The sequence below is a fragment of the Alkalihalobacillus sp. BA299 genome (assembly GCF_017745675.1).
GTDB lineage: Bacteria > Bacillota > Bacilli > Bacillales > Bacillaceae_F > Alkalihalobacterium.
Genome location: NZ_JAFLJM010000017.1, coordinates 1 through 57,671, shown reverse-complemented (window position 1 = coordinate 57,671; position 57,671 = coordinate 1). Strand labels below are relative to the sequence as shown.

The following is a 57,671-nucleotide window of genomic DNA, read 5'->3' as shown; positions in this document are numbered from 1 at the left end:
TTTATTCTTTCGATCCTGTATATTTACATTTTTTTTACAATCGTTTAGTAAGGTATCAAGTCGGTTTAACTGTCTATTTTTGCAATATTGTTCAATAACGTTTGTTAATGAATCGTATGAAGTTCCTTTGATTTTCGCCCCGCCTTTCGTCGTATTGATGGCTGTTACATGTGGTGTCTGCTCTATTAACCGTTCAAGACCTTTTCGGTACCTCTCCCATATTACGTTTGATGGAACAAACGGAACCTCATTTCCATCCATATAAATAATTGGTAAAGATTTCAATTTTTCGATATACCCTTTTCCTTCATCTATATACTTTGAATGTTTACTATGGGTCATTCCATCTAATCCATAGGCAAAATTTTGTCCGACAAACACAATTGGATTAGCTCCCATGTAGTCAGCTAATTCATAGGCAAGATGTGAGACGTTTACACCTCCAGATAGTCCGCTTCTATCACCAGTAATTTGATTAAACCATTTGCTCGTCGTCTCTAAACTTCGAAAAATAGGTACTTTTGGACCTGCAAAAGAAGCAAACGTTCGTGGATCGGCAACAGCGAGCGCAAGTAAGGCAATGTCCTTTGGGTATTTCCGATTTTGAAAATGATATAAATAGCTATCAGGCGTACGTTCAGATACACAAATAGCATCCGGTTTAATACCATTTTTCATTAGTGGAACAATAGCGGACTCGCAACAGAGAATCAATCCTTTTCCTTTCACTTGCTTTAATTCATTTATACTTTTGTCCAAGGAAGGACCATTTGCTACAATAAAAGCTGGAACATTAGCAAACTTATCTTTTAAACTCGTTAAATACGGATTCTCCAACACAATCTTAATATTTTCTATCATATTATGAAATCCAAGCAACGAATCATTATGACTACTGCCATATGCAAAAATTTGTTGTTTTAGCCGATCAAAAATATGAGACTGTATGTTAAGATACTCCATTTTAAACAGCCTTGAGCTTGGAGTAAATAGAACAGAAGGAACAGTTAAATGAAATACACTATTTGTTAAAATTAAATGTTGGAAATTCTCTGAAAAATCATCTGGTGAACCAAGAAAAAAAATACATTTATTGTGCTTGCGAAAAATAGGCTCTAAATCAAAATAATACAGCATTGCGATAAATATATGGAGATTTTGTTCAAACACAACAACAAAAGTATCCTCGTGCACCCTTTTTAATAATTCTATTAATGGGTAGCCAAAGCCACATCCGTACACAAAAAGCGTACTCATCTCATTTAGAGGCAACTGATTACACCAATTCTTTGCCTCATCCCATGGATATTGACTGTTAATATGTTGTACTCTCCCGTCTTTTTTGTTCTTGCAAATTGGAGCGCCTTCCTTCGTATAGACAATATCAATTGATTTCTCTATTTCCTTTAGATTAACCTTAACTATTTGTTGTTTGACATATTCGGGAAAGTACTGTAAGTTTTTTTGAAACAACTTATTTCTTTCGGATAAGTCTACAGATAACTTTGACATAAACTTTACAACCCTTTCATATAAAAAACTTACAATCTTCATTAACTAGCTTTAAAACGGATTAAAATTAATCGTTATATTCAATTCACCTGATGCAAAGCTGCCGCCTGAATCCATTCGGAGCGTATCCACCCCAATAACGACAAATGATTTATACACGCCTTCTTGCACAATTAAACTAAATGGTAGCAGTCCACCACTTCGTATAAAATTTACGGTCACAGGCCCCTTAGAAGAACTATTATTAAGAACATAACCGCTGAGCGTTGCTATTTGATCGGAGGCATAAGGAAAAATAGGCGTATCAACCGTTTCCCATTGTATGCTGATTTGATTAGGAATAATACGCGGTGAGCAACATTTATTCGAACAAGACATCTGAAGCCCCTTTCTCTTTACGAAACGTAACTTTTGTCAAATTAACTATTACAAAGATTGATATATCATATGAAAAAAGAAGGCATTGGTTAACTTCATTACCCTTGTATTACTAAAATAATGAATACACCTAGAAAGAGGGTGTCCATATTAATGGAACACCCTCCATTTTTATTAGAGCGGATTGTTGTTTATAACAACATTCAAATCACCACTTGTTGTAGTGGCGGTAGTAGCGCTTATCGTGATATTATCTGCTCCAAGAACGAAAAAACTTTGATATTTACCAGGAGTTACATCAATAGTCTTCACCACAACTGTATCATTTAAGAAGTTTACTCTTGCAGTAGATCCACCTGCGTTAGCCATTACATATCCTGCTAATGACGGAATATCTGATCCATCTGTACCGTCGAAAAAAGTAACAGAAGTAGAACTTGTCGCTTCAAATTGAATTTGAACTTGATTCGCCGTTCTTTCTGGTTTTGCAAAAAGTCCGTTTGCCATGTAAATCCCCCCCTTTCTTGCTTGATACAATAATATATTAAATTTTGTAAGATTTGTCTCAGACATTTAACCTAAGATGTTTGTGGAGTTTTGGAAACCATTGAAATAGAAAAGAGGGTATCTCAAAAGCCTAGTATTTGAGAACACTCTCTTAATTTTAATTTGGAAGAAAATCGCTACTTTTTGTGGATTGTTATTATAGGAGTGAGAGACTACCAATCTTTGCAATAACGAAAATACAATCCTTTCAAAGAAAAAAAATAGGCGTCGAAAAGATAGATGGGGCGACTAGAGAATAGAATAATGATGAGGAATGAGATAAATAGAATGGTACAAACAACAAGCGAGTTGCCTTTAATTAAGAGGGACAATACTATGTTTCAGTTTAAAGAACGTACATGTACACCGAACGCCATGGTTGTCCTTTATAAACATCTCTTGATCCATAAACAGGGATTCCAGGTGTTAAATCGATCGTTAACAAATTTTCTGTACCACTTAAGAAATTTACTGTTGTAACATTAGCACTCGCGTGACCATCACATATCCTACCATTGCAGGGACATCCGTTCCATTGATTCCATTGAAAGCAGTCACAGTCGTAGTAAGCATATTAAAAGTATTATAAAATATGATCCCATGATAAGGATGTTCCTCTCTTTAAATCTTTCTTGGCCGTTTTGCCAAGAATCATCTCATAATATTTAGGTTCAAGTCCAAATCCTGGTCGAATAACTTTTATATTCTCCTTTGTAAACGGATGTCCCTTTTTAATGTTTTGTGAAACATAAATAGATCTTCTAAATTTTATCGATGATTTTTCCGCTTCAGTTGGTCCATAATGGACTACACCTAAAGATTCCCAAGCACGCTTTGATTCCTCAACTAATAATTTCATTTCATAAGGCTCTAGAGAAAATTCTGCATCAACTCCCCCGTCTGCTCGTGAAAGAGTGAGATGTTTTTCGATAACTGTTGCACCCAGTGCCACACTCGCAACAGCAACACCGACTCCCATCGTATGATCCGATAAGCCAATTTGACAATGAAATAGCTTCTCCATATGCGGAATAGTTAAAATATTTGAGTTATTCGGTGTAGCTGGATATGTGCTAGTACATTTTAAAAGAACTAAATCCCTACACCCTGCCTCCCTGGCTGTACATACCGCTTCATCAATTTCAGACACTGTTGCCATTCCTGTCGAAATAATCAGCGGTTTTCCAGTTGATGAAACTTTTTTGATTAATGGAAGATCTATATTTTCAAATGAAGCAATTTTATACATAGATACATGTAATTCTTCAAGAAAATCAACAGCTGTTTCATCAAAAGGCGTGCTAAAAGGTATCATTCCTAATTCTTTGGCTCGTTCAAAAATAGGTTTGTGCCATTCCCAAGGAGTGTATGCTTGTTGATAAAGCTGATAAAGTGTATGATCTCTCCACAGACTATTGCTATCTTTAATTTTAAATTCTGGATTTTCTATATTTAAAGTCATTGTATCAGTTGTATAAGTTTGAATCTTTAACGCATTTGCCCCTGCTTTCGCAGCAGCCTCAACAATAGCTAACGCACGTTTCAAAGACTGACAATGATTTCCGGACATTTCTGCAATAATAAAAGGTTTGTAATTTTGTCCAACCTTCTGGCCATCAACCACAAAATGATTCATATTTCAAATTCCCCTATCAAATGTTGAATTTGACTTTTATTTTCTATCCATTCTTCTTTATATAAAGCCATTAAAATGACATCTGTATATTCATCTTGTTTAATAATTTGTTTTTTTAACACAGCTTCTATTTTAAATCCTAATCGTTGATGGTAACGAATGCTTCTTTTATTAAAACTTATAATTTCAGCACATAATTTACAGATATTTTTCTCCTCAAATATAAAATTTAGTGCTAAATACCCCATAACAGTTCCTAATCCTTTGGGCGCACGTTGATCACCAATAAAAAAACCCCAAAAACATTTTCTATTATCAAAATCTAAATTCGTAAAATTTACTACCCCTTTAGGCTCATTATCAAAATAAAAGATCTTTACAATAGTTCGATTGTTTTTTTTTAATCTATCAAACCATGTTTTATGTTCACGTAATGAAATGGTTTGATCTTGAAACATTTTTTTTCGGATATGATCCTGATTCCTCCAATTTAAAACCATCTCTAAATGTGATAGATTTAAATCTTCTAACCTTGTTCTTCTTAATAGGTTCACCGTAATTCCTCCATAATCATGTTAGCAACAGGATAAGCATGAATAATTTTTGGGTTTACTAGTTTTGAAGCACATTCAGATATTAATTTGACTTTCTCAGGATACATCATTAGTTCCCTCACTGTCTGAAGTATATGTTTAGAGGTAGTTTTGTGGTAAAAACCTAAATTAATCGTCCCCAAAAACTTACTAACCGTGTTTGTTAATTGTTCCTGATTATCAGATACAATAATTGTTATTGATGGAACTCCTAAATAACATCTTTCCCATGTTGTCGTGCCACCAGATCCGATTATTAAATCTGCTTCATTCATTAATTTTGCCATGTTTGATACTTGGCAATAAAAGAAAAAGTTAGAGTATCGATCACAATATTCTTGAATTACACCTTTTATTTTATTAGATGAACCTACTACTACATTGACTATTGTATTTATTTCTAATAAAGCTAATGCATCCAAAACCTTGATTGTTTCATTTGTAGGGTCTGATCCCCCCATAAAAACGAGAATGTTTTGAATGATCCCATTGCAATTACGTTTTAGAGGATAAGCTTTAATAAACTCTTCCCTTATTAACACATAATTAGGACCATAATAGTGATCAATAATTAATACATCTACTATATATGTTTGATTTTCTATTACAAATCGAGTTTCATAAACATCTTGTTGCCAATTTTCCTTATACCACTTAAAAATATTGTTAGACTCACTAGTCTTCACTTTAGATAAGGGCTGAACGTTATAGCCACTCTCTTTAATATAGTTGTTTAAATCTCCCTCAAGCTCCCTGCATATAAATGAAATATTAGCACCCATTTTTTTAAGCTGCCCTGCTAATGTTAAACATCTCATTACGTGACCTGTTCCAATTGCTACTGATGAGTCAACTCTAAACACAATATTATTCATTAAAAACACAACTATAGCTTTTTTTGTTTAATATGAGTGTTAATCTCCACCCATTTAGGGTTGTCTTGTAATATATGAATAACATCTTCTAATGTAAAATACTTATTTATTGGATACAATGTTTCAATTATGTTTTTAATTAATAAAAAATCCTCCTCTGTATCTACTGTCCACCTATGATGTTTGTTGACACAATTATCTGTAATATTTCCTAATCTAAATACTTTTGGATTATTGCATATATAGGCTGTTACATGCTCTCGATCATGTTGTTTTTGTGCTTTTGCATTTACTGCTTTTAAAGCTCCATAAGACATCACCTCAGTATCCAATCCACGAGGATATGTCCGGTTTAGTGTATTCGAAACATAATCATACTGGTCACTATTTTCCAAATAACAGTTAACAACTTTATCAATAACATCCGGATCGATAATTGGGCAATCTGATGTTAAGCGAACAATCACATCTAAATTAAATGTTGTCGCAGCTTCATAAAATCGTAATAATACATCTTCCTCAGAACCTCGAAAATAAGGAGTTGAAAGTTGCCGGCAAAGTTGAACGATTGGGTCATCTTTCTCATTTTTAGTTGTAGCAATAATGATTTCGTTTAGTGTTTTCGCTTCTTTAACCCTTTCATATTGATATTCAAGTAAAGGTTTATCTAGAACTTTTTTTAACACTTTGCCAGGAAGCCTTTTGGATCCCATCCGCGCTTGAATAATCGCACCAACCTTCATTCTTCCACCTACTTTCGGTAATAGCCTATCGTTCTCTTTATGGCTTCTATTACACTATGAACATCTTTTTCACTCATCGAAGGGAATAACGGCAATGTAATCATTCCTTCAAACAGCTTTTCAGCATGTGGACAAATGCCTTTTTTATACCCTAAATTTTGATAATAAGGTTGGTAGTGAACTGGAATATAATGAACATTAACTCCAATATTTTGTTGTTGTAAAGCATCAAAAATTTCCATTCTTGATGCTGTTAATTTGTCTAAATTTAGTCGAATAATATATAAATGCCAGCTAGAATCTCCATCTTCATGTTGAAACGGAGTCACGATTTCGTCTATATGTTGAAAAGCTTCATTATACATTTGGACATATTTTCGACGTAATTCAATAAACTTATTAAGCTTCTTTAACTGACTGGTCCCTAAAGCAGCTTGAATATCAGTCATACGATAATTGTAGCCAAGAAATTGCATTTCATAATACCATGGACCATGGTTTCCCTTTAATTTGTCTTTGTCTCGTGTAATTCCATGCGAACGGAATTGCAATAGATTTTCATAGTACTCTTTATTATTCGTTGTAATCATACCACCTTCACCTGATGTAATATGTTTGACTGGGTGAAAGCTGAACATCGTCAAATCACTAATCGAACCTACTTTATTTCCTTTATAGGTTGCGCCTAAGGCATGAGCAGCATCCTCAATAACAACAAGATGATGTTTTTTAGCAATTTTTAAAATGTGATCCAATTCAACAGGCTGACCTGTAAAATCAACTGGAATAATTGCTTTTGTTTTATTAGTTATTTTTCCCTCAATTTTCTTAGGGTCAATATTGTATGTTCTTGTATCAATATCTGCAAAAACAGGCTTTCCACCTTGATATAGTACACAATTTACACTCGCAGCAAAGGTCATCGGTGTTGTTATCACTTCATCTCCATCGCTAATTCCCGCTGCAAAACAAGCACCATGAAGTGCTGCAGTACCATTTGAAAATGCAACAGCATATTTTGTGTCAACATATTGGGCTACCTCTTGTTCAAATTCTTCTATTTTTGGCCCTGTTGTTAAATAATCACTTCGAAGCACCTTTATAACAGCTGCAATGTCCTCTTCTTCAATCCATTGACGACCATAAGGCAAATAAGTCGGTCGAACATGAGGAAATTTATTTTCCAAAATGATAACACCTCTTAGTCTAAATATCTTTAATGAGCTTTCTTAAATCTTCAATAGAGAGCCAATGAGTGTTCGTATCACTTGTATATTTAAATCCTTCAGGTAATCTCTTTACATGATTTTCGTACACATGTGACCACCATGGGAATTCTGGTTGAATGACGTAGTACGACTCAAATTCAACAGTATTTCGTGCATCATTTTCGGTAATCATCGCTTCATGGAGCTTTTCTCCTGGTCGAATTCCAACAATATCTATTTTACATTCCGGAGCCATTGCTTTTGCTAAATCTACTACTTTCATACTTGGAATTTTCGGAACGAAAATTTCTCCTCCATTCATTCGCTGTAAGCTATCTAAAACAAACTGAACACCTTGGTCAAGTGTAATCCAGAAACGGGTCATTCTTGTATCAGTAATCGGTAATACACCTGTAGGACGAATTTTCTTAAAGAACGGAACAACACTCCCTCGGCTGCCAACTACATTTCCGTAACGAACAACAGAAAATCTTGTTTCTTTATCACCAACATATGAATTAGCTGCAACAAATAGTTTGTCTGATGCTAGTTTCGTTGCTCCATATAGATTTACTGGAGAACAAGCTTTATCAGTACTTAATGCAATCACTCGTTTCACTTCCCGATCAATGGCAGTTTCAATTACATTTTGGGCACCTTGTATATTCGTTTTCACTGCTTCAAATGGATTATACTCACAAGCTGGAACTTGCTTCATCGCAGCTGCGTGTATTACAATGTCTACACCATCAAATGCACGAAATAACCGTTCCTTATCACGTACGTCACCTATGAAAAATCTAATTTTAGATTCTTTAAACTCTTGTGCCATTTCAAACTGCTTGAGCTCATCACGACTAAAAATAATAATTTTTTTAATATCATATTCGAGAGATTTTTTTACAAACTTCTTCCCAAATGAGCCAGTACCACCTGTTACCAATATGGTCTTGCCTGATAACCCCATCTCCATCATCCCCATTGTAAATTCATAATCTCAACATAAAATTCATTGCACCATTCCTAATACCATACATAGTTCTATTAGTTTATGAAGAAGAAGGAAATGAGTGATTAATTAGAACCCCCTTTAGGTACTTTTTCACATATCCTCCCTAAAATCCCTACAATCGTTTCGGCAGTTGTTGTAACACTTTGACATATCGATATGATAATTACAATTTCCACAAAGGGGTGGCACCCATCCGAAGATGGAATAATAAAGGCTTCACAGCCGAAACTAATAATTTCACACTCAACTTTTGTTCCAGGTGGCGCACATAGGGAGACTTTTTCAACTTCATTAAAAGGCACTGTGCATGTATTACACAGATCTCCTTTCTTATTAAAAAATTGTATTGTAATAAACCCTTTTTTCAGTAATACAACTTTATTTAAAGTGGTAATTTCCCGATTTGAAAGGGGGACTTGAAAGTTTTCCCGGTCATTTGAGAATTCTTCGCATATAACAGCCCCAGGGTCTAATGGTCGAAGAGGGTTACCCTTGGAATCCGATAGAAAACAATTAATATTTTTTAAATCCAATTCATCAGCTAATACAGACTGGTAATGAAGTAAGAGCTTAAATTCGCCAATACAGAATCCGGTATCAGTTGGATTCCCATGACATAATAATTCGACAGACTGTATGTTAACAATTGTCGTACAAAAAGATTGTCCCTCAGATAACGTAGCTACGATGTCCCCATTAATAATTATTATTAATGGATTATTACAGCCAGATGTATAATTAATGGTCAGGCTTCCAGATATATTGTCAACCCCTGCTTTCCCCCAGATCATTGTCGGCGTAGTTTTACTACAGGGGATTTTGAAAGGACAAGTTACACAGTCAGTAAATGGCTTTTGTTGGTCAATACAAATTTTTTCTTTTAACTTTATCTCTGAAGACAGTGTTACCCAGTCATACACTTTTTCTACTTGAATACAGTGCGCCTTATAGTCCGTAAAACATTCCTCTTTATCCAATTGGTTCACTCCTCTCTAGCCAGTTTATATTTATCTTATGTGCGACATTATATATGTTGACTCTATAGTCCCAAAATGAACTTGGTGTAATCGTCAACCCAAAAGTTGACCATGTCGCTCACGTAAAAGTTGACCACCCTCTTGTTACTTCGAATATGTCTCTTTAAGACGATAGCTCAGCACCCCATCCCCATAATCGAGTAGGAGAGGTTAATACCCCCGACCTCTCACACCACCGTACGTCAATCAGTGGTCAACTTGTCGCGATTGACGGTACAAAATTAAAGGAAAACTGCTCTAAAAAGCAACATTTCAATGCCAATATTGTCAGTAAGAAACTAGATCATATCGATGAAAAAATCGATGCATATTTACATGACTTTTTAAACAGAAGACAATCGCCAAAAAAAGCCAGGAAATCACGGAAAAATTAGAGGTCTATCAAGAGAGAATGCACGAGCTGCAGTTAATTAAACAAGAACTCAAGGAAACAGGTGAAAAACAGCTTTGTATTACCGATTCGGATGCCAAATCTATGAAAAGCATGAAGTTTGCTTTAATGTTCAAACAGCGGTGGACAGCAAGTATAAACTGATCGTAGACTGCGATACGGTCAATGATGTTAACGATCAAGGGCAGCTCTCCAATATGGCGAAGAAAACAAAGCGAGTTTTCCGTAATCAAAAAACACAATCCTGGTCGAGACAGGCTATTATTATTACCTTGAAATCATCGACGTTGTCGACGAAAGCACCGAACTCTTAATTAAGCCTCAAAAGGGAAAGCAAAACAAAGTAGCAAGCGGATTTGATAAAGAGAACTTTGAATATGATGCCATTAACGATCAATATATTTGCCCGGTGGGTTATGAATTACCTTTCAAATGGAATGGAAAACAAAATGGGAAAGAGTACAGGCGTTACACTTGCGAAGCCTGCGATATTTGCGGTCAAAAAGAATCCTGCACGTCTGCCAAAGGCGGAAGAGCGGTAACCAGGCTGAAAGACGAAGAAGCGATTGAACAGATTGCCAAAAATACGTGTAATCAAAGTGATATTTATAAGCAAAGAGCGGCAATCGTTGAGCACCCTTTCGGGACGATGAAACGTGGTGAGCTGAAACAATTCCACGGATTAGATCGTGCCAAGAGGGTACGGTCTAAAAAGCATGGCTACACAAGCCAAATTGACTGCATTAGCGGTAAACTTAAAGAGGATACGACCATACTATCCTCTTTAAGTATTACTTATTATCCATTTTTGTTTTCTATTTTAGTTATTTTTATTAAAAATAGCTACGATACGAAAAAACAGTTGAAAATCAGTTAAAAAGAGATGACTTTTCAGTGGCCTCTACCTGTCCCCCGTGTCCCAATTTATACGCTTAACAATGTCAAAAAAGGCTTCTGCTGCCCCAACTCCACTAATTCATTCCTTTTTAAAAACTCTAATTGTATATAACTCTAATCCTGCATTTTTACAATTATTTTCTTCCAATTGCTTTAATCCAAATTTCTCAAAAATATTTTTGTGATTTCTAGGAAATAGTCGCCAATGTTTGGATTTTTCCGCTTCTATAGTAATGAGATAAGTTTTGGTGATTTTGGCTATGTCTTCAAAGATCCATTCACTATCTGGATGAATATGTTCCAACACTGCCATTGTAAAAACCATGTCATAATGATCAGAAGGCAATTCTTTAATTATATTCTCTATCGAAGAATGAATAATTTTAGCGTTTTGATCTAATACTGGATACATTTTTTTGAGTGCAGTAATTGCTTTTTCACTTATCTCAATTCCAGTCAAGTTTTTAAAGTCATGTTCATATAGATAATTTAAATTTCTTCCTATATTGCATCCAATCTCAAGGATTTTTTCGTCTCTCTTTATATATTTATATATTCAGTTAAAAACTCACTTCTTTTCAAAGGCTTACTATAAGGCTCAGGTAAACTTTGATTGATCCAAAGTCATGGATTTCATTAAGCGTTCTTATTTTTTTCATCGCTCATTTTCCCACCTTTCTTTTAGAAAATAAAAATACATTTACCTTATAGAAACTTCTATATCAACCATCTAGCTAATTAATCTATCAATCAATTTTTTCAATCGTTCTCCCGATAGGGCTTTATCAAAATAAGCATAACTAAGAAAGCTCTCTCTTTTCTCTTTGACATAACGTGCCCAGTTAGGATTACTAAAATAGTTTATGATCATTTCAGCTAACTTTTGGGGATTTTTTTGAACTAGATCATCTAAATCGTTATAGTAACTAACATAACTTGGCAACTCACTATCTAAGATAAAGACAGATTTATTTGATAACATCGCTTCTAAACCTACCGTAGATTCATAAGTAACTACACAATCAACATAAGGAAGAAGATCATAAAGTTCAAAAGCACTTGATGAATGAACAAACGGAAATTCCTTTATAAGAATATGTGAATCTGTACTTGGGAAATCTTTAATCAAGATGTTTAAATCAAGTTGTTTTGAAAGAGTATCGATTAAGATTCTCCAATTATCAATATTTCAATTGATGGAAAAGTTTAGCTTTTGATAACGTAGGGGGGCTGAAAGGCTTGATCAAATCTTGGATGACCAATGATTTCAAGGAATTCTTTTTGAACACCACACTGTTGATACCAATCTACTTCAAATTCCCCATAGACTGCATTTATTGTTGCCATTTTGGGCAAATGGCCAAACTCATTTGCAATAATGCCATGCTGCATACAAATACTAGGGATGCCTTTTTCAGCAGCAGCTAAAACCAATATACGACTAAAACTATATGCCGTAGACGGTACAACGATACAAGATGCAGAAACATGATTTAAAAATTTAATAGCGTGTTCAATACACATAACTATTTCAAAGATTGTGTCTAAAAATAATCTTTGAAATGTTTCATTCTTATAAAAATGATGATTTTTATAAGAATGAAATAAGTCTATCGCCTTACTTTGTAGCTGAATAATAGCTTTTTGTGTTTCATAATCGTTTACATGATAAAGCGGAACCACAATAACCGTATTTCATAGCTAAATTTATCTGTAATGTTTTTATTACTTCCTACTAATATTTTTGTTTGTGCTGGATCAAAATAATCTTCAAACGTCTTCTGTGGAAATCGAAGAACTCGATTAACATCTACGACGACTTTTCCATTTTTATTTTCGACGAATTGCTTTTTCTTATGAGACTGAACATACTTATTAAAAAATTCTTGAATATCTTTTGATCATTCACTTGAGTTTTTAATTGCTCACTGAAGGTTTCATTGTGTAAAGCCTTCCAAAGATTTTTTTCCAATAGGCTAGGGAAATGACATAAATAAGGTATTGAATACCCTTTATAAGTCAGCTTTTGAAAATCGCAAATAAAATCAAGGTACAATTACCAATAATTTTTCACATACGTATTCATAACGCCCTCCTAATTATTAAATTAACTCTTTCAATCTTTCTTCAATCGTTCTAACAGATTTAAGCAGATGATATTTTAAAAACTATTTTATGAAAACCAGAAAATATTCTATGTTGAAGAAGAGAGTACTTATTTGAATGGTGTCTCCCGGAGTTACTATTTTACTACTAGATTTATTAGTGATGTAGAAAGGATGAAGTTGAATTAAACCTTTTAAGGAATTAATTTTCTAGTATGAGCTATTTTTGTAGTGAGGTTACTAATATCAGATGATCATAAATTAAAATTCACTAAGATATCCAATTCTCCTGTTGCGACATAGGTCCCTGGATCAATTTTAATTGGATCAATATCAATTACTGTAAATGATTTATATTCTTCCTGATAAACTTTTAAAGTAAAAGGGATTGGACTTCCTGTATGACTGATGGGGCATCCCCCTGTAAAGTAACCCGATCAAAACCAACAACGGAAAATGTGAAGGATTGATTTCTGCTTAATGTAAATTGACTTACAACAATGCTACCGATCAAAAATGTCATTATTATCTGATTCATATTTGACGTCATATTGGACACTTCAATGCACCCTGACGCAGGCACTGTTTGATTTGCATAATAGATCATCAAGGAGGTTTGAGTATATTAACACTCCAACGAACTTCAACACAATCCTGTACAAGAATCGTTTTTATTCCACAAGAACAACATGTACCACAAGTATTTGAGCAGCTAATTGTTTATCCCCCTCTCGCCAAATTTGTACTGACATTATATGTACTAAATTTTTATACGTGTAATATATGATAGGTAAATTTACTAATTTTTGATAATTTAATAGGATTGTTTAATCCTTTATCATTTGTCTACATAAAATAATGTTAGGTAGGTATATTGAGGCTTTTTAAAGCAAAATCTTGTCATTAGTGGTTCAAAAAGATAGCAATCGTGGTACTATTCTTTGTCTTTATTCATTCTTTTACAAATAGAAAATAAATCAAACTGCATAATAGAAGTTAACATCGAATTAAATGAAATGGAACAAATTTCAAAAGCATTGAGAAGAATCGACAATTGACATTTGAAGTTGTTATGATCTAAAAATTTATGGATCAAGTGTTCAATAACAATAATGAGGAGGCCTTCTGTAGAGGTTTTTATTCTTTATGGAAACACGGGGATGGTTCTTAGGGCGTCTTCCTTGATGTGGGAGATACTCTTTGTTCCACGCATCCTCTAAATCTAAATCATTTTTTTTGTAATACTCTCTATTTGTGGAGTATATTTCTTGCTTTTATTTGTTGCATAGTGATGGTTTTGTAAATGTTTATCTTTTCCCTTATCACTCTTATTAGTACTACTTTTCTATGCCGGACTCTGTTTCCCACTCGTTCTAGATTGAGCTTTTACCTTCACTTGCAATAGAGTCCATTTGTGCCTAGTCACTTGTTGAATAAGATTTTCTACACCTCCCCTTAAAACAAACATAATAAACTCATCACAAAAAGGGAGTCCATCACCTGAACTCCTTTTTTCAAATTATTTATTTTTTCAGCTCTAATACTGCGACACTTTCCACATGCATCGTATGAGGAAACATATCAACTGGTTGAACTTGCTTTGTCTGATAGCCACCATCTTCAAGGACACGTAAGTCTCGTGCTAATGTAGCTGGATTACAGCTAACATAGACGACACGCTTTGGCTTCATCTGGATGATTGTATTTAATAATGCTTGATCACAGCCTTTACGCGGGGGGTCAACAACAATAACATCAGCACGGATTCCTTGTGCATACCACCATGGGATTACTTTTTCAGCTTCACCCACTGCAAAATCAACATTATTGATGTGATTAAGCTTAGCGTTACGCTTTGCATCATCAATCGCCTGCGGGACAATTTCTACTCCATACACATGCTTTGCTTTTTGAGCTAAAAATAACGAAATCGTACCTATCCCACAATACGCATCAATGACTATATCTGAACTAGTGAGTTCCGCATATTCTAACGCTTTATTATACAATACTTTCGTCTGTTCTGGATTTACTTGATAAAAAGACCGTGCGGAAATCGCAAATTTAATATCTCCAATGAAATCATAAATATATTCTTCCCCCCAAAGCACAGTCGTTTGATCCCCAAAGATTACATTTGTTTTTTTACGATTGATGTTATGTACAATCGATTTAACCTCAGGTAAACGCTCTTTTATTTGCTTAATCAACTGCTCTTTATGAGGCAATTCTGCCGTTCGTGTCACAAGGACAACCATCACTTCTTTCGTAACTAAGCCGTACCTTGCAACGACATGCCTTAGTGTACCTTTATGCGCTTTTTCATCATACCCGCTAATCTGAAGCTGATTTGCTATATCTTTAACAACTTGCACAACTCGGTCATTCGCCTCTTGTTGAATTAAACACTCATCCATATCAATAATATGATGGGTTCGTTCTTGATAAAAACCTGCGACTAGACCACCTTCTCTTGTTGCTACAGGGACTTGTGCTTTGTTCCGGTAACGCCAAGGGTCGTTCATTCCAAGTGTAGGATGGATAGGAATTTTAGTGATCTTACCAATTCTCTCTAGTACATCTTTTACCATTTTTTGTTTCTGTAAAAGTTGAGCATCATAATTTAAGTGCTGCAACTGACAGCCACCACACTGCTGATAGACAGGGCATGGTGGCTCAGCTCGATGTTCACTTGTTTCTATTCGTTCCATCAATCGACCAAACCCATAACCTTTATTGACTTTTATTACTTTTACTATTCCTCGTTCTCCCGGGAGAGCCTTTGGTACAAAAAGAGTATAGCCATTAATTTTTGCCACAGCTGCTCCTTCGTGCGTCAAATCTTCAAAAACTACCTCGTATTGTTGATTTTTTTGTACGGGTATACTTTGTTTATTCATGTCTTTTCTCTTCCTTTACGTCCAAAATATGCTCCCATGATTGTAGCACACTTGGATCTATATCAAAACTTTGCCTACACAAGAAATTATTGTACTTCCGTCCTCTTAATCTCCCCCTCATTATCCGTTATCATATTAGGATCTGCTAAAGCTGGTTGTTCCTTTTTTTCCTTTGATAAAAACCAACCTCCTAAAGCGATTAAAACAAGGACAGTGTAAAATGTTATTTTCCATTCAGGTAATTTGGCAAATCCTTCAGGTAGAATAGCTAAATCTGGGTGTGACAATGTATAAACAGATAGCTTCACACCTACCCAACCAACAATGATAAAAGCAGCAACTTCAAGGCCTGGCTTTTTGTGTAGTAATGTCACAAAGAAATCTGCAGCAAAACGCATAATGATTAAACCAATTAATCCACCGAGAAAAATAACGAGAAACTTACCTCCATCAAGTCCACCAATTTCAGGTAAACTTGTATTTGGAAGCACGACCGCTAATGCAACAGCAGCTAAAATGGAGTCAATGGCGAACGCAATGTCTGCTAATTCTACTTTAATTACCGTTCCCCAGAAGCCCGATTTTTTCTTCTCACGTAAATCTTTAACGTTTTCTTTGTTTTTATTAACGATCATCTTTCTAAATATATGGTTACTTGCGATAAACAACAAATAGAGAGCCCCAATTGCTTGAACTTGCCATACATCGACGAGAAAAGATATAGCAAATAGCGAACTAAAACGAAATACGAATGCACCTGCAAGTCCGTAAAATAATGCTTTTTTTCTTTCTTCCTTTGGAAGATGTTTCACCATAATTGCTAACACAAGTGCGTTATCCGCGGCTAAAAGTCCTTCAATTGCGATTAATAGGAGTAAAACCCAACCATACTCTAATAAAATTGATAGTTCCACTTACATTAACTCCTTCTCATAGTAAATTCTTTCTTATCGGTTAATAGATTAATAAAGCTTTTTTTGTTAGTCTCCTCTCTGTTTTTCAGAATCAAGAAAAACCTTTACCACAAATGGTAAAGGTTTTTAAAATCAATAAAGACCTTTACCGACTGGCAAAGGTCTTGCTAACAACGTTAAAGTTGCCAACACAGCCGAGAGTGTAGACACTCCGAAATGACGACTATGTTGTAAAAGCTACTCCCCTTTTGGAAGTGTATTTAACTGTATGAATATAGCATAAGTAAATTTATTGTTTCTGTCAATTATTATTTTTTTTACTATTCTTGCTGTTTTATATTTGCTGACAGCTATGGTCTTTTAATAAAAGCTTATATTTTCTTATGACCCTATTTTTCATTTTCGTTGAATTATCTTTTCGGCGGGCATAAAATTTGGAAATGTTGATACAAATTAACAAACTCTGCAGGTAACATTCCACCGTATTCTCCGTCGAGATTTAACTGCATTTTTCCATCAACATACACTTTGATCCGATTGGCTTGTGTATAAATCACTTTCGGATGGTTCATATGTTCCCCTCGCAATGCTAAACCACCGATGTGAATAAATTCAGGAAACGATGTCTTTTTAACGATGATTAAATCAAACAATCCATCTTGTATCGAAGCATTAGGAGCTAACCTTTCAAATCCGCCGACTGAGTTTGTATTAGAGACGAGAAACATCATGATTTCCCCTTCAAAGAGTTTTCCATCATATTCAATCCTAACTGAAGTCGGGGAGATGGACGGGAGCTTTTCTAGTCCTTTAACATAATATGCAAGTTGTCCCATGAGTGTTTTTAATCTACTCGGTACTTCATATGTTAATTCTGTCAGCGTTCCACCAGCTGCAATGTTTATAAAATATTGGGTCCCTACTTTACCAATATCAATCGGTTGCTTATGCTCACCACACAACACATCACAAGCTTCTACAATATCTCTTGGTATGTGAAGTGCTCTCGCAAAATCATTTGTTGTTCCTCCTGGGATAAGGCCAAGAAGAGGACGCTTTTCCAAATCAGCAAGGCCATTTACCACTTCAAAAATGGTTCCATCTCCACCAGCTGCAATAACTAAGTCAAAGCCCCGTTCACCTGCGAATTTTGCTGCTCGTGTAGCACAGCCCTCACCGGTTGTTGCATGCGCCGACGCTTCATACCCAATTTTTTCAAGTCGCTCAAGGACATAAGGTAAATTTTTTCTCATTTGCTCTCTACCAGAAGTCGGATTATAAATAATTCGGGCTCGTTTCATTCTATCTCCCACTTTTACGAAGTGATATCCAATCTATTAATTTGTATGATAAGGGATACATGCTTCTGATACAAGTTTTATCTCTCACATAATTTTACATATTCATTCCTAAATAAGCTTTATACTTCTTCTCGTTGATAAACAACGTCTCCATCTACAAACGTCATCCATGAGTAGCTATTTTGTCGCAATGGATGAGCATCCCAAATAACAATGTCAGCATCTTTACCAACTTCAAGAGAGCCTGTCCGATCTTCTATACCTAATAAGGCTGCCGCATGTTCAGTTACAGATTTCAAGGCGGTTAGTTCAGATAATCCCTCTTTTACTGCAAGAGATACGGATGTCTGTAGATACTGAATAGGGATGACAGGGTGATCTGTAGTGATCGCAAATGGAACATTCGCTTCTTCTAGCGCTTTATACGTTTGCCAGCCTTTATCTCTTAATTCAACTTTACTACGACTTGAAATGGTTGGTCCTACTGTAAACTTTGCACCACTTTCAGCTAATAAATGGGCGATTTGATGACCTTCAGTCGTATGCTCGACACTTAAATCTAAATCAAACTCTTTTGCAATTCTTATAACAGTCATAATATCATCGGCACGATGAGCATGAGCACGCACTGGGATTTTTTTCTCTAACGCTAATTGTAAGGCTTCTAATTCAAAGTCAAAAACATTCTCACCTTTATTCTTTTTCTCCATGTAGTGTTTAGCTTTTGAAAATTGTTCACGAAGAATGGCCGCTACAGCCATACGAGTTTTCGGTGCTCGTCCATGATTACCGTGAGCTCCCTTAGGATTTTCACCAAGGGCAATTTTTAATCCAGATGGTTCACGAACAATCATTTCATCTACTGACTTGCCAAGTCTAATTTTAATACATACTGTTAATCCTCCAATCACATTGGCACTTCCTGGTAAGACTTGAGCCGTTGTAACTCCTGACGCAACTGCATCATGAAAACCCTGATCGTATGGGTAAATACCATCTAGGGCGCGGAGGTGTGGTGTCACAGCTGAAGTTGTTTCATTATAATCTTGCCCTTCCCAGCGTACACCTTCTTCATCAATACCTAAATGAGTATGAGCATCAATAAAACCTGCAGTGACAAATCTGCCATTCGCATCAATCACTTCTGTGTTCTCAGGGAGTTGTACATCTTCTCCCTTCCCTAATTTAATAATTTTTCCATCCTCAAAAAGAAGAGTGCCTTTCTCTATTTCTGTTTCACCTAAAATATGTGCGTTAATAATTGCTTTCATCTTAACCAGCTCCTTAAATAAAAATCGATACCTTTATTTTATTACGGGTATCGAAATATATCAAATAAACTTTTTTATTTTTAAATATTTTCTATACTGATGTTATTTAATTAATTCATATACGAAGCATCATTATCTCGCTTGCTTGCGAACAATTTATTTTTTAAGAAAAAACCAATTACTGCTATTACAAATACAATGATCGATACAATATAAATATTTTCATCTTGTAAGTTTTTAATTCCTTCTGCTACGATAAACTTTCCAAAGCTAAAGAAAATTGCGCACCATATGAAGCAACTAGTGTATGAAATGATGGCAAATGTTAAAAATGAAAGTTTCCTAGTTCCACATAAAAAAGGGATCACATGTCGTAAGCCCGCAAAAAAGCAGCAGAAAAAAAGTCCATAAGTTCCATGATTATCAATCATCTTTTTTCCTTTTTTTATTGCTTTTTTATTTTTTAATTTACTGAGAAGAGGGACTCCAGCATGCCGACCCATTAAAAAGGTCGTTGTCGTACTTGCAATGATTCCAAAATAAGCAGCCAAAAACGCAGGAACTATCTGTAAATAACCTTTAGATAGCCAGCCAATACTTAAAACAATCATTTCATTTGGTACAGGAAAAATAAACATCCCTAACCAAAGCCACAGAAATAAACCTCCATAACCGTATTGATTTAAAACCGATATAATCGTTTCCCATTCCATTTTTGCACCCTCTCCCTTTTACCCAGAAAAAGACATGCTATTTATTTTTTCAGTTAATTCCAATTTACACCAATATAAGAATTAATCCAATAAAAGTAACTTTCTACTGAGTTCGTTTTATGGAAAATAAAGGTTCGCAAAATGATCTTAAGATACTAACTTACATCTTAAGTAAAATGAGTCAGCTAGCATATTCCCTTAACTACTACTTCTTACCAAACTGTAAGTTCACACATAAAACAATAATAAACATGAAAACCTATGGAAAAAGGAGCGTGAGCACATGGATAAAGTGACAAAAGTTTTTTGGGTTTCTATTGTATTGGCAATTGTATTCGTCCTTTGGGGTGTCCTATTACCAAATCATTTAACAAGTGTAATGGACGTTACACTAGGGTTCTTTTTGCAAAACTTCGGTTGGTTTTACCAACTCTCAGCAACTTTCTTTCTCATTTTTGCCTTATACCTCATTTTTAGCCGATATGGTAAAGTGAAGCTTGGCAAAGATGAGGATAAGCCAGAATTTAGTCGTCCTACGTGGTTTGCGATGCTGTTTAGTGCAGGAATGGGGATTGGTTTACTATTTTTTGGGGTGTCTGAACCGATATCACATTTCTCTAATCCACCTTTAGGAGATGCTGGGACGAGTTCAGCAGCAACTCAAGCCTTACGATATACTTACCTTCATTGGGGGTTTCATGCGTGGGCGATTTATGCAACAATCGCATTAGGTATCGCTTACTTTAAGTTTAGAAAAGGTTATCCTGGATTAATGAGTGCTACCTTATATCCATTATTGGGCGAGAGGACAAAGGGTCCAATTGGTGGAGCGATTGACGTCGTTGCTGTATTTGCGACGATTTTTGGGGTTGCAGCTTCGTTAGGCTTAGGAGCTGCGCAAATTAACGGGGGATTAAGCTATGTTACCGGGATCCCAAATACATTTGGGATTCAGCTGTTAATTATAGCTATTATCACTGTTCTTTTCCTCATTTCTGCAGGGACAGGAATTAAGCGAGGTATTAAGTACTTAAGTAATGCGAATATGATATTAGCAGTAATATTGTTTATTGGAGTACTTTTTCTTGGGCCGACTATCTTTTTATTAGAATTATTTACGACAACCTTTGGCTCCTATATTCAAAATTTACCTGCTATGGGATTACGACTATCGCCATTTAATGCAGATAATGCTGCTTGGATTCAAGGTTGGACGATATTTTACTGGGCATGGTGGATTGCTTGGGCACCATTTGTTGGTACCTTTATCGCTCGTGTATCTAAAGGACGCACCGTAAGAGAGTTTGTAGTGGCTGTTTTGTTCATTCCGACGATTGTTTGTTCTTTATGGTTTGCCGTCTTCGGGGGCACTGGAATTCACCTTGAGTACAATTTAGGCATCCCAGTTTCCGAACAAACACTTGAAACAGCTTTATTTTTAGTATTTCAGCAGCTACCTCTCAGCAGTTTATTAATCATAGTTACCTTGTTTTTAATTACTGTATTCTTTATAACCTCAGCTGACTCTGCTACATTTGTTCTCGGTATGCAAACTACCAATGGAAGTTTGGAGCCTCCAAACATCGTCAAGTATGCTTGGGGAATATTATTAGCTGCCTCTGCTGCAATTTTAATGTACACAGGGGGGTTAGCTGGTTTACAAACGGCGATTATCGTTAGTGCATTTCCTTTAACAATCGTTTTAATTGCAATGGCATTTGCAATGGTAAAATCCTTAAAAACCGAAGTCGGACCGAAAAAGCAAAAGGATCCAGAGAAGAAGAAAAAGAAAGAACCTGTTATTAAAGAACAAGTCAATCCGACTTAGTCTCATAATGATGACACCCTATATATTAAAGGCAGTGTTTATAAAATGGTTGGTCGATGGGGTAATTCAAAAAAAGAAGTATCTTTAATAGAGCTAAACGAGTATGAAACCCTTTATGATTCCATACTCGTTTTTTGTGTTCTCCAAATAGTTTATCGCCTTGTATTATTGTTATAAGCGTTTTTACTTTTAACGCTTCCCGATTTCCTCAACGATAATTTTATTTACCATTGGTGGATTTGCTTTTCCTTTGGTTTCTTTCATTACTTGTCCAACTAAGAAGCCAATCGCTTTCTGCTTACCAGCTTTAAAATCATCGACCGACTGTTGGTTATTATCGAGAATTGCGACGACAATGTTACGCAATTCACCTTCATCTGAAATTTGAACGAGCCCTTTTTCTTTTACAATCGTTTCAGGATCTCCGCCATTTTCAATCATTTCTTTAAAAACAGTTTTAGCAATTTTAGAAGAGATTGTCCCTTTTTCAATCAAAGAAATCATTTTTGTTAAACCTTCCGCTGTTAAAGGAACGTCTGCAATTTCTTTGTCATTTGAATTTAAATATGCAGAAACTTCTCCCATGAGCCAGTTTGCTATTTGCTTTGCATCTCCACCGTGTGACAAGGCTTGTTCAAAGAAATCAGACATTGATTTTGACGCTGTTAAAACTTGTGCATCGTATTCTGAAAGTCCAAGTTCAGCCACGTAACGAGCTTGACGTTCATGTGGCAGCTCTGGAATTTGACTACGAACACGTTCTTTCCATTCTTCGTCAATAAAAATTGAAACAAGATCAGGGTCTGGGAAATAACGGTAATCGTCAGATCCCTCTTTCACACGCATTAGTATTGTTTCTTTCTTTCCATCGTCCCACCGGCGCGTTTCTTGGTGAATGACGTTACCTTCTAGCAATTCTTTTTCTTGACGAACTTCTTCGTATGCTAGTCCTTTTTGAACATTAGCAAATGAGTTTAAGTTCTTTAGTTCTGTTTTTGTACCAAACTCTTTTTGGCCGACTGGACGAAGGGAAATATTAGCATCACAGCGAAGCGAGCCTTCTTCCATTTTACAATCGGAAACTTCTGTATATTCTAAGATCGCTTTTAACTTCTCTAAATAAGCGTATGCTTCTTCTGGTGTGCGAATATCTGGCTCAGACACGATCTCAATCAGAGGTGTACCAACACGGTTAAAGTCAACTAAAGAATAATCGCCATACTCGGAATGTGTTAATTTCCCTGCATCTTCTTCTAAATGAATGCGAGTGATACCGATCGTTTTCTTTTCTCCATTAACTTCAATTTCAATCGAACCGTGCTCACCAATTGGCTTATCGAATTGCGAGATTTGGTAAGCTTTTGGACTGTCTGGATAAAAATAATTTTTCCGATCAAATTTCGTTTCTTCTGCAATTTCACAATTTAAAGCGATCGCAGCACGCATCGCATATTCGACAGCTTGCTGATTTAAAACTGGTAGTACGCCTGGATGTCCTAAACATATCGGACATGTATGTGTATTCGGCGGGGCACCAAACTCAGTCGAACAGCCACAGAATATTTTCGAGTTGGTCTTTAACTCAACATGAACTTCTAATCCAATTACCGTTTCGAATTTCATTTGTATCTCCCCCCTTAAAGTTCCGGTTTCGCTTTATGATGATCTGTCGCTTGTTCATAACCATGTGCTACCCGGTAGACTGTATTTTCATCAAAATGCTTTCCGATAATCTGTAGCCCAATTGGTAACCCATTCTTTCCTAATCCACACGGGATCGAGATCGCTGGAACACCAGCCAAGTTTACTGGAATTGTTAAAATATCGTTGGCATACATCGTCAATGGATCATTCATTTTTTCACCAATTTTAAAGGCCGTTGTCGGTGCTGTTGGCCCAATAATCACATCATAATTTTTAAAAACATCTTCAAAATCTTTCTTTATTAACGTACGGACTTTTTGAGCCTTTTTATAATAAGCATCGTAATAACCAGAGCTAAGTGCATAAGTTCCCAGCATGATACGGCGTTTTACTTCGTCACCAAACCCTTTACTTCTTGTTTCCTTATACATTTCAATTAAATTTGCTGCATTATCAGAACGAACTCCGTAGCGCACACCATCAAAACGAGCCAAATTCGCCGAAGCCTCTGAAGAAGCAAGTAAATAGTACGTTGCTACCGCATATTTAGAGTGCGGTAATGAAACTTCTTCCCATGTTGCTCCTAGACCTTCAAGGACTTTTAATGATTCTAAAATACGATTTTTAACATCTTCATGGACACCTTCTGCTAAATACTCTTTCGGTACAGCAATTTTCAGCCCTTTTACATCGCCTGTTAGTGCAGATAAATAATCAGATGTAGCGACATTCGCTGAAGTTGAATCCATTTTGTCATACCCTGCCAGTACTTGAAGGACAAGCGCATTATCTTCAACTGTACGAGTAATCGGACCAATTTGATCCAAAGATGACGCAAACGCAACCAAACCAAATCGAGATACACGGCCATAGGTCGGTTTTAAACCGACAACTCCACAATAAGACGCAGGCTGGCGAATCGAGCCGCCTGTATCTGACCCTAGTGAAAATACAACTTCACCTGCTGCTACTGAGGCTGCGGACCCACCACTAGATCCACCAGGAACATAATCAGTATTCCAAGGATTTTTCGTATTAAAAAAACCAGAATTCTCTGTTGAAGAGCCCATCGCAAACTCATCCATATTTAATTTTCCGATCGTCACTGACTCAGCCCCTTGTAGGCGTTCAATCACAGTCGCATTGTGCATCGGTTCAAAGTTTGCTAACAATTTACTTGAACAAGTTGTAGTTAAACCTCTAGTGACAATGTTATCTTTTATTCCAGCTGGTATTCCAAAAAGCAGCCCTCTTTCGGCATTTGAACTAAGGGCTTCATCTAATGTTTTAGCATAATTCTTTGCTCTTTCTTCGTCTAACGTTACAAACGCCTTAACCTTTTCATCAACCGCATTAATTCTCTCGTAAGATGCATTAACAAGATCTGATACAGACACTTCTTTTTTATGTAAACGATTATGTAATTCAGAAATGCTTCCTTCTAATATTGACATTTAAACCCCTCCTCTACTCAAGGATCGACGGAACTTTAACTTGTCCATCCTGCTCATCTGGTGCATTCTTTAATACCTCTTCTCTAGGTAACGACGGTTTCACTTCATCTTCGCGTAATACATTTCGAACGTCTAATACATGAGTAGTTGCCTCAATACCATCCGTATCCAACTCATTAAGTTGTTCTGCAAATGTGATAATTGCATCTAGTTGTTGTGTAAACATTTCCGCTTCTTCTTCAGTAACAGATAAACGTGCTAAATGAGCGACATGTTTCACTTCGTCTTTTGTGATACGTGCCATTCTTCCACCTCCACAATCGTTCATTTTCACAATAAATAGATCATACCAAATTACGTTCTAATAGGCAATGAGCCCCAATATTACAACACTTAAAAAAATATATTTCAGTCTAAATTTAATTTTATTGGTCTATTTCAAGTTATATCGGTCTAACTCAAGATATATCAGTCTAACTCAAGTTATATCAGTCTAATAGAAAATTTATGTAAAAGCTCCGAGAACCCCTCCTTTTTCGACCTGAGAATAATACAATCCGACATTTCAATAAAAAAGCTGTGTGAGCGAGATCGCAGTAAAAAAACCTTGAGTTTCTAATATAATCCTCAAGGTTTTTTCGAATAACTATTTGATTTTTATTTTAGAGTACTAACTATTATATTTTGCTCTCTCAAACTCATCTTGAATTTCCTTTGAAGGTTCATTACCTATTAGACTGATCAATACGATAGCAATGGTCGCTAAAAGAAATCCAGGTACAATCTCGTAGAGCCCAAATGGAATGATCGCCTCTGATTGTGGAAGTGGGTTTCCATCGGGACCATTTGGAGGTGTTGATAAAATGTCCCAAAATACGACCGTAACACCCCCTGTTACCATTCCAGCAAGAGCACCATTCCGTGTCATTCGTTTCCAAAACAATGAAAGGATGATCAGCGGTCCAAAGGCTGCACCAAAACCAGCCCACGCATAGCCGACTAAATTCAAGACAGAATTATTAGGATTGTAGGCAAGAAGAATGGAAATGAAAGCAATAATTATAACACCAATTCTCCCTACCCAGACAAGTTCTTTTTGTGAAGCATCTTTTCGAATAATTCCTTTATAAAAATCTTCAGCTAATGCACTTGATGACACTAGTAATTGCGAGTCAATCGTACTCATAATAGCCGCTAAAATGGCCGCTAAAAGAAAACCTGCTACCCAAGGATCAAATAAAACTTGAGTGAATAAAATAAACACAGTTTCATGAGCCCCAGCTGCAATTGCTGCTCCAGGTCCATTCATAGAGAAGTAGGCAATCCCTACAAAACCAGTAAAAATAGCTCCAAATAATGCACAGACCATCCAAGTCATTCCAATAAAACGTGCTTTAGGAATTTCCTTCACTGATTTAACTGCCATAAACCTTGTTACAATATGAGGTTGACCGAAGTAGCCTAAACCCCAAGCTAATAATGATATGACTCCTAGAAAGGTTGCTCCTTGGAACGCATCTAAAAAAGCAGGATCAATTTCACCAACAGCATTAAACATTGACTGCCATCCGCCTAATTTAGAAACAGCAACAAATGGAACAATAATTAATGCAAGAAACATTAAAATCCCTTGAAAGAAATCCGTCCAGCTAACTGCTAAAAATCCACCTAAAAAAGTATAGGAAATGATGACAATCGCACCGATCCAGAGTGCTTGAGTATAATTCATCCCAAAAGAGGCTTCAAACAACAATGCTCCACCAACAAGTCCTGCTGATGTATAAAATGCAAAAAATACTAAAATAACAAGTGCTGAAATTGTTCGAAGTACTTTAGAATGATCATGAAAGCGATTTTCAAAAAAATCGGGTAACGTAATTGAATCTTTTGCAACTTCTGTATATTTTCTTAACCGAGCAGCCACAAACTGCCAGTTTAGATATGCACCAATTGAAAGGCCTACAGCTATCCATATTTCACCCATTCCACCAATGTACAGTGCACCAGGTAATCCTAAAAGTAACCAACTACTCATATCAGATGCCCCAGCGCTTAATGCAGCGACGCTTCCTGAAAGCTTTCGGCCACCTAAGACGTAGTCCGATAAATTATTTGTTAAACGATAAGCAATTAGCCCAATCGCTAGCATTCCTACAAGATAAACGGTAAAAGTAATTAACGTAGCGATCTCCATCACTTATTCTCTCCTTTCCAATATTAAACTAAGAAATGATAATACGATCAGTAAAGGCATGGGGGCCCATAGCAATACTGCAGTTGCCATTGTTAATTGATGTTCCATTCCTTCACCCCCTTTTGTAAAAATCTATTCCATTTACACCCTTCGTAAAAGCTTCTTATTTTTTATCCTTATTTAATACAGAACTAAAGAGGCTGTTTAACAACTACCTTTTTACCGATAGATGTGGATAAACGGTTCTTCATTTGGGTTTCGGACGACGATCGCTTCCTCGCCTGCCACCGATGTTATATATAGTTGAATTTTTAAATTACTAGGAAAACGCTGTGCTATTCGGTCGGCTGAAAACTGCGTGAGAGCAATAATTTCTGCTTTTCCCTGAAAACGTATCGGAATTTCAATGGTCAGCTCTCTTAGCTGCTCATCTTTATAAAACCCTTTACCAACTACTCCAACATAGTTATCAAAAAATTCATTGATTTCATCCTTGAACTTTAAAAACCGTTCTGCATCATTTCGCTGCTCATTATTAGCAAGTGTAGATGGATAGAAATAATACTTTTCATTAATGCTTTGCCACTTGTCAATTTGACGCTGTGGTTCGGCAACTGCCTTGATTATAAAGTTACCAGGCACGATTGCTTCTCTTTTTTCCTCTTGAAACATGGCGACAATGATTGGTACGTTTTCTAAAGCACCACTCTCACGGTTAGGAGAACGTAAACGTGAAACAATCTCTTCAGCCATCCGTTTGCCCTCTGCCACCATTTTTTGGGGATCAATCTCCACTTCGTACCTATAAATTCTACCTTCCTCGTCATAGATCCGGTAATTATATACCGTGTTCATTGATAGTCCTATGACTATTCCACCTAACTCTAGCTGCCCGTTTGCATTTTCGACTAAATAATTATGCTCTAAAATGTGAGATAAGTAACGAGGTTGGCTCTCTTCTTGATCTCTTAACGTATCCCCTGGTCCTAATTCAGGGTTTATTCCCTGAGGATTATCCTTTTCATCATAGCGCATTAACCAATTATTCAGTTCAGTCCGAGAAATATACTGTCCTTCTCTAAAAAAATACTTTTCCGGGTCAAATCTTTCATTCGCCAATTCCATTAAGCCTAGTTCTAACTGTTCTAAGTCAAGACGATTGTGTACAACTGCATTACTAAAACCTCTAGCCTCGCCATGAGTATATGAACCGTTGTACAAGACACTTCGGTAGTAATTTTCAGGAGTATATACTTCTGGACTCAATTCAACAGTTTGCTCTTCCCCATGTTCTTCTTCTTCTATCAATTGTTCCTCTGGTTGTAGAAAGGGAAAGCAACCTGATAAAAAGATGACACTACAAAGAACAAGCGGTATCATTCGTTTTATCATTTTCAACACTCCTCATCCATATTCTAATAATGTTTGTTTAAACATCCTATTAAACAAACGTTTATTTAAGAGGAGAAAATATTCATCCTTCTCTATTTTCTACTTTAATTTAGTAGTTTCTTGAATGAATTGTTCTTCACTCCAAACAGTAATCCCTAATTGCTGTGCTTTCGCTAATTTGGAACCTGCCTCTTCTCCTGCTATAACTAAATCCGTTTTTTTACTGACACTCCCTGTTACTTTTCCACCTAAAGCTTCAATTTTTTGCTTCGCTTCATCTCTTGTTAACTGCGCTAACTTACCTGTTAGAACAACGGTTTTATCTAAAAATGGACTTTCCTTGACGTCTTCAGTCGAAGGCAATCTCGGTCCTTTATAGGTCATATTAATGCCTAGCTCACGAAGTTTATTAATTAACTCGATGACTTCCTCTTGCTCAAAATAATTTACAATCGAATTGGCCATTTTTTCACCGATTTCATTCACTGCTTTCAGTGTTTCCAAATCAGCCTCTTGGATTGCTTCGATCGATTCAAAGTGCATGGCGAGCGTCTTTGCCGCCTTTGCGCCTACAAAGCGTATTCCTAAACCAAATAATACCTTTTCCAGCGAATTATCTTTCGTCGCTTCAATTGCACTTAATAAGTTCTCAACCGACTTTTCGCCCATTCTCTCAAGCTGTAACAGCTGCTCCCGATTTAACTTGTATAAGTCCGCGACATCTTCAACAAGTCCTTCTGCAAAAAGTTGAGCAATGACTCTCTCCCCTAATCCATCGATATTCATCGCATTTCGGGAAACAAAGTGTGTTAATCCTTCACGAATTTTTGCTGGACATTTCGGATTAATACAACGTAATGCCACTTCTCCTTCAAGTCGTACAAGCTCACTTTCACATTCAGGACAGTGAGTCGGCATATGAAAATCTTCCTCTTCTCCAGAACGTAACTCAATTAATACGTTAACCACTTCTGGTATGATGTCCCCGGCTTTCTTCACTACAACCGAATCACCAATTTTTATATCCTTTTCACGGATTAGATCTTCATTGTGCAATGAAGATCGTTTCACTGTTGTTCCAGCGACCGTAACAGGCTCAAGAATTGCGGTTGGTGTCACTACCCCTGTACGCCCAACATTTAAATCGATGCCGATTAGCTTTGTTACAACTTCTTCTGCAGGAAACTTATAGGCTATTGCCCAACGTGGACTTTTTGCTGTAAAGCCTAACTGTTTTTGTTGCTCAAGCGCATCCACCTTAATCACAATTCCATCGATTTCATACGGTAAGTCCGCACGCTTTCCAATCCAGCCTTCCACGTATTCAATCACTTCATCAATGTTTTTACAATAACGGCTTTCTTGATTAATTTTTAAACCCAATTCTTTCAAATAATTTAAGGCTTTATGATGTGAGGTGATCGTATCATTTTCAATTTGACCGATGGAATATAGAAAAATATCAAGATTTCGTTTGGCAGCAATCTTAGGATCTAATTGGCGAAGTGAACCAGCAGCTGCATTTCTAGGGTTAGCAAATTTCTCTTCTCCAGCTGCCTCTTTTGCCTCATTCAATACCTCAAATGAACGCTTTGGCATAAATGCTTCCCCGCGAACTTCTAACGTAACTTCTTCCTTTAATCGCAGCGGAATAGAACGAATCGTTTTTAAATTTTGGGTAATATCTTCACCTACAGTACCATCTCCTCGAGTCGCTCCACGTGTAAACTTTCCTTGTTCATATTTCAATGATACAGCTAGTCCATCGATTTTTAATTCACAACTATAGGTTGGTTCCTCGCCATCATTTAAACCTTGCCTTACCCGTCGATCAAAATCTCGTAAATCCCCTTCATTAAATGCATTTCCTAAGCTTAACATCGGGACATTATGTTGAACCTTATCAAAAAATGGGAGAGGTTCCCCTCCTACACGAATGGTTGGGGAATCATCGGTTATAAACTCAGGGTATTGTTCTTCTAATGAGATCAATTCGTTTATTAATTGGTCATATTCCGCATCAGAAACGATTGGCTGATCTAATACATAGTAATGGTGACCATACTCATTGAGAAGCTCTCTAAGCTTTTCAATTCGAGATTTTGCTTCATGTTTTTCCATGTTATCGCCCTTTCATTACGCCTTTTTAATCGGCGCAAATTTTGCAACTAATCGTTTCACACCTGTTGGTTTGGGAAAGGCAATATCGAGTTCGATATGTTCCCCTTCTCCTTTTGTGCTCACAACTGTGCCAATTCCCCACTTTCCGTGCTCAGCTTTATCTCCAACTGCCCACTGAAATCCTTCACTACCTGATGTCGAAGCCACTGGTCGCGAGACCGCTACATTTCTTTTCGGTGTATTATAAGAACTAGAATGAGACGTCTTTGCCCACATTGGCTCAGGTTTTTGCATCTCTTCTAAGCAATATTCAGGAATTTCTTTCAGGAAACGAGATGGGGCATTCGTATTTGTACGCCCAAACAATGTGCGACTTCTTGCATTCGTTAAAAATAGCTGCTCCTCTGCCCGAGTGATTCCTACATAAGCGAGACGACGTTCTTCTTCCATTTCCTCTTCTTCAAAAAGTGAACGGCTATGCGGAAACACGCCTTCTTCCATCCCAATAATAAATACGATTGGGAATTCTAACCCTTTAGCTGAATGCATCGTCATTAGAGTAACCGCATCTGTTGGTTTTTCTTGCTCTTCATCAAGTTGATCGATATCTGCAACAAGCGCAAGATCCGTTAAAAATGCGATTAATGATTTATCCTCGCTTCGTTTTTCAAATTCAACAGTAACCGATAAAAACTCATCAATATTCTCTAAACGACTTTGTGCTTCTAATGTTTTTTCATTTTTCAACATGTCACGATAACCTGATTTTTCTAGGACGTCTTCAACTAATTCAGTTACGGATAAATACTCTTGCATATTAATCCAATTATTCATTTGTCCTGAAAATTCTTCTAGCTTTCCAATAACTCGTGCACTCAAACCGACTTGTTCGATTTCTTGCAATACTTTAAACATTGAAATCCCTTGATTCGCTCCATATTCTAAAATGCGGTCAACGGTTGCTGCCCCAATCCCTCGTTTTGGAACATTAATAATCCGCTGCAAACTAATATCATCATCAGGATTTGCGATTAAACGCAAGTAAGCTAGAACATCCTTAATCTCCTTGCGATCGTAGAATTTCGTTCCCCCAACAATGTTATATTCAACGTTGGACTTAACGAGTAATTCCTCCATCACACGAGATTGAGCATTCGTACGATAAAGTATCGCTATATCTGAATTGCTACTTCCATTACGGGTCGCTTCTTTAATTTTTCCAATCACGTAATAGGCTTCATCTTGTTCCGTGTCAGCTTCATAGCGGACAATTTTACAACCCTCTTCATTTTCAGTCCAAAGCTTTTTCGGCTTTCTTTTCAAGTTATTTTCAATAACTTTGTTAGCTGCTTCCAAGATCGTTTTTGTTGACCTGTAATTTTGCTCTAATAAAATAACGGTTGCACTTGGGTAATCTTGCTCGAAAGAAAGGATATTCGCTATGTCAGCCCCACGCCATCTATAGATCGATTGATCGGAATCTCCAACAACACATATGTTTTTATACTTTTCGGCCAGCATATTAACGAGAACATATTGGGCTTTGTTCGTATCCTGATATTCATCAACATGAATATATTGAAATTTTCTCTGATAAAATTCAAGGATTTCTGGTACAAGCTTAAATAAGCGGATCGTTGTCATAATTAAATCATCAAAGTCTAATGATTGATTTTTCTTTAATTGTTTTTCATATTCCTCATATACTTCAGCTGCCGTTTGTTCATAAGGACCGCTTGCTGTTTTTGAAAATTCTTCCGCACGCTTCAGCTCATTTTTCGCTGAACTGATTGTCCCTAAGATGCTTCTCGGTTCAAATTTTTTCGGATCAATATTTTTCTTTTTTAAAATTTGCTTGATCACTGATAATTGATCGGAGCCATCTAATATCGTAAAATTACGACTAAACCCAATTCGATCAATATCTCTTCTTAAGATCCGAACACACATTGAGTGAAATGTGGAGATCCAGATATTTTCCGCTGTTCCTCCAACAATTTGTGCGACACGGTCTTTCATTTCACGCGCCGCTTTATTTGTAAATGTAATCGCAAGAATATTATACGGGGCTAGCCCTTTCTCGCGGATTAAATAAGCAATTCGATGCGTAAGTACTCTCGTTTTTCCACTTCCCGCACCAGCCATTAATAATAACGGCCCTTCTGTATGTTGAACAGCTTTTCTTTGCTCTGGATTTAATCCCGATAACATTTTTTCCATTAATTTGCTTTGCATAATCCCACCACCAAACATTTGTTCTCGTTTTTTTATTTTGCTGCACTATTCTTTTTCCAACAACCTTATTTTTTTACTGCGCTTACTGTAGCTAGTGCAGCTTCTATATTATCATAGATGATATTCCCGACGATGACCGTATCTGCATACTGTGCCATTTCTTTTGCTTGTGCTCCATTAGTAATTCCACCGCCATAAAACAACTTGGTATCCCTTAATACTTCTTTTGCAGCTCGAACAACAGATATATCACCGTAAGTTCCACTATACTCAAGATAAAAAATAGGCAGGCGATACATATGCTCAGCCATTCTCGCGTAAGCGACAACGTCTTCTTCTTGTAAATTTGCATTTGAATTTGTAACTTGTGCTACTTTTGCTTTAGGATTAAGGATACAATATCCTTCCATGACTATTTCATCCCAATTCATAATCGGTCCATACTCTTTTACTGCTTGATGATGAAGCTTAGTAATCCATTGAGGATCCTGGCTATTTAAAACAGTCGGAATGAAATAGTAATCAAAACCTGGTGTTAATGCGTCAATATTTGAAACTTCTAAACCACATGAAACGGAATAACGGCGTACTCTCGCTAATAAACTAAGTGTATTATCTAGTGTTACTCCATCTGTACCACCAACGATAATTCCGTCTGTCCCTGACTCACAGATTGCCTCTAAATTTTGGTCACTAATTTCTTTATTCGGGTCTAATTTAAAGGCATGCTTCCAATCTTTATATTCAAGCATGTACATTTCCTCCATCGTCGACTACATTTATCTTCACTGAATGATTATATCAAAAATAAGGCCGCAATCTAAGAGGAGGCTCTCCTAAAAAATATTGGTACATTTTTAAACTAACAACTAACATTTCATAAAGAGGGTTGGTATACTATACAAAATGTTAAGAAATAAGGCTCCAAGTCAATCATTGAATAGGAGGTGCAATGATGAATTTTAATCAGAATATATACGATTACATTCACACTTCGGCCAAAACAGAAAAAGCAGATCTGGTCATTAGAAATGGTAAAATCATTGACGTATTTAACGGTGAAATCATTGAAGAGGATGTTGCTATTACAAAAGGGAAAATTGTAGGCATAGGTTCTTATGAGGGGAAAGCTTATTTTGATGCAAAGGGCGGTTTTATATGTCCTGCTTTTATAGATGGGCACGTTCACATCGAATCGTCCATGCTCATTCCACAACAACTTGAAAAAGTTCTCGTTCCACATGGTGTTACCACACTTGTTGCTGATCCACATGAAATTGCTAATGTAGCAGGCACAAAGGGTATTCAATATTTAATCGATAATAGTCGTGAATCCTTGCTAGACATTTATTTCATGATTCCATCCTGTGTCCCAGCTACACCATTTGAAAATGCAGGTGCTGTCCTAGAGGCTGAAGATATTGCCCCGTTTTATAACGATCCAAATGTTCTAGGACTTGCGGAAGTTATGGATTTCCCTGCGGTTATTAAGGGAAATGAGAAAATGGTAAATAAACTTACTTCTGCACAGGAAAACAAAAAGTTGATCGATGGTCACGCTGCTGGTCTAGATAAATACGGAATCAATACGTACCGGGCAGCAGGTATTCAAACAGATCACGAAGCAGTAACAGCTGAAGAAGCAAAAATTAGGCTGCAACGCGGAATGTATTTAATGATAAGAGAAGGCTCGGTTGCTAAAGATTTAAAAGCACTTCTTCCTATTGTTACCGAACGAAATTCAAGGCGCTGTTTATTTGTGACAGACGATAAACATCTTGATGATTTAATTGAGGAAGGAAGTATTGACCATAATGTTCGCTTGGCAATTGCAAATGGTATAAATCCTATTCAAGCGATTGCAATGGCCACCATTAATACAGCTGAGTGCTTCCAACTAAAAAGCAAAGGGGCTGTAGCTCCTGGCTTTGATGCTGACCTCCTGATCCTTTCAGATCTTCACCAAATTACAATTGAAGATGTATTTTTAAAAGGGAAACATGTTGTACAGACAGGAACGCTTCAAGCCGAATTCACGGCAAAGGAACCGACATCAACACCACATACGCTTACTAATAGTGTAAAAATTAAACCGCTGACTAAAGAAGACCTACAAGTGGTCTTGTCACAAAAAATGGCAAATATTATCGAAGTCATTCCCAATTCGTTAATAACCAATCACGTTAAAGAGGAAGTAGATATTATAGCTGGTTCATTTGTCACCTCTATTGAGAAAGATCAATTAAAATTGGCTGTGATTGAACGCCATAAGCAAACAGGAAACATCGGACTGGGAATTGTTAAAGGAATGAGTTTAAAGGCTGGAGCTATTGCAACGACGGTTGCTCATGACTCACATAACATCATCGTTTGTGGTACAAATGATGGCGACATGCTAAAGGCTATTACAGAGATTGAAGCTATGCAAGGTGGGATCGCTATTGTAAAGGATGGAGAACTTATTAACGCTCTTCCTCTACCCATTTGTGGATTATTAACAGATCAGCATTATGAGGAAACACTCCAACAAATCAATGAATTAAATTCGTCACTTGCAAAAGTTGGCTTTTCAGGTAACTTTAATCCGTTTTTAACGCTGTCTTTTCTCGCGCTTCCTGTTATACCCGATCTTAAGTTAACAGATACCGGCCTTTTTCAAGTCAAAGAATTCAAACATATATCAATCTAAAAGAAAAGTGTCAGGCACCTTAACATTGTACAGTGTTAAAGGTGCCTGACACCATTTTTACCATTTTTTATTTTTCCTCGTTGTTATGGACTCGGTCTAGCGTCATTTTATAGCCGTCGTTTCCATAGTTTAAACAACGTTTCACTCGAGATATTGTCGCTGTACTTGCCCCTGTTTCTGTTTCGATTTTATGATAGGTATAGCCTAATTGAAGCATCCGAGCCACTTCAAGTCGTTGAGCTAACGACTGGATTTCATTAATTGTACATAAATCATCAAAAAATTGATAACATTCTTCTAAATCTTTGAGCGATAAGATTGCATTAAATAGTTGGTCTAACTCTTTCCCTCGTAACTTATTAATTTGCAATTTATTCACCTCTCCTATTCGTCTATTACTACTCTTTGTTCTATATTTGTTGGAACGATATTAATCCATGTTTGTCCGGGTAAGAATTTTACATCCTCTCCGCTTTTTACAGGTAATATTTTACCATCATGATTTTCCCATGCTAATTCAACTGCTACACCATTTTGTAACAAAATCGCATTTCCACCGGATGTTAAATCAATTTGACGTCGACCTTGTTCGTCTATCACTTTATGCGTTGTTTCTACTATAAATACATTGCTGATCCTCAACGGCTCTTCGGTTTCATAATCAATAGATTGTGATGAACCATTGTAACGTGAGTACGCTTTTTGACTTTCATCATAGCGGTACGTTACATCGTAAAGGTTATTATAGTGGATGGTGATTTCACTCGCAGGCACCCCATCAATATCTACATCATTATCTTCATAAAAGGATAGCGGAGCAGTTTCACCACTCAAGTTATATCCTTTGCTTTCTAGACCCTTTACGATATTTTCATACGTAATATAAGAATTGTGCGGAGCCTTCCGTTCAGAAGATCGCTTAAAAAGTGCTCCATCATTATTCCCTTCCATTCCATTTAGGTGGTCAGCCTCATTTTGAATGAGGAGGCGATCCTTTGCTTCAGGACTCCAGCCATGACTGATAAAAAGCGAATCATACCCATTTGCTATATCGATATGATATCCTCTCGCACTACGTACAGGCCCAACTTTTTCCGGCTGTTTACTATGATAAAGAGCAACCAAGCGAGTTAATTCAAACTCTGCTAGTACTTCATAGACAATATCTGCATCCATTAAACCCGACTGCGGCCTAGCTTTACGATGGTTATTAATCGTAACAGCAAATGGACGATGATCAATAGACGCATCTGTTGAAAGACCCGTTAACGGAAATACCGTTTCCTGTTCAATTACCTCTTCTTCTTTTTGTTCTTGAGGCTCAGGTTCAACTGTTTCAATAGGCTCAACAGGCTCAACCTCAGTTACCGTTTCCTTCTCGTTACTGCAACCCGTAATTAATGCTATAGCTACTGCTGCTTTCATTATAAATTTCGATGATTTCTTCAATGATTACACACCTTTAACTGCAAATATTAAATAAATACTCTTTAATAGTTTAACGCATAATTGAGGGAAAGAGTACTTTTTTATTATAAACATCATAAATTCCGTGCTGTGTTACACGAATATACGGAAGATGAGTTGAAGAAAAAAATAACAGGCTATAGATTGGGTCTTCATATGGATAGCCGCGTTCTTTTAATTCTTTAACTAATTGCTTTTCACTTTCAATGACATCAACCATCGGCTGATCCGACATGGTTCCCATTAACTTTAATGGAATGCTACTAATGACTTTACCTTCTTCAACAAGAACAATTCCGCCTCCTTGTTGCTTCAATTGCTCAAATGCAAACATCATATCTTGTTTATTCTTTCCGATTAAAACGATATCACCTGTATTTGAAAATGAACTGGCAAATCCAGAAATTTTATTACCAAAGCCTTTAATAATTGTATTTATACGCCATTTACCTTTTCTGTCCAGCATGACAAAAAAACTTTCACAATGCCGTTTAGATAAATTCTCTCCAGTACCTTCAACTGTAACTTGAAACGGTTTAAGAATAACAGAATTCACTAGTTCAATTCCCATTGGCATTGAAAAGTGAAGGTCTTCATTCGTTATATCCCAATCCAATTCTAGTGGCGTCATATCATAATTAGCCCACGGAAAGCTTTCGTACTCTTCGACAATTTCTTGATCGCGAACAATCCATTGACCTTTTGCCATAACCGATGTCGGAACTGGATTTTCCTTATCCGACAAGAAATTAAGGTGAGCCATGCGACCTGGAGCAATTAATCCGAGTTTATAATCTAAATTGTAATACTTCGCTACATTATACGTTGCCATATTATAAGCTTCTACTAACGGCACTCCACTATCAATGGCAATACGTATTAAGTAATCAATGACGCCATTTTCATAAAATGTAGGAGTAGATCCATCTGTAGTAAATAAACAATTGGAAAAATCGTCAACACCTAATTCGAGCATTTCCTTTAACAACTTTGGCAAGTCAGGACGAATCGATGAATGCCTGAGCGGCGTTGTGTACCCTAGGTTTAACCTCATCACTGCATCTTCTCCTGTCATCGCTTCGTGATCCGAAGTCACTCCTAACAATGCCATTTGTGTAAGAGTTCGTTCAGACGCACCAGGGAAATGCCCTTCGATTGGTTTTCGCAATCGTCTCGTCTCTTGCATCCAGTGAAGAATCGCATCGTCACCAGCTAGGACTTTTGGCCAAGATGTCAGTTCTCCACCTTGTACGACCAGATGATGCTCGAGCCAGGCTTTCATTCGTGAAGTAGAAAAAAGCTCATCTTCTCCTTCCAATTCTGTTTGCGCATCATAACGACACCACCAATACATCGATGTCGGTGTAACCTCCTCTAAATCCTCAACAAAGGAAAGCGCTTTCTTTTTTTCGAGATGCAAAAAGATCATCATATTATCATTGATTAACGTCGTCGTTCCTCGTGTTGATGCATATTTCGCAAAGCTGTGGGGATTATATAACTGGAACGGATGCGTATGAGGTTCAATATAACCTGGTACGATATATTGGTCACTACAATCAATAACCGTTGTATCTGTTATCAGTTCAGGTAATTGGTCCCCAACGTAAACGATCCGATCTTGAAAAATCCATATATTTGCTTTAAGCCACTTTTTTCTTACACTGTTCAAATATGTTGCATTTTTTAAAACAACTGTAGGTGCTAACTCTCCACGAATGACCGCTAGTTGTTGTCTTAATAATTTTTTTGTCCATCGATAGATACGTTCAGCCATTTTACTTCACCCATTTCTAATTTGAGCTATTTATATTATCGTACCATATTTTCACCGTTTAACACATTAAAGTTATATAACTTTATTGAAATTTTTATAAGAAAAGCGTAAGCGCCCGATGTTGACTTATCGTACTGCGGTGAGGGAAGTCTCGCTACTCGCTGGGCGCTGTAGCTAGACAAGAAAAGCGAAAGGTGTCTGCTTATCGACGACGAGCGCTGGAGGGCTAGCAATGAGTGTCCCGCTCTTTGGACACTCTTGATGGACCGAAGCGACTCGAGCCGATGACACCTGCAGCTAGACACTTTTGAATTTTCTTATCTTAAAAAATAATTTCTTTGAAAGGTGTTGTTCGATATGAAACCTAATATTGGTCTCATTAATGCGTTTGTTCGGATAAGCTGTGGTTTAACGCTACTTGCTTGGGCAACGGCGAAGTTAGTTAAAAAACCATATCGAAGTATGCCACTGTTTGCCGCCATGATCGGTGGTATGAATGTTGCAGAAGGTATCACCCGTTTTTGCCCATTAACTTATCTGTTTGAAGAACAAGTAGTACAAATTAAGAAGCAAAATCAGGCACAAAAAAGTACAAATGCTCCGGTAAAACTAGAAGAGACAACAAGCCCCTTTTAACAGCTGTTTATTTCTGTAGGAAGTAAATTAAAATGGATGTTTCTTCAATGCTTGCTACCTTAAAAAAATTGTAAAAAAGAGGCTAACTCAAATTTGAGTAGCCTCTCTATTAAAAGGAGATGAATATAAATGTTAACAGAATTTGCAATTGATTCTTTCTTTATTTACGCTTCAGTTATTGGTTCTATCATCGTTATTATTTTTTTATTTATGAAGAAAAAGCGCGTCCGATAGCTTTGTTACCAATGTCTTTACGATAAAAAAGCCCTTCACTTTGTACCTTCTCAATCTCTTGATATACTTGCTCCTGAGCTTCTTGTAGGCTACGCTCTTTTCTTGCTACAAGTAAAACTCTTCCCCCATTTGTAACGAACTGATTACCTTCTAATTTTGTTCCTGCATGGAAAACGAGCGTTTCCTCTTCTAATGTCGACAGCCCATTAATAGTAGCGCCTTTTTCATAAGCTAGCGGGTATCCTTTTGATGCCATAACGACTCCAATAACAGCTTCATCAGACCATTCTAATTCTACAGTTTCACCATCTAAAAGCTTATCGATCACATCAATCATATCTGATGTTAAACGAGGCAAAACAACCTGTGTCTCAGGGTCACCAAAGCGAGCGTTAAACTCGATCACTTTCGGTCCTTTATCAGTCATCATTAACCCAGCATATAAAATCCCTGTAAACGTACGGCCTTCTGCAATCATTGCATTCGCCATTGGTTGTAATACCTTATCAACAGCTTCTTGCACTGATGCTTCATTAAATTGTGGAACAGGTGAATAAGCTCCCATACCACCAGTATTTGGTCCTTCGTCATTATCATACGCTCGCTTATGATCTTGAGCACCTACCATCGGAAGAACGACATCACCGTGAACAAATGCCATTAAGGAAAGCTCTTCTCCAGCTAAATATTCCTCGATAACCACTTTTGCACTTGCAGTTCCGAATTGGTTATTTTCCAGCATTTCATAAAGAGCGTCTGTCGCTTCTTTAATAGTCATCGCTACGACAACACCTTTTCCTGCTGCTAATCCGTCTGCTTTAATTACAATCGGGGCGCCCATTTTTTCTACATAAGCTTTTGCTTCTTCATACGAAGTAAATGTCTCATAGTACCCCGTTGGAATATTGTATTTGTGCATAATTTCTTTGGCGAATGACTTACTTCCTTCGATTAAAGCAGCTTCTTTTTCCGGCCCAAATATTTTCAGTCCTGCCTCTTTAAAGCTGTTAACTACACCACCAAGTAACGGAGCTTCTGGTCCTACTATCGTTAGATCGATTTGCTCTTTCTTTGCAAATTCAATTAGCTGTTGATGATCATTTTCTGAGATATTCTCAACAGTCGCAACGTCTTTCATTCCTGCATTACCTGGGGCAACAAATACTTTTTCTACTCTTGGACTTTGTGCAGCTTTCCAAGCGATCGTATGCTCACGTCCACCACCGCCGATAATTAGTACTTTCATGAAACATTTCCCTCCTTCACCTTAATGTTTAAAATGACGAACTCCTGTAAATACCATTGCAATTCCTAGTTCATTTGCTTTTGCAATCGAATCCTCATCACGGATTGAACCACCTGGCTGAATGATCGCTGTAATTCCAGCTTTTCCTGCTTCCTCTACTGTATCACTCATCGGGAAGAATGCATCTGATCCCATGACAGCACCTTTTGCTTCTTGACCTGCTTGCTCAATTGCAATTTTAGCTGCGCCTACACGGTTCATTTGACCAGCACCGACGCCAATTGTCATATCATTTTTAGCTAAAACAATGGCATTGGATTTCACGTGCTTTACAACTTTCCAAGCGAGTTTTAACGCTTTCCACTCTTCTTCCGTTGGTTCACGTTTTGTTGGTACTGAAATGGTAGCTTCATCTAGACCATAAGTATCTTCTTCTTGAACAAGAGCACCACCGTGAATGGTTGTGATTTTTAGCTCAGCTTTGTTAGCTTTTTCAATTGGTAACGTTAATAATCGTAAATTTTTCTTTGTTGTTAAAATTTCTAAAGCTTCTGCTGTAAAGGATGGTGCAATAATAATTTCTAAGAAAATTTCTTTCATTTTCAGTGCTGTATCACGGTCAATTTCTTGATTCGCTGCAATAATTCCACCAAAAATCGATACTGGATCTGCAGCATACGCTTTGTCATAAGCTTGCTCAATCGTTTCTCCCACACCTACACCACAAGGGTTCATATGCTTAATCGCAACAACTGCTGGTTCTTGGAATTCCTTTACAATAGCAACAGCCGCATCTGCATCATTGATGTTATTGTAAGATAATTCTTTCCCGTGTAATTGCTCCGCTTGGGCAATGGAGGTCGTTGGTCCAAGTGGTTTACGGTAAAAAGCAGCTTTTTGGTGCGGGTTCTCACCATAGCGAAGATCTTGCTTCTTTTCAAATGTAACTGTAAGAGATTCTGGATGTTCTTCGCCTACTTCTTTCGTTAAATATTCAGCAATTACCGCATCATAAGAAGCTGTATGACGGAATACTTTTGCAGCAAGCTTTTTGCGAGTTTCTACTGCTACTTTTTTATCTTCCTTTAGTTGAGCGATGACTGTTTCGTAATCTGCTGGATCCACAACAACAGTCACATGTGTATGATTTTTTGCTGCTGCACGCAGCATACTCGGACCACCGATATCAATATTTTCGATTGCATCAGCAAATGTAACATCAGGTTTAGCAATCGTTTGTTGGAATGGATATAAGTTAACAACAACCAAATCAATTGGCGTGATATTGTGCTTTTGAAGCTGCTCAAGATGATCGTTACTTTCACGCATTGCTAAAAGGCCACCATGGATATTTGGATGTAATGTTTTCACACGGCCATCTAAAATTTCTGGAAAACCAGTAACTTCAGAAATTCCAATTACGTCAACTCCAGCTTCTTCTAAAGCTTTTTTCGTTCCTCCAGTAGAAACAACTTCTACACCTAACTCGACTAATTGTTGAACGAAAGGAACGATCCCTTCTTTATTTGATACACTAACTAATGCACGTTTGATTGACATCTTAGTGTCCTCCTTATTTAGATAAAAGATCTTTTAATGTTTTAGAATACAGATAATGCTCTACCTGTTGAATTTTCTTAGTTAATGTTTCCTTTGTTTCGTATTGATCGATCGAGACTGCTTCTTGGGCAATAATTTGTCCCGTGTCCATGCCTTCATCGACATAATGGATTGTAACACCTGTCACTTTCACCCCTGCAAGAAGCGCTTGTCCAATCGCATCTTTTCCAGGAAAAGATGGTAATAATGAAGGGTGGATATTAACAATACTTCCTTCATAGGCTCGTAAAAGAGTTGGTCCAATTAATCGCATATAGCCTGCTAGAACTATAAAATGCACATTTCTTTTTTGTAGTTCTTCCTTAATTTCTTGTTCAAACTCTTCTTTACTTCCATAGGCTTTCGGGTCAAATCCAAACACTTCAATATTATGCATTTTTGCCCGTTCAATTGCTTTTGCTTCTTGTTTATCACAGACGAGAAGAGCGATTCGAGCACTAAGCTCCCCTCGCTCAACCTCATCAATTATCGCTTGAAAATTCGATCCACTTCCAGAAGCGAAAACTGCAATATTTTTCATTACTCGAGTCCTCCAATAGAAACACCAGCATCACTCGTCACCCGGCCAATAATATAGGCTTTTTCACCACTGTCCTCTAATTTTTGAAGAACAGGCTGCAGTTCGTCTTCTGACACTACGATAGCCATTCCAATTCCCATATTAAAGGTTGAAAACATATCTTTCCCTGAAACTTCACCTTGCTGTTGAATCAATTCAAAGATTGGATGAATCGGCCAAGAACCAAAGTCGATATGCGCTCCGACGCCTTCTGGTAGCATCCTCGGGATATTTTCATAAAACCCGCCACCGGTAATGTGGGCAATTCCTTTAACATGAAAATCTTTCATGACTTCTAGTAAAGGTTTGACATAAATTCTCGTCGGTTGTAATAACTCTTCACCTAATACTCTTCCTATGCTTGGAACTTCTTCTTGAAGTGATAATTTTGCTTGGTCTAGTAATACTTTACGTACTAATGAAAAACCATTGGAATGAAGTCCGTTTGAAGCTAAACCGATGATTACATCGCCTTCTTGAATATCATTACCGGTAATCAGCTTTGATTTTTCTCCGATCCCAACGGCAAAACCCGCAAGGTCATACTCTTCTTCAGAATACATCCCTGGCATTTCCGCTGTTTCACCGCCGACAATCGCACACCCTGCTTGTTCACAGCCATCCGCAATCCCTTTGACGATCGCTTCAATCCGCTCTGGAACTGCTTTTCCACAAGCAATGTAATCTAGGAAATAAAGTGGTTCAGCACCTTGAACAACGATATCGTTCACACACATCGCCACCGCATCAATCCCAATTGTGTCGTGTTTATCCATCATAAAAGCGAGCATCAGCTTCGTCCCTACACCGTCCGTACCTGAAACAAGCACAGGCTCTTTAAAATTAAATTTGGAAAGATCAAACATTCCACCAAATGATCCTAATCCTCCGAGTACTTCAGGACGTTTTGTTCTCGCTACGTGCTTCTTCATTCGTTCAACGGCTTCATAGCCTGCTTCTATATCGACTCCAGCTTTTTTATATGCTTCAGACATCGTCTTCCTCCCGTCCACAAACTTTTAGCACTTATCGTGTGGGTGCACCGTATGTGGATAAATTTCTGTTGGATAACTTCCTGTAAAACAGGCCACACATTGCCCGCAATTCGTATGTTGATTAGATCGGCCTATTCCTTCAAGCATTCCTTCGACGCTTAAAAATTCTAAACTATCTGCTCCCATCATCTCTTTCATTTCTTCGATACTATGATTAGAGGCGATTAATTCTTCTTTTGTAGACGTATCGATCCCATAAAAACAAGGATTTTTAATGGGCGGTGAACTGATACGAACATGAACTTCGGTTGCTCCTGCTTCTCTTAACATGTTAACGATCCTACGACTTGTCGTTCCTCGTACAATGGAATCATCAATCATGACAACACGTTTGCCCTCAACAACACCGCGAACAGCAGAAAGCTTCATTTTTACGCCTTGCTCTCGCAATTCTTGTGAAGGTTGAATAAACGTACGACCAACGTAACGATTTTTTATTAACCCTAATTCATATGGGATTCCCGTTTGTTCCGCATAGCCAATCGCAGCAGAAATACTAGAGTCAGGTACACCTGTAACGACATCTGCTTCGACTGGTGCTTGCAATGCAAGCTGCTTACCTAAATTTTTTCGTGCTTTATGCACATTAATTTCATCGACATTACTATCAGGACGAGCAAAGTAAACGTACTCCATACTACAAATCGCTCGCTGTGCTGATGTAGCAAACATTTCTGTTCTTAACCCATTATCATCAACAACAATAAGTTCTCCTGGCTTTACTTCTCTTTCAAATGTTGCACCGACTACATCAAATGCACATGTTTCAGAGGCTACAACATAAGCATCTCCAAGTCTACCTAAAGAAAGAGGTCGCAGGCCATTTGGATCGAGTGCTATCATTAATTTATTTTCCGTTAACACAACAAAAGCGTATGCACCTTTAAGCATTGTTAAAGAATTCATCATTTTGTCTTCTAATCGTGGATACGTACTTCTTTTAATAAGGTGAGCTAACACTTCAGTATCTGAGGTTGATTGAAAAATACTTCCCATGCTCTCTAGTTGATGTTTTAGTTGGTTAGCATTAACAAGATTTCCATTGTGCGCAATCGCTAAACTGCTCGTTTGTGAACGGAAGAGAAGAGGCTGCACATTGGCAATGCCCCCTCCTCCTGCTGTCGCATAACGAACGTGACCAATGGCCGCTTTACCATAAAGGTTTTCAAAATCCTTTGAAGCAAACACCTCATTTACAAGGCCTAATCCTTTATGGGCCGTTAGCTTTTCTCCATCGGTAACAACGATACCTGCACCTTCTTGTCCACGATGTTGAAGGCTATGCAATCCGTAATAAGTAATTTGGGCCGCATCTTTATGTCCCCAGACGGCAAAGACCCCACACTCTTCGTTTAAGCCTTTGATTTCAGCAAGCATGGAATAGCTCCTTTCCAAGCAGTTGCAAGTTCTTCTTGTGTTGCGTTGAACAATACATCATTACTTGATGTAATCGTTAGTACTTTATCATTTATAACTTCCCCAATTACTTTAGCTTCTACCATTGCTTCGAATTTTGCTTGGTTTTCTTTTTTCACTGTCACAATGAAACGCGACTGAGACTCAGCGAAAAGTTCAGTTACAACGTCTTCCCCAATCTTAACTTCAGCACCTACTTCGCCATCAATCATACTTTCAGCGATAGCTACACCTAATCCACCTTCAGCAATGTCATGAGCCGATTGCACAAGGCCAACGCGAATAGCTTGTAATAATTGTTGTTGACGTTTCATTTCTTCCTCTAAATCAATAGCAGGTGCTTTACCTGAAATGCGCCCTTCCATTAACTTTTGAAGCTCACTTCCACCGAACTCTTGCTTCGTTTCACCTAATAAATAGATGATATCTCCAGCTTCTTTAAAGTTTTGTGTTGTAATATGTTCCGTTTTCTCGATTAAACCAACCATACCAATTGTAGGTGTTGGATAAACGGCTTCTCCACTTCTTTCATTGTAAAGTGATACGTTACCACCAATAACTGGAACACCAAATGCACGACAAGCTTCACTCATTCCATCTGTCGACTTTTCTAGTTGCCAAAAGATTTCTGGTCGTTCTGGATTACCATAGTTTAAGCAATCCGTAATTCCAAGCGGTTCTGCACCCGAACAAACGATATTGCGTGCGGCTTCAGCAATGGCAATTTTCCCTCCGACTTCTGGATCTAAATACAAATAACGAGAATTACAGTCCGTTGTCATCGCTAATGCTTTTTCTGTTCCGCGAATACGAACAACTGCTGCATCAGAACCTGGTGAAACGACTGTATTCGTTTGAACCATATAATCATATTGGTCATACACCCATTCTTTACTAGCAATTGTAGGTTGTGAAAGTAAGTTGATTAGTGTTTCTTTTACGTCACTTACTTCAGGTACAAAGTTTTCTTGTGCTTGGAACTCACTATAATAAGCTGGTTCTTTCGATGGTTTATGATAAACTGGTGCATCTTCAGCTAAAGCATCTACTGGTACATCAGCCACTACTTCTCCTTTATGAAGAAGGCGTAACTTTTTATCATCTGTTACGTAACCAATCTCACGGCTCATTAAGCCCCACTTTTCAACGATTTCGCGAATTTCTGCTTCTCTTCCTTTTTTCACAACGATTAGCATTCGCTCTTGAGACTCAGACAGCATCATTTCATATGGCGTCATATTTTTTTCGCGTTGTGGTACTTCATCTAAGTTCATCACGATCCCTGAACCTGCTTTACTTGCCATCTCAGCTGAAGATGACGTAAGGCCTGCTGCACCCATATCTTGAATTCCAACTAATGCATCAGATTGAATAATTTCAAGACTTGCTTCAAGTAATAGTTTTTCCATAAACGGATCTCCGACTTGAACAGCCGGACGCTTTTCTTCTGATGCTTCACTTAGCTCTTCTGAGGCAAATGTTGCCCCATGAATTCCGTCACGACCGGTAGAAGCTCCAACGTACATGACCGTATTCCCGACACCTTTAGCTTGCCCTTTTTTAATGTCTTTATGGTCGATTAAGCCGACACACATTGCATTAACTAGCGGGTTTCCTTCATAGCATGGGTCAAATTGTACTTCGCCGCCAACTGTTGGAACACCGACACAGTTTCCGTAACCAGCAATCCCTGCAACGACTTCTTCAAAAAGGTATTTCACTTTTGGTGAGGTAAGTTCACCAAAACGAAGTGAGTTTAAGATTGAAATCGGACGTGCCCCCATCGAGAATACATCACGTAAAATTCCGCCTACACCTGTTGCGGCTCCTTGATAAGGTTCAATCGCTGACGGATGGTTATGACTTTCGATCTTGAACACAACTGCTTGTTCATCGCCAATATCAATAATTCCAGCACCTTCACCAGGGCCTTGGAGCACTTTTTCACCATCGACTGGGAATTTTTTAAGAAGCACTTTAGAGTTTTTATAACTACAATGCTCGGACCACATAACAGAAAATAAACCGATCTCTGTATAGTTAGGTAAACGTCCTAAAATCGACTCAACCATACCAAATTCTTCGTCTGTTAAGCCCATTTCAGCATATATTTTTTGTTCTTTAATCATTTCAGGAGTTGGTTCACGATGTAGCGACATGGGTTTCCCTCCAGTTTCGCAAAATTGATTTAAATAGCTTCAGTCCATCTTCACTACCTAGAAGAGGCTCTACGGCACGCTCTGGGTGTGGCATCATACCGAGTACATTTCCTTGTTTATTCATAATTCCAGCAATTTGTTCAAGCGAACCATTCACGTTCGTCTTATAGCTGAATACGATTTGCTTATTATCTTTTAATGTTGAAAGCGTTTCTGGATCACAATAATAATTTCCTTCTCCGTGTGCTACTGGAATGGAAATAACTTGACCTTGCTCATATTCTGATGTAAACATTGTCTCATTGTTTTCTACGACTAACTCAACCGGGCGGCAAATGAACTTTAAATTTTCGTTACGTTTCATTGCCCCTGGCAACAAACCTGCTTCAAGAAGGATTTGGAACCCATTACATACGCCAAGTACAGGCTTTCCAGCTTCTGCAGCTTTAATGACAGACTCCATGACATTCGCAAAGCGAGCGATTGCCCCTGAGCGTAAGTAGTCTCCATAAGAAAAGCCTCCTGGTATTAAAATACCATCAAATCCGTCTAAATCCGTACCAGCATGCCACACATATTCGACTTCTTCACCAAGCGCATCTGAAATCGCATGATACATATCCGCATCACAGTTTGAGCCTGGGAAGACAATAACTGCAAATTTCATAGAGATTAAGCCTCCTCTACTTCAAAGCTGTAATCTTCAATTACTGTATTCGCTAAAAGCTTTTCACACATTTCTTTCACTCTTGCATCAATATCTTTTTCACTCTTATTAATTAATAACTCCATGTACTTCCCAATACGTACATCTTCTACTTCGTTATATGTTAAAGCGTGTAAAGATCCTTTTACCGCAGTTCCTTGTGGGTCTAAAACACTTTCCTTTAATGTGACGAATACTTTTACTTTGTACATGATGATCCTCCTAAGCGATTTAAAATTTCTTGATATCCTTCTTCTAAATTTCCTAAGTTACGACGATACACGTCTTTATCAAATTTTTGATTTGTATCTTTATCCCAAAGTCGGCAAGTGTCTGGTGATACTTCGTCTGCGAGAAGCAGCTCACCATCATTGGTCATCCCAAATTCAAGCTTGAAGTCAACTAAACGTACATTAATCGTTGCAAACACTTCTTGTAGAACTTTATTCACCTGTAATCCTTTTTCACGCATAATATCAAGCTGCTCTGTTGTCGCGATATCTAGTACTCGAATGTGGTCTTCTGTAACGAGTGGATCTCCTAAATCGTCATCTTTATAGTAAAATTCAACGATGGGCTCATCCATCACTGTTCCTTCATCGATACCTAATCGTTTGGATAAGCTTCCAGCGATAATGTTACGCACAACCACTTCAAGCGGAATGATCGTTACTCTTTTTACAAGTTGTTCTGTTTCTGAAAGTCTTTTTACCCAATGATTTTCAATGCCCTTTTCTTTAAGCTTCTCAAAAATAATCGAAGTTATTTCGTTATTTAAGCGACCTTTACCAATGATCGTGTCCTTCTTCTCACCATTAAATGCTGTAGCTTCATCTTTATATTCAATCCACAGAATGTCTTTCTCATCTGTTTCAAATATTCGTTTTGCCTTGCCTTCGTATAACATGCCTCGTTTTTCCACGTGAAGCCCTCCAAGTAGATAAGATAATTTGAATGGATCAGGGGAGAACAAACTCCCCACAAAAATTAGACTAAACCTAAACGGTTAAAGATTGTATCGACATGCTTTAAATGGTGATTGTAATCAAAACAATCGTCAATTTCTTCTGGTGATAGCATCGATGTAATTCTTTCTTCTTGCTCGACTAATTCACGGAATTGAATGCCTTTTTCCCAAGCTTCCATTGCTTTCGGTTGAACTAAATCATATGCTTCTTCACGTACCATCCCTTTATCGATTAATGACAAGAGTACGCGCTGAGAATAAATAAGTCCGTATGTTCTTTCCATGTTGCGTTTCATATTTTCAGGGAAGACCGTTAAGTTTTTCACGATGTTTCCAAAACGATTTAACATATAGTTCAGAGCAATCGTTGCATCTGGAAGGATCACACGCTCAGCTGAAGAGTGGGAAATATCGCGTTCGTGCCATAACGGAACATTCTCATAAGCTGTCATCATATACCCACGAATGAGTCTTGCCATCCCAGTCATATTTTCTGAACCAATCGGGTTACGTTTATGTGGCATAGCAGAAGAGCCCTTTTGTCCTTTTGCAAAAGCTTCTTCCACTTCACGTGTTTCGCTTTTTTGTAATCCGCGAATTTCAACGGCAAACTTTTCAATCGAAGTAGCAATTAACGCTAACGTCGCCATATACTCGGCATGACGGTCACGTTGCAGTGTTTGCGTCGAAATCGGTGCAGCCTGAAGCCCTAGCTTCTCACATACAAACTGTTCAACAGCTGGGTCAATATTTGCATATGTACCAACTGCGCCAGAAATTTTCCCAACACGAACGCCTTCAGCCGCTAACTTAAATCTTTCTAAGTTCCGTTTCATTTCTTCATGCCAAAGGGCAAGTTTTAAACCAAACGTTGTCGGCTCAGCGTGTACACCGTGCGTTCGTCCCATCATGACGGTATATTTATGTTCGATTGCTTTATTTTTTAAGACTTCAATAAAATTCGTAATGTCTTTTTCTATGATCTCATTTGCTTGTCGGAGTAAATAAGAAACAGCTGTATCGACAACGTCTGTTGACGTTAATCCGTAGTGAACCCATTTTCTTTCTTCACCTAATGTTTCTGAAACTGCTCGAGTAAAAGCAACGACATCATGACGAGTTTCTTCTTCAATCTCTAAAATTCGCTTAACATCAAAGCCTGCATTCTCTCTAATCTTTTGAACATCTTCTTTCGGGATAATTCCTAATTCAGCCCAAGCCTCACAAGCAACAATCTCCACCTCTAACCACGCTTGATAACGATTTTCTTCTGTCCAGATTGAACCCATTTCAGGTCGCGTATAACGTTCGATCATTTGATTTCCTCCATCATCTATTAAATTAATTTTAAAATTGTTATTTAGTCATTTACCAAATTTCGAGTGTTTTCACCTTTTCAAGAGCTTCTTCAGTTGAGTCAGCTATTACATTAATATGGCCCATTTTCCGACCTTGTTTTGCTTCAGCTTTTCCATATAGATGAAGCTTCATTTCTTGGAACTGATCAATTTTTTGCATCACTTGAGGAAGATGTTCACCAAGTATATTTACCATAACAACTGGTTTAAGCAATGTCGTTTTTCCAAGCGGCCAATTACACACAGCACGAATATGTTGTTCAAACTGAGACGTCTCGCAGGCATTCATCGTATAATGGCCAGAATTATGCGGTCTAGGTGCTAGCTCGTTAATGTAAAGTTCACCTTCACTCGTATAAAACATTTCGACAGCTAGCGTCCCGACCATTTCTAGTCCTTTAGCTAATTGAAGAGCCATTTCTTTTGCATGTTCTTGTATGCCCACATCAATCCTTGCTGGAACGATTGTTTGGTGCAAAATATTATTTACATGAATATTTTCTGCTACTGGGAATGTTTCAGCTTGTCCTGAAACATTTCTAGAAACAATGACAGATAATTCTTTTTCAAAGGTAATCCATTGTTCTAAAACTAGTTCGCCGTTAGGATTGAGTGTTTCAAATGCCTCTTGGACTTGATCCATTGCTCGAATAACGTATTGACCTTTACCGTCATAACCACCACGGCACGTTTTTAACACAGCTGGCAAACCTAATTCACTTATTCCTTGTTCTAAGTCTTGTAATTCGCTCACTGCAACATAAGGAGCAACAGGTAGGCCTAAAGCTTGAATAGCTTTCTTTTCACTTATTCTGTGCTGTGTCGTTTCTAATAATTTATACCCTTGAGGTAAATATAAATTTTCATCTAGCCACCTGGCCGTTTTACTATCAATATTTTCAAATTCGTACGTCAGTAAATCACATTGCGAAGCTAATTGCTCTGCTCCTTGTAAATCATTGTAATGTGCAATGACTTCTACATCGGCAATTTGCCCACACGGTGAATGCTCACTCGGCTCTAGTACAGCTATTTTGTAACCCATTTCTCTTGCAGAAAGAGCCATCATTCTCCCCAGTTGTCCACCGCCTAAAATGCCGATCGTTTTCCCAGGCTCTATCATTGGTCTATTCATAGCTGATCACTGCTTTCTAGCACTTGTTTTCGTGTCTCTTCTCTTCTTTTTTCAAGGCGTAAGCTTAGCTCTTCATCATAGGCAGCGATGAATTGTGCTGCTAGTAATCCCGCATTAGTCGCTCCTGCTTTACCAATAGCAACTGTAGCTACCGGCACCCCACCTGGCATTTGAACAATAGAAAGTAAGGAATCAAGACCATTTAGGGCTTTAGACTGAACAGGGACACCAATAACTGGCAATACTGTTTTTGCCGCAACCATACCAGGTAAATGAGCTGCCCCTCCAGCACCAGCAATAATAACTTTTATTCCTTTATCTTTAGCTGTTTCTGCATATTCAAACATTAAATCTGGCGTCCGATGTGCCGATACCACTTGCTTCTCGTACGTAACACCTAATTCATCTAATACATCACATGCATGCTTCATCGTTTCCCAATCTGAAATACTTCCCATTATTACTCCGACCAATGGTTTCACTCTAAGTCCCTCCATCATAGACCTTTATTTACTTTTTTTGTTAGGATATGTTCAAAAAGGAAGACTTTTTGAAACATATCTTATATCTCTATTTTTTGACATAAAAATAAGCCTATACTAGGTTTCTACTTTAGAGAGAAAGTAAACCATAGTAAGGCTTAAAATAAAGTTACCTGGAAGCCCATAAATAACTTAGGGCCTTAGAAGCTACTTTCCCTCATAGTCCAACAATTTACGGTTGCCAGGTAGAAACTCTTGAGCCTTATTCTCAAATTTATATGAGGTACGTTCATATTCAATTGTTACATTTATCTTAGCAGTATGTAAGATTACTTGTCAATCGAAAATCGAACGATAATTTTACTTATAAAAATATTGTTCGTGTTTTGCTCTGTTATTTACAAATATCGTTAAAATGCGACTACATTTCTTCCTTTAGAACACCTTCAAAGATGATTTTTTGGCGTATAGGTACTATCTCGATTTTTCCATCTTTAGATATCTCTTGAAAAACAGGTTCTTCCATTCTTCGTGTTGGACGATAGCCTTCACGATCCATCCTTTCTAAGCATTGAGTAATCGACTCTTTTTCAGCAACTTCAAATCGTACTTTCTTTCTTGGTTTTTCCATAAATTACCTCCGAATTCCTTTTACCCAGAATCCCCCATAAAACGTCTTCGGTTCATGCGAGATAATAAATGCTTTAGGATCTAATGCTTTAATCGCTTTATAGAGATGCTCTTCTGATTTTCGTGAAGTTAAGATTTCCATCATCAGACGTTCTCCTTCACGACCATATGCGACCCAGTTTGTGACACCGTAACCTTTATCCCGCAATGCATTTGGAATATCTGGTTCATACTCTTTTGTAATCACATTTACCGTGATATACCCTAGTGCTAATTTCTCTTCTACTTTCATCCCAATTAGGACACCTATAGCATACCCCACTGCGTAAGCTATCAAATTCTCAAGACGATTTAAATTTTCTAATACAAGCCCTAACCCAACAATATAAATAATAACTTCAATAATACTGACTCCTGCCGCAAAATACCTTTGGCCTTTTAATGTAAAGATCATTCGAATAGTAAAAAGTGTTACATAAACAATATTAATAACCAAAATAATGATAATAATTGTAAACCAATTATCAAGTAACCAACTAATCATTAAATCACTCCTCTCTTTAAGCTTGTCTTTATTAAATTTTGTAAGTATAACAAAAAAAATAACTGAAGAAAAGAGTTTCTAGTCACTCTCTTCTTCAGTATTCTCATTTACCTCTCCAATCATTTTTGAAACATCATCAACGGTCGCTTCTCCAGACCATCCAATATTTAAAGTACCTTTCAACTCATCCACATTAATTTCTTGTATTTTATAATTTATGTTCTCTATCACTATCGGCCTTACTTCATCTAACTTCTTTTTTAACGCCAGATTTTCTTCTTCTAGTGTTCGGATGCGTTGTTCCAATTGTTTTAACATTTCATAAAATTGTTGGTACATCATATCCGCTCCCAAACATCCTTAATGGTCTTTCTATTATTGTATAAGCACCAACTGGGTGAAATGACATAAAATTTAGCAAATAAATAAAACAGGTGATCCTTAATGAATAAATTTAATCAGCTACAACAATGGAAGAAAAGCTTAACAAAATTTATGGATGATGACTTTTGGGTAGATTTTCAAGAAATGATGTATGAAAATACCCCCAAAATTAACCTTTATGAATCAGGAAATGAGCTATTTTGCTTAGTTGCACTTCCTGGTTTAAAAGATGTCAGTCAAATCGATGTATATGCCTACAAGCGAGTGCTTGAAATCAAGGGGCTAATTCACTTACGGTTTCCTAACTTTCGATTAATACAAGAAGAGCTATTACACGGGAGATTTGAACGGACAATTGAACTTCCTTATCCGGTAAGAGATGACAAGGTCGAGGCTACTTATCAAAATGGGATCTTATATGTTCACCTACACCGATTAATTTCAGCATCTGAAGAAAAGAAACGGGTCAATATTCAACATTTAGAGTAAGCTCATTTCTACATGTAAAATTTCACACCATTTTTACCTATAAAAATAGGGTAAAAGAAAGCAACCTTATAAAAAACGGATGAACTAAATATTATAGTCCATCCGTTTCTTTATTCTCCAGCTGCTTTTTTTCTTTAACTTCCTCCTGGCCATAGTTAACTGCTGGTTTAAGAATCATTGTTTTCCCAATGTTTAAGGATCCATTAAAGGTAATGTTATTCACGTTAATATTAAGAATCGATACTTTTATCATTAGCCTTTGCCCCTCTATAAACTACCTGCAGTATTAACACTTGGAGAAGCTACTTCAGGTTCTGACTGAACTTGATCATTAAAATCTGAGTCATTTGCCCAGTTACTTGAAGGAGACCATTGTGGTGAAGCATCCCCTACGGTTGTATTCATTCCTTGCGACTTAAAATTAACATTATTTCCATCAAAGGCTGCATTTCCGAAATTGACAGAACCATTAGAAGCCACATTATTGATTTTAATATTAAAAATATTATTAATCACTGGCATGTCGATCATCCTTTTCTAAGTGATTACTATTAGTGTATGAATCGATTGACATAACCGTGTAGTGAATTACTTTTTTTCCACAGTTGGAATGAAACGTAAGCGCTGGCTAAATAGTTCGTCATAATTCGTGACTTTACTCAATGCCTCTTCTTCTTGACGGATCCTTATTGAAAGTACAGCAACATTTAATAAGGTAAAAATAGCAGCAGTCCCGTACGCTTGAAAAATAAGTGGAAGTGCCAATATCTCTATACCAACAATTGTATAATTAGGGTGTCGCAAGTATCGGTACGGTCCTTTGGCGACAACACTTGCTCCAGGTAAGATAATAATTTTAGTATTCCAATATCTCCCTAAAGAAACTAAACTCCACACCCTTCCGATTTGTGCAACTACAAAAATAAGAAAAGGTACAAACCACCACATGGCAGGCTTCTGTTCAAAATAAACAACTTCAAATAGTAAGCATAAAAAAAACATCGTATGTAGAAGTACCAATAACTTATAATGCTCTTTTCCTACTTCGTAAGCACCTCGCTTTTTCATCCATACTTCATTACTTTTAGCGACCACCAACTCTACTATCCTTTGCGATATAACAACAACCATAATGATAGTAAACAACGGTTTCCAACTCCTATCTCCATTCGACTAAGATCAACTCTGAACAAAATCCAGGACCTAAAGCTCCGATTAATCCGAGACCACCTGCTTTTGTTTCAATACCCATGATTTCTTTTAACACATAAAAAACGGTTGGTGAGGACATGTTTCCATGTTCTTTTAAAACATTACGTGAGTGACGGGTCATATCTGAATTGATATGTAATGTATCCTCATAGGCATCAAGTACTTTTTTTCCTCCTGGATGAGCAATAAAATGAGTGATGTCTTTTATATTAAGTTCATATTGAGCAAGAAACTCATCTACGACAGGTTTTAACCAATTTCTTACAATTGTTGGAATATCTCTTGAAAAAACGACGAATAATCCACTATCTTTTACATCCCAACCCATCACTTCTTCGGAATTAGGCATTAAGCACGAGTGAGTACCTCGCACAAATGGCTTCAGATCTTTTCCTGGATTCTGACTCTCTTCTCCACCTACCATGACACAGGCCGCTCCATCTCCAAAAAGTGAGGTGCCAATTAAATTACTCTTGGTTCGGTCATTTCGCTGAAAAGTCAAGCTACATAGCTCAATACACAACACTAGCACCTTGGCATGCGGAAAAGCGAGGCAATACTCATAAGCTCTACTAATACCAGCTGCCCCCCCTGCACAACCTAACCCCCATATTGGAATTCTTTTCGTACGTGGAGAAAAGGGTAAATGATTCATTATTCTTGCTTCTATACTCGGAGTCGATAGCCCTGAGCTTGATACGAAAAAAATAGCCTCTATTTCCGAACAATCTACAGGTTCTATCAAAAACTCCAAATTAGCTAAACAACGTTGAATCACTTTAACTCCATATTCCGTCGCGAGCTTAATATATAAATCATTACGCTCTCCTAATGAATGATCCTTATCAAACCAAGAAATTGGGACAGCAAAATTACGCTGCTGAATTTGACCATTTTGGAATGCTCTTAACAGCCGATCTATATCTTGGAAATCCTCAGTAAACAACTCTTTAGCAAATTCTGTAGTCATTCCCTGCGGTAAAGTATGAGGTGGATTATAAGTACTAACAGATAAAATTGACGGCATAGGAAACCTCCAACGACAGACAGGAAATCAATCTATCATTAGGTAGTATTTGCAATTTTATCCATTTAATACAGGTTTATCATTTTAGAAGGTCACTTCATATGTGATAATGAGGAATTTTTTAATGAGAAAAGAATAAAATCAATAAAAACCACTAAAGTGTGACTCTTTATAGTGGTTTTGCCGTCTAAACATGAATTTGTGGTAGGCTTATTCAGGGTCTAGCAATCAAGTTGCAATTTTATCGGTCTAATTTAGAATATATCAGTCTAATCTGGAATATATCAGTCTAATCTCAATTTTATCAGTCTAATCTGGAATATATCAGTCTAATCTGGAATATATCAGTCTAATCTCAATTTTATCAGTCTAACCCATTATAATTGTACTTAGCAGCTAGAGATGAAACCTCTAGCCACCGCCTGTAGCTTACTCACCATTTTTATATACTAAAAAAACACAACCCTATTGGATTGTGCTTTGTGCCTAGCGACGTCCTACTCTCACAGGGGGAAGCCCCCAACTACCATCGGCGCTGAAGAGCTTAACTTCCGTGTTCGGCATGGGAACGGGTGTGGCCTCTTCGCTATCGCCACTAGACTCTACGGATTTTGATAAGCGGCGAATTTCTTCGTCAGCTGCAATTCTTGCGGTGCTCACGTATTAATGACATACGTTCCACTCCTCAGAATTTTGCTTCCTTGAACTTCTTGCTTCTGAAAATCCTTTTAAAATTGTGATAAACTGCGAATTTCTTCGTTGACTGCGTCCACTGTGTTGCTCATGTACCCTTCAAACGTACACTCCGCTACTCGTGAACTTGCCGCCTCAAATTTCTTGCTTAAATTATTGAGAGTGATTCTCTCAAAACTGGATAATGTGCTAGATCAAATTCAACGCTTTTCAATGTCCAGCTTCAATGCCTAGATTTTTGTGTCATTTCGCTTCCTCAGTTGAAGTGTGACCACTTCGCCTTCTG

Annotated in this window: 56 protein-coding genes, 1 rRNA gene and 1 riboswitch (1 of these 58 running past the window's edge); of the genes, 7 read left to right on the top strand and 50 right to left on the bottom strand. The window is 37.4% G+C overall.

Going from position 1 to position 57,671, the window contains the following annotated elements; genetic code table 11:
- The 10 genes from J0N78_RS19630 to J0N78_RS19585 form a co-directional block, all read right to left on the bottom strand.
- On the bottom strand, positions 1–1,512 hold the 5' portion of the coding sequence (locus J0N78_RS19630; RefSeq protein ID WP_209124823.1) for a motility associated factor glycosyltransferase family protein. It extends 414 nt beyond the left edge of the window; only the first 1,512 of its 1,926 coding nucleotides appear in the window; the start codon lies at positions 1,510–1,512; its stop codon lies beyond the left edge, outside the window.
- 51 nt (positions 1,513–1,563) lie between these two features.
- Positions 1,564–1,890, bottom strand: a complete 327-nt coding sequence (locus tag J0N78_RS19625; protein ID WP_209124822.1) for an S-Ena type endospore appendage — start codon at positions 1,888–1,890, stop codon at positions 1,564–1,566.
- Positions 1,891–2,064: 174 nt separating this feature from the next.
- Positions 2,065–2,397: an S-Ena type endospore appendage gene (locus J0N78_RS19620; RefSeq protein ID WP_209124821.1), complete on the bottom strand. Its 333-nt coding sequence runs from the start codon at positions 2,395–2,397 to the stop codon at positions 2,065–2,067.
- Between the two features lie 622 nt (positions 2,398–3,019).
- Positions 3,020–4,072, bottom strand: coding sequence for a pseudaminic acid synthase (gene pseI / locus J0N78_RS19615; RefSeq protein ID WP_209124820.1), 1,053 nt, complete (start codon positions 4,070–4,072; stop codon positions 3,020–3,022).
- A complete protein-coding gene (gene pseH, locus J0N78_RS19610) occupies positions 4,069–4,626 on the bottom strand; it encodes a UDP-4-amino-4,6-dideoxy-N-acetyl-beta-L-altrosamine N-acetyltransferase (protein ID WP_209124819.1) in 558 nt (185 codons plus the stop codon). Before pseH ends, pseI begins: the two co-directional genes overlap by 4 nt.
- On the bottom strand, positions 4,623–5,540 hold the full coding sequence (locus J0N78_RS19605; protein ID WP_209124818.1) for a PseG/SpsG family protein: 918 nt from the start codon (positions 5,538–5,540) through the stop codon (positions 4,623–4,625). Before J0N78_RS19605 ends, pseH begins: the two co-directional genes overlap by 4 nt.
- Before the next feature lie 11 nt (positions 5,541–5,551).
- A complete protein-coding gene (locus tag J0N78_RS19600) occupies positions 5,552–6,283 on the bottom strand; it encodes a cytidylyltransferase domain-containing protein (protein WP_209124817.1) in 732 nt (243 codons plus the stop codon).
- Between the two features lie 8 nt (positions 6,284–6,291).
- Entirely contained in the window at positions 6,292–7,473 is a 1,182-nt protein-coding gene (pseC, locus tag J0N78_RS19595) for a UDP-4-amino-4,6-dideoxy-N-acetyl-beta-L-altrosamine transaminase (RefSeq protein ID WP_209124871.1), read from the bottom strand.
- Positions 7,474–7,489: 16 nt separating this feature from the next.
- Positions 7,490–8,458 (bottom strand): UDP-N-acetylglucosamine 4,6-dehydratase (inverting), encoded by a 969-nt coding sequence (gene pseB, locus J0N78_RS19590; RefSeq protein ID WP_209124816.1) that lies wholly within the window; start codon positions 8,456–8,458, stop codon positions 7,490–7,492.
- 107 nt (positions 8,459–8,565) lie between these two features.
- Complete coding sequence (locus J0N78_RS19585) at positions 8,566–9,480, bottom strand: BMQ_0737 family morphogenetic spore coat protein (protein ID WP_209124815.1); 915 nt, start codon at positions 9,478–9,480, stop codon at positions 8,566–8,568.
- A 507-nt stretch (positions 9,481–9,987) separates the two neighbouring features.
- Here J0N78_RS19585 and J0N78_RS19580 point away from each other — a divergent pair.
- Positions 9,988–10,245, top strand: a complete 258-nt coding sequence (locus J0N78_RS19580) for a hypothetical protein (protein ID WP_209124814.1) — start codon at positions 9,988–9,990, stop codon at positions 10,243–10,245.
- A gap of 95 nt (positions 10,246–10,340) precedes the next feature.
- On the top strand, positions 10,341–10,808 hold the full coding sequence (locus tag J0N78_RS19575; RefSeq protein WP_209124813.1) for a transposase: 468 nt from the start codon (positions 10,341–10,343) through the stop codon (positions 10,806–10,808).
- 99 nt (positions 10,809–10,907) lie between these two features.
- Here the strand turns inward: J0N78_RS19575 and J0N78_RS19570 are convergent, their stop codons facing one another.
- The 9 genes from J0N78_RS19570 to J0N78_RS19530 all read right to left on the bottom strand — a co-directional run bounded on the left by J0N78_RS19570 (position 10,908) and on the right by J0N78_RS19530 (position 20,032).
- On the bottom strand, positions 10,908–11,333 hold the full coding sequence (locus J0N78_RS19570; protein ID WP_307794982.1) for a class I SAM-dependent methyltransferase: 426 nt from the start codon (positions 11,331–11,333) through the stop codon (positions 10,908–10,910).
- A 225-nt stretch (positions 11,334–11,558) separates the two neighbouring features.
- Positions 11,559–11,957: a hypothetical protein gene (locus J0N78_RS19565; RefSeq protein WP_209124812.1), complete on the bottom strand. Its 399-nt coding sequence runs from the start codon at positions 11,955–11,957 to the stop codon at positions 11,559–11,561.
- A gap of 77 nt (positions 11,958–12,034) precedes the next feature.
- Entirely contained in the window at positions 12,035–12,511 is a 477-nt protein-coding gene (locus J0N78_RS19560; protein ID WP_209124811.1) for a hypothetical protein, read from the bottom strand.
- Positions 12,512–13,306: 795 nt separating this feature from the next.
- Positions 13,307–13,540, bottom strand: a complete 234-nt coding sequence (locus J0N78_RS19555) for an S-Ena type endospore appendage (RefSeq protein WP_307794981.1) — start codon at positions 13,538–13,540, stop codon at positions 13,307–13,309.
- Between the two features lie 916 nt (positions 13,541–14,456).
- Positions 14,457–15,833 carry a 23S rRNA (uracil(1939)-C(5))-methyltransferase RlmD gene (gene rlmD, locus J0N78_RS19550; protein ID WP_209124809.1) on the bottom strand — a complete coding sequence of 459 codons (1,377 nt, stop codon included), beginning with the start codon at positions 15,831–15,833 and terminating at the stop codon, positions 14,457–14,459.
- Positions 15,834–15,919: 86 nt separating this feature from the next.
- Complete coding sequence (locus tag J0N78_RS19545) at positions 15,920–16,747, bottom strand: TerC family protein (protein WP_209124808.1); 828 nt, start codon at positions 16,745–16,747, stop codon at positions 15,920–15,922.
- Positions 16,748–17,157: 410 nt separating this feature from the next.
- Positions 17,158–18,048, bottom strand: a complete 891-nt coding sequence (locus J0N78_RS19540) for a diacylglycerol kinase (protein ID WP_209124807.1) — start codon at positions 18,046–18,048, stop codon at positions 17,158–17,160.
- Between the two features lie 119 nt (positions 18,049–18,167).
- The gene (locus J0N78_RS19535) at positions 18,168–19,319 is read right to left on the bottom strand and encodes an amidohydrolase (RefSeq protein WP_209124806.1); all 1,152 of its coding nucleotides are present in this window, start codon (positions 19,317–19,319) and stop codon (positions 18,168–18,170) included.
- A gap of 110 nt (positions 19,320–19,429) precedes the next feature.
- Positions 19,430–20,032: a DedA family protein gene (locus tag J0N78_RS19530; protein ID WP_209124805.1), complete on the bottom strand. Its 603-nt coding sequence runs from the start codon at positions 20,030–20,032 to the stop codon at positions 19,430–19,432.
- A gap of 283 nt (positions 20,033–20,315) precedes the next feature.
- Between J0N78_RS19530 and J0N78_RS19525 the strand changes: the two genes are divergently transcribed.
- Entirely contained in the window at positions 20,316–21,860 is a 1,545-nt protein-coding gene (locus J0N78_RS19525) for a glycine betaine uptake BCCT transporter (protein ID WP_209124804.1), read from the top strand.
- 189 nt (positions 21,861–22,049) lie between these two features.
- Here J0N78_RS19525 and gatB read toward each other — a convergent pair whose 3' ends face one another.
- The 8 genes from gatB to pcrB form a co-directional block, all read right to left on the bottom strand.
- Positions 22,050–23,483: an Asp-tRNA(Asn)/Glu-tRNA(Gln) amidotransferase subunit GatB gene (gene gatB, locus J0N78_RS19520; protein ID WP_209124803.1), complete on the bottom strand. Its 1,434-nt coding sequence runs from the start codon at positions 23,481–23,483 to the stop codon at positions 22,050–22,052.
- Positions 23,484–23,497: 14 nt separating this feature from the next.
- Positions 23,498–24,958, bottom strand: a complete 1,461-nt coding sequence (gene gatA, locus J0N78_RS19515; RefSeq protein WP_209124802.1) for an Asp-tRNA(Asn)/Glu-tRNA(Gln) amidotransferase subunit GatA — start codon at positions 24,956–24,958, stop codon at positions 23,498–23,500.
- Positions 24,959–24,971: 13 nt separating this feature from the next.
- On the bottom strand, positions 24,972–25,262 hold the full coding sequence (gene gatC / locus J0N78_RS19510) for an Asp-tRNA(Asn)/Glu-tRNA(Gln) amidotransferase subunit GatC (protein WP_209124801.1): 291 nt from the start codon (positions 25,260–25,262) through the stop codon (positions 24,972–24,974).
- A 366-nt stretch (positions 25,263–25,628) separates the two neighbouring features.
- Positions 25,629–27,152 (bottom strand): sodium/proline symporter PutP, encoded by a 1,524-nt coding sequence (putP, locus tag J0N78_RS19505; RefSeq protein WP_209124800.1) that lies wholly within the window; start codon positions 27,150–27,152, stop codon positions 25,629–25,631.
- A gap of 219 nt (positions 27,153–27,371) precedes the next feature.
- Positions 27,372–28,544 carry a CamS family sex pheromone protein gene (locus J0N78_RS19500; RefSeq protein WP_209124799.1) on the bottom strand — a complete coding sequence of 391 codons (1,173 nt, stop codon included), beginning with the start codon at positions 28,542–28,544 and terminating at the stop codon, positions 27,372–27,374.
- Between the two features lie 99 nt (positions 28,545–28,643).
- A complete protein-coding gene (gene ligA / locus J0N78_RS19495) occupies positions 28,644–30,665 on the bottom strand; it encodes an NAD-dependent DNA ligase LigA (RefSeq protein ID WP_209124798.1) in 2,022 nt (673 codons plus the stop codon).
- A gap of 15 nt (positions 30,666–30,680) precedes the next feature.
- Positions 30,681–32,900 (bottom strand): DNA helicase PcrA, encoded by a 2,220-nt coding sequence (pcrA, locus tag J0N78_RS19490; RefSeq protein WP_209124797.1) that lies wholly within the window; start codon positions 32,898–32,900, stop codon positions 30,681–30,683.
- A 65-nt stretch (positions 32,901–32,965) separates the two neighbouring features.
- Complete coding sequence (gene pcrB / locus J0N78_RS19485; RefSeq protein ID WP_209124796.1) at positions 32,966–33,652, bottom strand: heptaprenylglyceryl phosphate synthase; 687 nt, start codon at positions 33,650–33,652, stop codon at positions 32,966–32,968.
- Positions 33,653–33,852: 200 nt separating this feature from the next.
- On the opposite strand from pcrB, the gene ade reads away from it, so the two are divergent.
- Positions 33,853–35,589, top strand: coding sequence for an adenine deaminase (gene ade, locus J0N78_RS19480; RefSeq protein WP_374193937.1), 1,737 nt, complete (start codon positions 33,853–33,855; stop codon positions 35,587–35,589).
- A 67-nt stretch (positions 35,590–35,656) separates the two neighbouring features.
- On the opposite strand, the gene J0N78_RS19475 is transcribed toward ade, so the two are convergent.
- Genes J0N78_RS19475 through J0N78_RS19465 form a run of 3 tightly spaced genes read right to left on the bottom strand, consistent with a single transcriptional unit; the run spans position 35,657 to position 38,833 of the window.
- Complete coding sequence (locus J0N78_RS19475) at positions 35,657–35,959, bottom strand: YerC/YecD family TrpR-related protein (protein WP_209124794.1); 303 nt, start codon at positions 35,957–35,959, stop codon at positions 35,657–35,659.
- Positions 35,960–35,973: 14 nt separating this feature from the next.
- On the bottom strand, positions 35,974–37,038 hold the full coding sequence (locus tag J0N78_RS19470; RefSeq protein WP_247747439.1) for a DUF3048 domain-containing protein: 1,065 nt from the start codon (positions 37,036–37,038) through the stop codon (positions 35,974–35,976).
- Between the two features lie 49 nt (positions 37,039–37,087).
- Complete coding sequence (locus J0N78_RS19465; protein ID WP_209124793.1) at positions 37,088–38,833, bottom strand: adenine deaminase; 1,746 nt, start codon at positions 38,831–38,833, stop codon at positions 37,088–37,090.
- A 357-nt stretch (positions 38,834–39,190) separates the two neighbouring features.
- Here J0N78_RS19465 and J0N78_RS19460 point away from each other — a divergent pair, with 357 nt between their 5' ends.
- Together J0N78_RS19460 and J0N78_RS26560 are read left to right on the top strand one after the other, a co-directional pair.
- A complete protein-coding gene (locus J0N78_RS19460) occupies positions 39,191–39,469 on the top strand; it encodes a YgaP family membrane protein (RefSeq protein ID WP_209124792.1) in 279 nt (92 codons plus the stop codon).
- Positions 39,470–39,598: 129 nt separating this feature from the next.
- Positions 39,599–39,703 carry an EYxxD motif small membrane protein gene (locus J0N78_RS26560; RefSeq protein WP_374193936.1) on the top strand — a complete coding sequence of 35 codons (105 nt, stop codon included), beginning with the start codon at positions 39,599–39,601 and terminating at the stop codon, positions 39,701–39,703.
- Here J0N78_RS26560 and purD read toward each other — a convergent pair.
- The 15 genes from purD to gerPC form a co-directional block, all read right to left on the bottom strand.
- Complete coding sequence (gene purD / locus J0N78_RS19455) at positions 39,678–40,949, bottom strand: phosphoribosylamine--glycine ligase (protein ID WP_209124791.1); 1,272 nt, start codon at positions 40,947–40,949, stop codon at positions 39,678–39,680. The two genes, J0N78_RS26560 and purD, sit on opposite strands and share 26 nt — an antisense overlap.
- A gap of 21 nt (positions 40,950–40,970) precedes the next feature.
- On the bottom strand, positions 40,971–42,509 hold the full coding sequence (purH, locus tag J0N78_RS19450) for a bifunctional phosphoribosylaminoimidazolecarboxamide formyltransferase/IMP cyclohydrolase (protein WP_209124790.1): 1,539 nt from the start codon (positions 42,507–42,509) through the stop codon (positions 40,971–40,973).
- A 13-nt stretch (positions 42,510–42,522) separates the two neighbouring features.
- The gene (gene purN, locus J0N78_RS19445) at positions 42,523–43,089 is read right to left on the bottom strand and encodes a phosphoribosylglycinamide formyltransferase (protein WP_209124789.1); all 567 of its coding nucleotides are present in this window, start codon (positions 43,087–43,089) and stop codon (positions 42,523–42,525) included.
- Positions 43,089–44,123, bottom strand: a complete 1,035-nt coding sequence (gene purM / locus J0N78_RS19440; protein WP_209124788.1) for a phosphoribosylformylglycinamidine cyclo-ligase — start codon at positions 44,121–44,123, stop codon at positions 43,089–43,091. The genes purN and purM overlap by 1 nt, the downstream gene beginning before the upstream one ends.
- A 24-nt stretch (positions 44,124–44,147) precedes the next feature.
- Positions 44,148–45,560: an amidophosphoribosyltransferase gene (purF, locus tag J0N78_RS19435; RefSeq protein ID WP_209124787.1), complete on the bottom strand. Its 1,413-nt coding sequence runs from the start codon at positions 45,558–45,560 to the stop codon at positions 44,148–44,150.
- Positions 45,536–47,758, bottom strand: a complete 2,223-nt coding sequence (gene purL / locus J0N78_RS19430) for a phosphoribosylformylglycinamidine synthase subunit PurL (protein WP_209124786.1) — start codon at positions 47,756–47,758, stop codon at positions 45,536–45,538. Before purL ends, purF begins: the two co-directional genes overlap by 25 nt.
- Positions 47,742–48,425 carry a phosphoribosylformylglycinamidine synthase subunit PurQ gene (gene purQ, locus J0N78_RS19425; protein ID WP_209124785.1) on the bottom strand — a complete coding sequence of 228 codons (684 nt, stop codon included), beginning with the start codon at positions 48,423–48,425 and terminating at the stop codon, positions 47,742–47,744. The genes purL and purQ overlap by 17 nt, the downstream gene beginning before the upstream one ends.
- Before the next feature lie 5 nt (positions 48,426–48,430).
- Positions 48,431–48,676, bottom strand: coding sequence for a phosphoribosylformylglycinamidine synthase subunit PurS (gene purS / locus J0N78_RS19420; RefSeq protein WP_209124784.1), 246 nt, complete (start codon positions 48,674–48,676; stop codon positions 48,431–48,433).
- A complete protein-coding gene (purC, locus tag J0N78_RS19415; RefSeq protein ID WP_247747444.1) occupies positions 48,664–49,371 on the bottom strand; it encodes a phosphoribosylaminoimidazolesuccinocarboxamide synthase in 708 nt (235 codons plus the stop codon). Before purC ends, purS begins: the two co-directional genes overlap by 13 nt.
- Before the next feature lie 80 nt (positions 49,372–49,451).
- Complete coding sequence (gene purB, locus J0N78_RS19410) at positions 49,452–50,747, bottom strand: adenylosuccinate lyase (RefSeq protein ID WP_209124782.1); 1,296 nt, start codon at positions 50,745–50,747, stop codon at positions 49,452–49,454.
- 52 nt (positions 50,748–50,799) lie between these two features.
- Positions 50,800–51,924, bottom strand: a complete 1,125-nt coding sequence (gene purK, locus J0N78_RS19405) for a 5-(carboxyamino)imidazole ribonucleotide synthase (protein ID WP_209124781.1) — start codon at positions 51,922–51,924, stop codon at positions 50,800–50,802.
- The gene (purE, locus tag J0N78_RS19400) at positions 51,921–52,406 is read right to left on the bottom strand and encodes a 5-(carboxyamino)imidazole ribonucleotide mutase (protein WP_209124780.1); all 486 of its coding nucleotides are present in this window, start codon (positions 52,404–52,406) and stop codon (positions 51,921–51,923) included. Before purE ends, purK begins: the two co-directional genes overlap by 4 nt.
- 200 nt (positions 52,407–52,606) lie before the next feature.
- A riboswitch (purine riboswitch) is annotated at positions 52,607–52,708 on the bottom strand.
- A 119-nt stretch (positions 52,709–52,827) separates the two neighbouring features.
- Positions 52,828–53,037: an NETI motif-containing protein gene (locus tag J0N78_RS19395; protein ID WP_209124779.1), complete on the bottom strand. Its 210-nt coding sequence runs from the start codon at positions 53,035–53,037 to the stop codon at positions 52,828–52,830.
- A gap of 3 nt (positions 53,038–53,040) precedes the next feature.
- A complete protein-coding gene (locus J0N78_RS19390; RefSeq protein ID WP_209124778.1) occupies positions 53,041–53,580 on the bottom strand; it encodes a DUF2179 domain-containing protein in 540 nt (179 codons plus the stop codon).
- 78 nt (positions 53,581–53,658) lie between these two features.
- Positions 53,659–53,919, bottom strand: a complete 261-nt coding sequence (gene gerPC / locus J0N78_RS19385; RefSeq protein WP_209124777.1) for a spore germination protein GerPC — start codon at positions 53,917–53,919, stop codon at positions 53,659–53,661.
- Between the two features lie 105 nt (positions 53,920–54,024).
- Here gerPC and J0N78_RS19380 point away from each other — a divergent pair, with 105 nt between their 5' ends.
- On the top strand, positions 54,025–54,453 hold the full coding sequence (locus J0N78_RS19380; RefSeq protein ID WP_209124776.1) for an Hsp20/alpha crystallin family protein: 429 nt from the start codon (positions 54,025–54,027) through the stop codon (positions 54,451–54,453).
- Positions 54,454–54,544: 91 nt separating this feature from the next.
- Here J0N78_RS19380 and J0N78_RS19375 read toward each other — a convergent pair whose 3' ends face one another.
- From J0N78_RS19375 to rrf, 5 genes are all read right to left on the bottom strand, one after another.
- Positions 54,545–54,706: a hypothetical protein gene (locus J0N78_RS19375; RefSeq protein ID WP_209124775.1), complete on the bottom strand. Its 162-nt coding sequence runs from the start codon at positions 54,704–54,706 to the stop codon at positions 54,545–54,547.
- A gap of 14 nt (positions 54,707–54,720) precedes the next feature.
- Positions 54,721–54,975 (bottom strand): spore germination protein, encoded by a 255-nt coding sequence (locus tag J0N78_RS19370; protein ID WP_247747437.1) that lies wholly within the window; start codon positions 54,973–54,975, stop codon positions 54,721–54,723.
- A gap of 66 nt (positions 54,976–55,041) precedes the next feature.
- Positions 55,042–55,599, bottom strand: coding sequence for an isoprenylcysteine carboxyl methyltransferase family protein (locus J0N78_RS19365; protein WP_307794980.1), 558 nt, complete (start codon positions 55,597–55,599; stop codon positions 55,042–55,044).
- A 13-nt stretch (positions 55,600–55,612) separates the two neighbouring features.
- Positions 55,613–56,692 (bottom strand): type III polyketide synthase, encoded by a 1,080-nt coding sequence (locus tag J0N78_RS19360; protein ID WP_209124773.1) that lies wholly within the window; start codon positions 56,690–56,692, stop codon positions 55,613–55,615.
- 484 nt (positions 56,693–57,176) lie between these two features.
- Positions 57,177–57,292 (bottom strand): 5S ribosomal RNA (gene rrf, locus J0N78_RS19355).
- Positions 57,293–57,671: the final 379 nt, after the last annotated feature.

What these genes read in the sequence shown, in the direction of transcription:
- J0N78_RS19620 (WP_209124821.1), bottom strand. Translation starts at nt 2,397, where the DNA reads ATGGCAAACGGACTTTTTGCAAAACCAGAAAGAACGGCGAATCAAGTT.
- J0N78_RS19605 (WP_209124818.1), bottom strand. Translation starts at nt 5,540, where the DNA reads ATGAATAATATTGTGTTTAGAGTTGACTCATCAGTAGCAATTGGAACA.
- purS (WP_209124784.1), bottom strand. Translation starts at nt 48,676, where the DNA reads ATGTACAAAGTAAAAGTATTCGTCACATTAAAGGAAAGTGTTTTAGAC.
- J0N78_RS19500 (WP_209124799.1), bottom strand. Translation starts at nt 28,544, where the DNA reads ATGATAAAACGAATGATACCGCTTGTTCTTTGTAGTGTCATCTTTTTA.
- rlmD (WP_209124809.1), bottom strand. Translation starts at nt 15,833, where the DNA reads ATGAATAAACAAAGTATACCCGTACAAAAAAATCAACAATACGAGGTA.
- purC (WP_247747444.1), bottom strand. Translation starts at nt 49,371, where the DNA reads ATGTTATACGAAGGCAAGGCAAAACGAATATTTGAAACAGATGAGAAA.
- purD (WP_209124791.1), bottom strand. Translation starts at nt 40,949, where the DNA reads ATGAAAGTACTAATTATCGGCGGTGGTGGACGTGAGCATACGATCGCT.
- purN (WP_209124789.1), bottom strand. Translation starts at nt 43,089, where the DNA reads ATGAAAAATATTGCAGTTTTCGCTTCTGGAAGTGGATCGAATTTTCAA.
- purF (WP_209124787.1), bottom strand. Translation starts at nt 45,560, where the DNA reads ATGCTTGCTGAAATCAAAGGCTTAAACGAAGAGTGTGGGGTCTTTGCC.
- J0N78_RS19625 (WP_209124822.1), bottom strand. Translation starts at nt 1,890, where the DNA reads ATGTCTTGTTCGAATAAATGTTGCTCACCGCGTATTATTCCTAATCAA.
- gerPC (WP_209124777.1), bottom strand. Translation starts at nt 53,919, where the DNA reads ATGTACCAACAATTTTATGAAATGTTAAAACAATTGGAACAACGCATC.
- pseI (WP_209124820.1), bottom strand. Translation starts at nt 4,072, where the DNA reads ATGAATCATTTTGTGGTTGATGGCCAGAAGGTTGGACAAAATTACAAA.
- J0N78_RS19555 (WP_307794981.1), bottom strand. Translation starts at nt 13,540, where the DNA reads ATGATCTATTATGCAAATCAAACAGTGCCTGCGTCAGGGTGCATTGAA.
- pcrB (WP_209124796.1), bottom strand. Translation starts at nt 33,652, where the DNA reads ATGCTTGAATATAAAGATTGGAAGCATGCCTTTAAATTAGACCCGAAT.
- gatA (WP_209124802.1), bottom strand. Translation starts at nt 24,958, where the DNA reads ATGTCAATATTAGAAGGAAGCATTTCTGAATTACATAATCGTTTACAT.
- pseB (WP_209124816.1), bottom strand. Translation starts at nt 8,458, where the DNA reads ATGGGGTTATCAGGCAAGACCATATTGGTAACAGGTGGTACTGGCTCA.
- J0N78_RS19465 (WP_209124793.1), bottom strand. Translation starts at nt 38,833, where the DNA reads ATGGCTGAACGTATCTATCGATGGACAAAAAAATTATTAAGACAACAA.
- J0N78_RS19600 (WP_209124817.1), bottom strand. Translation starts at nt 6,283, where the DNA reads ATGAAGGTTGGTGCGATTATTCAAGCGCGGATGGGATCCAAAAGGCTT.
- J0N78_RS19360 (WP_209124773.1), bottom strand. Translation starts at nt 56,692, where the DNA reads ATGCCGTCAATTTTATCTGTTAGTACTTATAATCCACCTCATACTTTA.
- J0N78_RS19375 (WP_209124775.1), bottom strand. Translation starts at nt 54,706, where the DNA reads ATGATAAAAGTATCGATTCTTAATATTAACGTGAATAACATTACCTTT.
- pcrA (WP_209124797.1), bottom strand. Translation starts at nt 32,900, where the DNA reads ATGCAAAGCAAATTAATGGAAAAAATGTTATCGGGATTAAATCCAGAG.
- ade (WP_374193937.1), top strand. Translation starts at nt 33,853, where the DNA reads ATGATGAATTTTAATCAGAATATATACGATTACATTCACACTTCGGCC.
- J0N78_RS19460 (WP_209124792.1), top strand. Translation starts at nt 39,191, where the DNA reads ATGAAACCTAATATTGGTCTCATTAATGCGTTTGTTCGGATAAGCTGT.
- J0N78_RS19370 (WP_247747437.1), bottom strand. Translation starts at nt 54,975, where the DNA reads ATGCCAGTGATTAATAATATTTTTAATATTAAAATCAATAATGTGGCT.
- purK (WP_209124781.1), bottom strand. Translation starts at nt 51,924, where the DNA reads ATGAATAGACCAATGATAGAGCCTGGGAAAACGATCGGCATTTTAGGC.
- J0N78_RS19525 (WP_209124804.1), top strand. Translation starts at nt 20,316, where the DNA reads ATGGATAAAGTGACAAAAGTTTTTTGGGTTTCTATTGTATTGGCAATT.
- purQ (WP_209124785.1), bottom strand. Translation starts at nt 48,425, where the DNA reads ATGAAATTTGCAGTTATTGTCTTCCCAGGCTCAAACTGTGATGCGGAT.
- gatB (WP_209124803.1), bottom strand. Translation starts at nt 23,483, where the DNA reads ATGAAATTCGAAACGGTAATTGGATTAGAAGTTCATGTTGAGTTAAAG.
- putP (WP_209124800.1), bottom strand. Translation starts at nt 27,152, where the DNA reads ATGGAGATCGCTACGTTAATTACTTTTACCGTTTATCTTGTAGGAATG.
- J0N78_RS19380 (WP_209124776.1), top strand. Translation starts at nt 54,025, where the DNA reads ATGAATAAATTTAATCAGCTACAACAATGGAAGAAAAGCTTAACAAAA.
- ligA (WP_209124798.1), bottom strand. Translation starts at nt 30,665, where the DNA reads ATGGAAAAACATGAAGCAAAATCTCGAATTGAAAAGCTTAGAGAGCTT.
- J0N78_RS19390 (WP_209124778.1), bottom strand. Translation starts at nt 53,580, where the DNA reads ATGATTAGTTGGTTACTTGATAATTGGTTTACAATTATTATCATTATT.
- purL (WP_209124786.1), bottom strand. Translation starts at nt 47,758, where the DNA reads ATGTCGCTACATCGTGAACCAACTCCTGAAATGATTAAAGAACAAAAA.
- J0N78_RS19395 (WP_209124779.1), bottom strand. Translation starts at nt 53,037, where the DNA reads ATGGAAAAACCAAGAAAGAAAGTACGATTTGAAGTTGCTGAAAAAGAG.
- J0N78_RS19530 (WP_209124805.1), bottom strand. Translation starts at nt 20,032, where the DNA reads ATGGAATGGGAAACGATTATATCGGTTTTAAATCAATACGGTTATGGA.
- purH (WP_209124790.1), bottom strand. Translation starts at nt 42,509, where the DNA reads ATGTCAATCAAACGTGCATTAGTTAGTGTATCAAATAAAGAAGGGATC.
- J0N78_RS19535 (WP_209124806.1), bottom strand. Translation starts at nt 19,319, where the DNA reads ATGAAAGCAATTATTAACGCACATATTTTAGGTGAAACAGAAATAGAG.
- J0N78_RS19540 (WP_209124807.1), bottom strand. Translation starts at nt 18,048, where the DNA reads ATGAAACGAGCCCGAATTATTTATAATCCGACTTCTGGTAGAGAGCAA.
- purM (WP_209124788.1), bottom strand. Translation starts at nt 44,123, where the DNA reads ATGTCTGAAGCATATAAAAAAGCTGGAGTCGATATAGAAGCAGGCTAT.
- J0N78_RS26560 (WP_374193936.1), top strand. Translation starts at nt 39,599, where the DNA reads ATGTTAACAGAATTTGCAATTGATTCTTTCTTTATTTACGCTTCAGTT.
- gatC (WP_209124801.1), bottom strand. Translation starts at nt 25,262, where the DNA reads ATGGCACGTATCACAAAAGACGAAGTGAAACATGTCGCTCATTTAGCA.
- purB (WP_209124782.1), bottom strand. Translation starts at nt 50,747, where the DNA reads ATGATCGAACGTTATACGCGACCTGAAATGGGTTCAATCTGGACAGAA.